Origin of the sequence: Lysobacter sp. H23M47 (assembly GCF_015209765.1) — a bacterium.
GTDB classification, from domain to species: domain Bacteria; phylum Pseudomonadota; class Gammaproteobacteria; order Xanthomonadales; family Xanthomonadaceae; genus Novilysobacter; species Novilysobacter avium.
Genome location: NZ_CP063658.1, coordinates 401,610 through 455,866 on the forward strand (window position 1 = coordinate 401,610; position 54,257 = coordinate 455,866).

Annotated in this window: 59 protein-coding genes, 1 tRNA gene, 1 pseudogene and 1 riboswitch (2 of these 62 cut by a window edge); of the genes and pseudogenes, 26 read left to right on the forward strand and 35 right to left on the reverse strand. The window is 65.5% G+C overall.

All coding sequences use genetic code 11. The features are described from left to right. Both INQ43_RS01705 and INQ43_RS01710 read left to right on the forward strand, forming a co-directional pair. The gene (locus INQ43_RS01705; protein ID WP_194036671.1) for an IS3 family transposase occupies nt 1-631 on the forward strand; it begins 484 nt to the left of the window's first position. Within the gene, nt 1-631 belong to an annotated coding region that runs on past the window's edge; the region does not span the whole gene. 13 nt (nt 632-644) lie between these two features. Next, nucleotides 645-824, forward strand: a pseudogene (locus INQ43_RS01710) (transposase); the annotation flags it as partial. A 152-nt stretch (nt 825-976) separates the two neighbouring features. Here the strand turns inward: INQ43_RS01710 and INQ43_RS01715 are convergent. The 3 genes from INQ43_RS01715 to INQ43_RS01725 are packed head-to-tail and all read right to left on the reverse strand — an operon-like array spanning nt 977 to nt 6,082. Then, entirely contained in the window at nt 977-4,453 is a 3,477-nt protein-coding gene (locus INQ43_RS01715; protein WP_194036919.1) for a DUF4062 domain-containing protein, read from the reverse strand. Next, nucleotides 4,446-5,573 (reverse strand): hypothetical protein, encoded by a 1,128-nt coding sequence (locus INQ43_RS01720; protein ID WP_194036920.1) that lies wholly within the window; start codon nt 5,571-5,573, stop codon nt 4,446-4,448. Before INQ43_RS01720 ends, INQ43_RS01715 begins: the two co-directional genes overlap by 8 nt. 5 nt (nt 5,574-5,578) lie before the next feature. Continuing rightward, entirely contained in the window at nt 5,579-6,082 is a 504-nt protein-coding gene (locus INQ43_RS01725) for a hypothetical protein (protein ID WP_194036921.1), read from the reverse strand. 388 nt (nt 6,083-6,470) lie between these two features. On the opposite strand from INQ43_RS01725, the gene INQ43_RS01730 reads away from it, so the two are divergent. Beyond that, complete coding sequence (locus tag INQ43_RS01730; RefSeq protein WP_194036922.1) at nt 6,471-7,859, forward strand: hypothetical protein; 1,389 nt, start codon at nt 6,471-6,473, stop codon at nt 7,857-7,859. Nucleotides 7,860-7,946: 87 nt separating this feature from the next. Here the strand turns inward: INQ43_RS01730 and INQ43_RS01735 are convergent, their stop codons facing one another. The 9 genes from INQ43_RS01735 to INQ43_RS01775 form a co-directional block, all read right to left on the reverse strand. Continuing rightward, complete coding sequence (locus INQ43_RS01735; RefSeq protein ID WP_194036923.1) at nt 7,947-9,035, reverse strand: type IV secretion system protein; 1,089 nt, start codon at nt 9,033-9,035, stop codon at nt 7,947-7,949. A 10-nt stretch (nt 9,036-9,045) separates the two neighbouring features. Further along, complete coding sequence (locus INQ43_RS01740) at nt 9,046-9,321, reverse strand: hypothetical protein (RefSeq protein ID WP_194036924.1); 276 nt, start codon at nt 9,319-9,321, stop codon at nt 9,046-9,048. 12 nt (nt 9,322-9,333) lie between these two features. Then, complete coding sequence (locus tag INQ43_RS01745) at nt 9,334-10,026, reverse strand: type IV secretion system protein (protein ID WP_194036925.1); 693 nt, start codon at nt 10,024-10,026, stop codon at nt 9,334-9,336. 32 nt (nt 10,027-10,058) lie between these two features. Next, complete coding sequence (locus INQ43_RS01750; protein ID WP_194036926.1) at nt 10,059-10,541, reverse strand: hypothetical protein; 483 nt, start codon at nt 10,539-10,541, stop codon at nt 10,059-10,061. A 129-nt stretch (nt 10,542-10,670) separates the two neighbouring features. Continuing rightward, nucleotides 10,671-11,000 (reverse strand): pyocin activator PrtN family protein, encoded by a 330-nt coding sequence (locus INQ43_RS01755; protein WP_194036927.1) that lies wholly within the window; start codon nt 10,998-11,000, stop codon nt 10,671-10,673. Then, the gene (locus INQ43_RS01760; RefSeq protein WP_194036928.1) at nt 10,975-11,970 is read right to left on the reverse strand and encodes a relaxase/mobilization nuclease domain-containing protein; all 996 of its coding nucleotides are present in this window, start codon (nt 11,968-11,970) and stop codon (nt 10,975-10,977) included. Before INQ43_RS01760 ends, INQ43_RS01755 begins: the two co-directional genes overlap by 26 nt. Next, nucleotides 11,967-12,497 carry a hypothetical protein gene (locus INQ43_RS01765; protein WP_194036929.1) on the reverse strand — a complete coding sequence of 177 codons (531 nt, stop codon included), beginning with the start codon at nt 12,495-12,497 and terminating at the stop codon, nt 11,967-11,969. Before INQ43_RS01765 ends, INQ43_RS01760 begins: the two co-directional genes overlap by 4 nt. Nucleotides 12,498-12,765: 268 nt before the next feature. Continuing rightward, a complete protein-coding gene (locus tag INQ43_RS01770; RefSeq protein WP_194036930.1) occupies nt 12,766-13,653 on the reverse strand; it encodes a helix-turn-helix domain-containing protein in 888 nt (295 codons plus the stop codon). Nucleotides 13,654-13,659: 6 nt separating this feature from the next. Beyond that, nucleotides 13,660-13,887 carry a helix-turn-helix domain-containing protein gene (locus tag INQ43_RS01775; RefSeq protein WP_194036931.1) on the reverse strand — a complete coding sequence of 76 codons (228 nt, stop codon included), beginning with the start codon at nt 13,885-13,887 and terminating at the stop codon, nt 13,660-13,662. Between the two features lie 162 nt (nt 13,888-14,049). Between INQ43_RS01775 and INQ43_RS01780 the strand changes: the two genes are divergently transcribed. After that, nucleotides 14,050-14,421, forward strand: coding sequence for a hypothetical protein (locus INQ43_RS01780; protein WP_194036932.1), 372 nt, complete (start codon nt 14,050-14,052; stop codon nt 14,419-14,421). Between the two features lie 139 nt (nt 14,422-14,560). On the opposite strand, the gene INQ43_RS01785 is transcribed toward INQ43_RS01780, so the two are convergent. Genes INQ43_RS01785 through INQ43_RS01805 form a run of 5 tightly spaced genes read right to left on the reverse strand, consistent with a single transcriptional unit; the run spans nt 14,561 to nt 16,959 of the window. Beyond that, nucleotides 14,561-14,995, reverse strand: a complete 435-nt coding sequence (locus INQ43_RS01785; protein WP_194036933.1) for a hypothetical protein — start codon at nt 14,993-14,995, stop codon at nt 14,561-14,563. Beyond that, complete coding sequence (locus INQ43_RS01790; RefSeq protein ID WP_194036934.1) at nt 14,995-15,180, reverse strand: hypothetical protein; 186 nt, start codon at nt 15,178-15,180, stop codon at nt 14,995-14,997. Before INQ43_RS01790 ends, INQ43_RS01785 begins: the two co-directional genes overlap by 1 nt. Nucleotides 15,181-15,204: 24 nt before the next feature. After that, a complete protein-coding gene (locus tag INQ43_RS01795; protein WP_194036935.1) occupies nt 15,205-15,498 on the reverse strand; it encodes a helix-turn-helix transcriptional regulator in 294 nt (97 codons plus the stop codon). A gap of 2 nt (nt 15,499-15,500) precedes the next feature. Further along, on the reverse strand, nt 15,501-15,827 hold the full coding sequence (locus INQ43_RS01800; RefSeq protein ID WP_194036936.1) for a type II toxin-antitoxin system RelE/ParE family toxin: 327 nt from the start codon (nt 15,825-15,827) through the stop codon (nt 15,501-15,503). Between the two features lie 34 nt (nt 15,828-15,861). Beyond that, nucleotides 15,862-16,959, reverse strand: a complete 1,098-nt coding sequence (locus INQ43_RS01805) for a site-specific integrase (protein WP_194036937.1) — start codon at nt 16,957-16,959, stop codon at nt 15,862-15,864. 174 nt (nt 16,960-17,133) lie between these two features. Between INQ43_RS01805 and dusA the strand changes: the two genes are divergently transcribed. The 5 genes from dusA (at nt 17,134) to INQ43_RS01830 (ending at nt 21,743) form a co-directional block, all read left to right on the forward strand. Next, nucleotides 17,134-18,114 (forward strand): tRNA dihydrouridine(20/20a) synthase DusA, encoded by a 981-nt coding sequence (gene dusA / locus INQ43_RS01810; protein ID WP_255518480.1) that lies wholly within the window; start codon nt 17,134-17,136, stop codon nt 18,112-18,114. Then, on the forward strand, nt 18,111-19,034 hold the full coding sequence (locus INQ43_RS01815; RefSeq protein ID WP_194036939.1) for an arginine deiminase-related protein: 924 nt from the start codon (nt 18,111-18,113) through the stop codon (nt 19,032-19,034). Before dusA ends, INQ43_RS01815 begins: the two co-directional genes overlap by 4 nt. A gap of 135 nt (nt 19,035-19,169) precedes the next feature. After that, nucleotides 19,170-19,571: a PepSY domain-containing protein gene (locus INQ43_RS01820; protein ID WP_194036940.1), complete on the forward strand. Its 402-nt coding sequence runs from the start codon at nt 19,170-19,172 to the stop codon at nt 19,569-19,571. A 66-nt stretch (nt 19,572-19,637) separates the two neighbouring features. Continuing rightward, on the forward strand, nt 19,638-20,321 hold the full coding sequence (locus tag INQ43_RS01825; protein WP_043959170.1) for a response regulator transcription factor: 684 nt from the start codon (nt 19,638-19,640) through the stop codon (nt 20,319-20,321). 24 nt (nt 20,322-20,345) lie between these two features. After that, complete coding sequence (locus INQ43_RS01830) at nt 20,346-21,743, forward strand: ATP-binding protein (RefSeq protein ID WP_194036941.1); 1,398 nt, start codon at nt 20,346-20,348, stop codon at nt 21,741-21,743. Nucleotides 21,744-21,749: 6 nt separating this feature from the next. Here the strand turns inward: INQ43_RS01830 and INQ43_RS01835 are convergent, their stop codons facing one another. Both INQ43_RS01835 and INQ43_RS01840 read right to left on the reverse strand, forming a co-directional pair. Continuing rightward, a complete protein-coding gene (locus INQ43_RS01835) occupies nt 21,750-22,493 on the reverse strand; it encodes a M90 family metallopeptidase (protein WP_194036942.1) in 744 nt (247 codons plus the stop codon). Nucleotides 22,494-22,573: 80 nt separating this feature from the next. Beyond that, a complete protein-coding gene (locus tag INQ43_RS01840) occupies nt 22,574-22,834 on the reverse strand; it encodes a hypothetical protein (RefSeq protein WP_194034872.1) in 261 nt (86 codons plus the stop codon). A gap of 172 nt (nt 22,835-23,006) precedes the next feature. On the opposite strand from INQ43_RS01840, the gene INQ43_RS01845 reads away from it, so the two are divergent. The 8 genes from INQ43_RS01845 (at nt 23,007) to INQ43_RS01880 (ending at nt 28,861) form a co-directional block, all read left to right on the forward strand. Continuing rightward, nucleotides 23,007-24,065 (forward strand): biotin--[acetyl-CoA-carboxylase] ligase, encoded by a 1,059-nt coding sequence (locus INQ43_RS01845; RefSeq protein WP_194036944.1) that lies wholly within the window; start codon nt 23,007-23,009, stop codon nt 24,063-24,065. Nucleotides 24,066-24,067: 2 nt separating this feature from the next. After that, a complete protein-coding gene (locus INQ43_RS01850) occupies nt 24,068-24,817 on the forward strand; it encodes a type III pantothenate kinase (protein ID WP_194037522.1) in 750 nt (249 codons plus the stop codon). Nucleotides 24,818-24,854: 37 nt separating this feature from the next. Next, nucleotides 24,855-25,595, forward strand: coding sequence for an SPOR domain-containing protein (locus INQ43_RS01855; protein ID WP_194036945.1), 741 nt, complete (start codon nt 24,855-24,857; stop codon nt 25,593-25,595). 12 nt (nt 25,596-25,607) lie between these two features. Further along, a tRNA-Thr gene (locus INQ43_RS01860) sits at nt 25,608-25,683 on the forward strand. A gap of 16 nt (nt 25,684-25,699) precedes the next feature. Next, nucleotides 25,700-26,623, forward strand: coding sequence for an arginase (gene rocF / locus INQ43_RS01865; RefSeq protein WP_194034875.1), 924 nt, complete (start codon nt 25,700-25,702; stop codon nt 26,621-26,623). A 159-nt stretch (nt 26,624-26,782) separates the two neighbouring features. Then, a complete protein-coding gene (locus tag INQ43_RS01870; RefSeq protein WP_043959166.1) occupies nt 26,783-26,935 on the forward strand; it encodes an entericidin A/B family lipoprotein in 153 nt (50 codons plus the stop codon). Nucleotides 26,936-27,147: 212 nt separating this feature from the next. Continuing rightward, complete coding sequence (locus tag INQ43_RS01875) at nt 27,148-27,348, forward strand: CsbD family protein (RefSeq protein WP_193985648.1); 201 nt, start codon at nt 27,148-27,150, stop codon at nt 27,346-27,348. A gap of 175 nt (nt 27,349-27,523) precedes the next feature. Beyond that, nucleotides 27,524-28,861, forward strand: a complete 1,338-nt coding sequence (locus INQ43_RS01880; protein ID WP_194036946.1) for a tryptophan--tRNA ligase — start codon at nt 27,524-27,526, stop codon at nt 28,859-28,861. Nucleotides 28,862-28,996: 135 nt separating this feature from the next. Here INQ43_RS01880 and INQ43_RS01885 read toward each other — a convergent pair whose 3' ends face one another. From INQ43_RS01885 to pdhA, 3 genes are all read right to left on the reverse strand, one after another. Next, nucleotides 28,997-30,406: a dihydrolipoamide acetyltransferase family protein gene (locus INQ43_RS01885; protein WP_194036947.1), complete on the reverse strand. Its 1,410-nt coding sequence runs from the start codon at nt 30,404-30,406 to the stop codon at nt 28,997-28,999. An 83-nt stretch (nt 30,407-30,489) separates the two neighbouring features. Then, a complete protein-coding gene (locus tag INQ43_RS01890) occupies nt 30,490-31,491 on the reverse strand; it encodes an alpha-ketoacid dehydrogenase subunit beta (RefSeq protein WP_194036948.1) in 1,002 nt (333 codons plus the stop codon). Next, on the reverse strand, nt 31,488-32,561 hold the full coding sequence (pdhA, locus tag INQ43_RS01895) for a pyruvate dehydrogenase (acetyl-transferring) E1 component subunit alpha (protein ID WP_194034879.1): 1,074 nt from the start codon (nt 32,559-32,561) through the stop codon (nt 31,488-31,490). Before pdhA ends, INQ43_RS01890 begins: the two co-directional genes overlap by 4 nt. Nucleotides 32,562-32,696: 135 nt before the next feature. Here pdhA and INQ43_RS01900 point away from each other — a divergent pair, with 135 nt between their 5' ends. Further along, the gene (locus tag INQ43_RS01900) at nt 32,697-33,554 is read left to right on the forward strand and encodes a tryptophan 2,3-dioxygenase family protein (protein ID WP_194036949.1); all 858 of its coding nucleotides are present in this window, start codon (nt 32,697-32,699) and stop codon (nt 33,552-33,554) included. Nucleotides 33,555-33,730: 176 nt separating this feature from the next. Continuing rightward, a complete protein-coding gene (locus INQ43_RS01905) occupies nt 33,731-35,362 on the forward strand; it encodes a peptide MFS transporter (protein ID WP_228062586.1) in 1,632 nt (543 codons plus the stop codon). 102 nt (nt 35,363-35,464) lie between these two features. Here INQ43_RS01905 and INQ43_RS01910 read toward each other — a convergent pair whose 3' ends face one another. Further along, nucleotides 35,465-35,989 carry a MarR family winged helix-turn-helix transcriptional regulator gene (locus INQ43_RS01910; RefSeq protein ID WP_194036950.1) on the reverse strand — a complete coding sequence of 175 codons (525 nt, stop codon included), beginning with the start codon at nt 35,987-35,989 and terminating at the stop codon, nt 35,465-35,467. A 98-nt stretch (nt 35,990-36,087) separates the two neighbouring features. On the opposite strand from INQ43_RS01910, the gene hppD reads away from it, so the two are divergent. From hppD to INQ43_RS01925, 3 genes are all read left to right on the forward strand, one after another. Next, on the forward strand, nt 36,088-37,179 hold the full coding sequence (gene hppD, locus INQ43_RS01915) for a 4-hydroxyphenylpyruvate dioxygenase (RefSeq protein ID WP_194036951.1): 1,092 nt from the start codon (nt 36,088-36,090) through the stop codon (nt 37,177-37,179). Between the two features lie 122 nt (nt 37,180-37,301). Next, nucleotides 37,302-38,585: a homogentisate 1,2-dioxygenase gene (hmgA, locus tag INQ43_RS01920; protein WP_194036952.1), complete on the forward strand. Its 1,284-nt coding sequence runs from the start codon at nt 37,302-37,304 to the stop codon at nt 38,583-38,585. 115 nt (nt 38,586-38,700) lie between these two features. After that, the gene (locus INQ43_RS01925) at nt 38,701-39,357 is read left to right on the forward strand and encodes a lectin (protein WP_228062587.1); all 657 of its coding nucleotides are present in this window, start codon (nt 38,701-38,703) and stop codon (nt 39,355-39,357) included. Nucleotides 39,358-39,395: 38 nt separating this feature from the next. Here the strand turns inward: INQ43_RS01925 and pnuC are convergent, their stop codons facing one another. The 9 genes from pnuC to INQ43_RS01970 form a co-directional block, all read right to left on the reverse strand. Further along, nucleotides 39,396-39,986: a nicotinamide riboside transporter PnuC gene (pnuC, locus tag INQ43_RS01930; protein WP_194036953.1), complete on the reverse strand. Its 591-nt coding sequence runs from the start codon at nt 39,984-39,986 to the stop codon at nt 39,396-39,398. Further along, nucleotides 39,983-42,160, reverse strand: a complete 2,178-nt coding sequence (locus INQ43_RS01935; RefSeq protein WP_194036954.1) for a TonB-dependent siderophore receptor — start codon at nt 42,158-42,160, stop codon at nt 39,983-39,985. Before INQ43_RS01935 ends, pnuC begins: the two co-directional genes overlap by 4 nt. Before the next feature lie 67 nt (nt 42,161-42,227). Then, nucleotides 42,228-42,322: riboswitch (TPP riboswitch) on the reverse strand. Between the two features lie 40 nt (nt 42,323-42,362). After that, nucleotides 42,363-43,499, reverse strand: coding sequence for a phosphotransferase (locus tag INQ43_RS01940; RefSeq protein WP_194036955.1), 1,137 nt, complete (start codon nt 43,497-43,499; stop codon nt 42,363-42,365). A gap of 29 nt (nt 43,500-43,528) precedes the next feature. Next, the gene (locus tag INQ43_RS01945; protein ID WP_194037524.1) at nt 43,529-43,903 is read right to left on the reverse strand and encodes a Na+/H+ antiporter subunit G; all 375 of its coding nucleotides are present in this window, start codon (nt 43,901-43,903) and stop codon (nt 43,529-43,531) included. Between the two features lie 8 nt (nt 43,904-43,911). Then, a complete protein-coding gene (locus INQ43_RS01950) occupies nt 43,912-44,193 on the reverse strand; it encodes a K+/H+ antiporter subunit F (protein WP_194035700.1) in 282 nt (93 codons plus the stop codon). Nucleotides 44,194-44,207: 14 nt separating this feature from the next. After that, nucleotides 44,208-44,699 carry a Na+/H+ antiporter subunit E gene (locus INQ43_RS01955; protein ID WP_194036956.1) on the reverse strand — a complete coding sequence of 164 codons (492 nt, stop codon included), beginning with the start codon at nt 44,697-44,699 and terminating at the stop codon, nt 44,208-44,210. Then, on the reverse strand, nt 44,696-46,264 hold the full coding sequence (locus INQ43_RS01960; RefSeq protein ID WP_194036957.1) for a monovalent cation/H+ antiporter subunit D: 1,569 nt from the start codon (nt 46,262-46,264) through the stop codon (nt 44,696-44,698). Before INQ43_RS01960 ends, INQ43_RS01955 begins: the two co-directional genes overlap by 4 nt. Then, nucleotides 46,261-46,638 (reverse strand): Na+/H+ antiporter subunit C, encoded by a 378-nt coding sequence (locus INQ43_RS01965; RefSeq protein WP_194036958.1) that lies wholly within the window; start codon nt 46,636-46,638, stop codon nt 46,261-46,263. Before INQ43_RS01965 ends, INQ43_RS01960 begins: the two co-directional genes overlap by 4 nt. After that, nucleotides 46,638-49,418: a monovalent cation/H+ antiporter subunit A gene (locus INQ43_RS01970; RefSeq protein ID WP_255518481.1), complete on the reverse strand. Its 2,781-nt coding sequence runs from the start codon at nt 49,416-49,418 to the stop codon at nt 46,638-46,640. Before INQ43_RS01970 ends, INQ43_RS01965 begins: the two co-directional genes overlap by 1 nt. Nucleotides 49,419-49,651: 233 nt before the next feature. On the opposite strand from INQ43_RS01970, the gene INQ43_RS01975 reads away from it, so the two are divergent. Continuing rightward, nucleotides 49,652-50,527, forward strand: a complete 876-nt coding sequence (locus INQ43_RS01975; RefSeq protein WP_343221393.1) for an NAD-dependent epimerase/dehydratase family protein — start codon at nt 49,652-49,654, stop codon at nt 50,525-50,527. Here the strand turns inward: INQ43_RS01975 and INQ43_RS01980 are convergent. The 3 genes from INQ43_RS01980 to INQ43_RS01990 form a co-directional block, all read right to left on the reverse strand. Next, nucleotides 50,524-51,411, reverse strand: a complete 888-nt coding sequence (locus tag INQ43_RS01980) for a DMT family transporter (RefSeq protein WP_194034892.1) — start codon at nt 51,409-51,411, stop codon at nt 50,524-50,526. The two genes, INQ43_RS01975 and INQ43_RS01980, sit on opposite strands and share 4 nt — an antisense overlap. 110 nt (nt 51,412-51,521) lie before the next feature. Continuing rightward, nucleotides 51,522-51,998: an Mpo1-like protein gene (locus INQ43_RS01985; protein ID WP_194036960.1), complete on the reverse strand. Its 477-nt coding sequence runs from the start codon at nt 51,996-51,998 to the stop codon at nt 51,522-51,524. 35 nt (nt 51,999-52,033) lie between these two features. Beyond that, entirely contained in the window at nt 52,034-52,975 is a 942-nt protein-coding gene (locus INQ43_RS01990) for a phosphoribosylaminoimidazolesuccinocarboxamide synthase (protein WP_194036961.1), read from the reverse strand. A 155-nt stretch (nt 52,976-53,130) separates the two neighbouring features. On the opposite strand from INQ43_RS01990, the gene INQ43_RS01995 reads away from it, so the two are divergent. From INQ43_RS01995 to INQ43_RS02005, 3 genes are all read left to right on the forward strand, one after another. After that, nucleotides 53,131-53,466: a DnaJ domain-containing protein gene (locus INQ43_RS01995; protein ID WP_193985691.1), complete on the forward strand. Its 336-nt coding sequence runs from the start codon at nt 53,131-53,133 to the stop codon at nt 53,464-53,466. Between the two features lie 19 nt (nt 53,467-53,485). Beyond that, nucleotides 53,486-54,160, forward strand: a complete 675-nt coding sequence (rpe, locus tag INQ43_RS02000) for a ribulose-phosphate 3-epimerase (RefSeq protein WP_194036962.1) — start codon at nt 53,486-53,488, stop codon at nt 54,158-54,160. A 79-nt stretch (nt 54,161-54,239) separates the two neighbouring features. Further along, nucleotides 54,240-54,257 carry the start of an antitoxin Xre/MbcA/ParS toxin-binding domain-containing protein gene (locus INQ43_RS02005; RefSeq protein ID WP_194036963.1) on the forward strand. 387 nt of this gene lie beyond the right edge of the window, so the window shows 18 of its 405 coding nt (coding positions 1-18); the start codon lies at nt 54,240-54,242; the stop codon falls past the right edge of the window.

The following is a 54,257-nucleotide window of genomic DNA, read 5'->3' on the forward strand; positions in this document are numbered from 1 at the left end:
TCGCCGGCCGGAGTGGAACCACAAGCGAATCTATCGGGTGTACAAGGCCATGAAACTCAACCTGCGACGGCCCGTGAAGCGCCGCCTGCCCAAACGCCAGCGGGTGCCGCTGTACGTGCCACGGCTGCCAGATATGGTCTGGTCGGCGGACTTCATGTCTGACGCACTGGCGTGCGGTCGGCGATTCCGCACCTTCAACGTGGTCGACGATTTCAACCGCGAGGCGCTGCACATTGAAGTCGACACATCGATCAACTCCGCCCGCCTGGTGCGCATCTTCGAGCAGCTCAAGCGCGACCACGGCCTGCCGCAGGTGCTGCGCACCGACAACGGCCCCGAGTTCCTGGGCGAGACGTTCATCCAGTGGGCAAAGGCCAACGGCATGGCCATCCGGTATATCCAGCCCGGCAAGCCCAACCAGAATGCCTACATCGAACGCTTCAACCGGACCCTCCGCGAAGAGGTTCTGGACCAGCACCTCTTCGCCCGCCTCGACGATGTTCGCGAGGCGGCGTACTGGTGGATGCTCGAGTACAACGAAGAACGCCCCCACGATTCCCTCGGCGATTTGACGCCGGCGGAGTACCGCCAACGCCAAGCTGGAAACTCTACTTTTGAAGTGTCTACTTGACGGGGAAGCTTACGCCTACGTCGAGCGCTACAACCGCACGGTGCGTTACGCCTGGCTTGCCCGAACCCTGTTCGACACGATCGAGCAGGCGCAGGAGAAGGCGACACGCTGGCTATGGTCTTACAATCACGAGCGCCCGAATATGGCGCTCGGCGGCATCACGCCAATGCAGAAACTGGCCCTTGCCGCTTAGCTCCACTTTTGGTGTCCGTTAAAAGCGGGGGGATTACCCCGGGGGCTTATGAGCAATCATTGGTACTGCGGATGGGGGAAGGTTAGCCTCGGTAAACGCTAGGAGAATGCTTCCCGTAGCTGGCTTGGTGGCGGGACGTCAGCCACACTAGGCTAGCCGAGGACGCGCAGCAGCACATCTTTGATCTTAGACCGATAGATATCGTCATCAATGCTCGCGCCGACGGTAGTATGGAGAACCGAGTCTAGGAATCGGGCCAGCATGATCTCAAGTTCGCCGCCTCGATCTGATGTTGCCTTCAAGGCACGCATAGCGTCCTTTCTGACGAACATGACAATGGGAACTTCCTCGCCTGGGTTTGGATCGATACGAGCCGTTGCGACCGGCTTATCTTTCAGCCCTTCTGAAATGAACTCGGCCATCTGGGTGGATTCTTCTGCCTGTGCGAAGATCACCACGTCCAGCGCAATCGCAGACGTAGTGTCGTCGCCGAACAGGATTGCCGCCACGTCAAGCCCGAACGCGTCGAGAAAGGAACCAAGTATCAGTGAGACGAAGGTTGCCTCCGCTGATTTTCCCTCATCACGTACCGTGAACAGTGCCCGCTGATCTTTGCCAACTCTAACGATCTGAATAAGGTCTTGCCCGGGCTGATGGCGCACGACGGTTTTGTCGTTCTCCCCTATGCATAGTCCTGCCAGAATCAAGAGTTGGTGAAATGAGAAATCGCGATGCCGGCTAAAAGCCAAGATAGCCAGCAGCAGGAATGATCCCATTCCGTCCCGGTTGCCGTGCGCCCGTTCGCGAGTCGCATGCAGAAGGCAACGTACGAGGCAGTCAAACCACCAGCTTCCATCCTCTCCCGGGTAGAAGCCGCGAACAAGCACGCCTAGAACTCTCGGTGCCATGCTGCGAGGACACTTATCCAATGTGGATGTCAATGCGGCGACCCACACAGAACTTTGCCCGCTGTCAGCACTGGCTGTTGAGCCGAACGCTCGGGCAATGATTGAAGATGCATCGGACCTGTCCTCGACTAGCCCAGTTAAGTAGCGTAGGAGCCGCTCTGCTTCCTGATCATCCTCAGCTCTAAGGTAGGCAGCCACTGCGTCTGCGTAATCGGCTAACGCTTCCTCATCGCGGCCAAGCAGGCCCCTCGCGTCTCCCCTCTCTTCGACCGCGTAGGCATACTCCGACCAGCCGAAACTGTCAGAGTAAATTCCGGCGGCATGCGAGGCATACAATTCAGCTCGCTCGGCATGCTCGCGACGAACACTACCGGAGGCCGCTTTGGCGATCTCGTTCTCTGTTAAGGCAAGCAATCGCGATGATCTGCCATCGATATCGGGTCGGGCAATCATATGGGCTGTCCGGCCAGCCCGAGTGTAGGCCTCAATTGCCTCGCCGATTTTTCCATCGTCCCGTAGGACGTTTCCGAGGACGATCAGGTTTATGGCTACAACATACTGATCGTCTAGACTTTCACCAATACTGATTGCTTCTCGTGCCATCGCCTCGGCCTCGGCAAAGCGCTTGTTTCGCCTAAGTCGCGGTACGAGAAGGTTGCACAACCAAGCCCGATACCTGGGACTTTGCGCTTCCCCTTGTGAGAGTTCAGCACGTAGTCGGTCAGACTCGGCGACGCCGCCCGGTACAGAGGCGAGTGCGGCCACGAGGTTGCGGGTCGATACCTCAAGTCCGTGCTCATCATCAATGCTTGAGAATATCTCCCGTGCTTGCCGATAGAGAGGGGCGGCTAGTTCCGGCTCATTGGCGCCGAGCAGTGCCGTCCCTTCCTCAAGCAAAAGTCGCCCTATATCCGCATGACGACCTTCCGTCTCAGCGGCTTGACGAAGCTCCCGAACACGTTCGATGGCCCCGCGAGAAGTCGATTGGCGAAGGGCAATGGATGCCTGCAGAATCTCCAGTGTTCGTTGAGCTTCGTCGTCGCCAATCTCTTTCGCTACTGTAATGGCTTCATCCACAAGTACAGGAGCTTCGCCCGGCCTTCCTTGGCTGGTGCGAGCGTCCGCTAACGACATGAGAACGGAGATGAGGGGGCCCTTCTCGCCGCGAGAACGATAGTAGCTTGATAGATGCTCCAGGGCGTCGACAAGATGGCGAATGGATCCGGAAAAAACGGCTTCACGGATCGCGAGATTAGCGAGCTTTTCTGCGCGCTCATTGGCTTCATCTCGTCGAAGAGAGAACGCAGCCCAGGCGCGCCCAGTTCGGGCGAGGCGTTCCGCCAATCGGTTGGTGAGCAGTGCCCGAAGTTGTCGTCGTGCCGAAAGGACCTCAATGATGCGATCACGATACAGATCGTGTATGAAAGAGAAGCCGATCTGGCTATCCATGAGCAGGTCGGCTAGCGAGTCGAGCTTGTCTGTCAAGTCGGCCGGTGAGGGGGCTGCACTACCAAGAAGTGAAATAAGATCCTCTAGCTCCAATGGCGCTGGAGACAGCGCGAGGTAGCCTAGAACCTCGCGAAGAGGCGTCTCCAGCGACTCAAACCGCTCAAGCAAGGTGTTGCCACCGCCGGCACTACGCAACGCGAGAGGAAGCTCACCAGTCGAGAGGTCCGGAACGGCGGCACCCGCAATTCCACGAAGCGATACCAGTTCCTCAGCTGAGAACCCGCTTACCTCGAAGTATGTCCCGGGGAGGCTCGTTGGCACCTGTCTCGCAACGACGATGACGGAACCGATACTGCTGCCAATCAGGCATTCGCTTAGTACCGGCCAAATCGCTTCGATGTCGTCCGGATCATCGATCACTAACGGCCAGTTCCGCCCATGCTGCCATCTTGAAACCAGGAGCTCCCTCGCATCCTCGAAGATGGGGACAGCAAGTTCTATTCCATCCGCTATCCCCAGGCTGCGCGCCGCCTCGACGAGAATAGAACGCGGATCCAGCCCGCGTGCGTTGATATAGGGTGCGCCATTTTCGTCTGCCCACTCCGCCGCGAGCGCAGTCTTGCCCGCGCCAGGTGCGCCCGTCATCCAGACAGCTCGGGTGCTGGCGACGACATGGGACAAGGATTCCAGCAGGGCAGTACGGCGGAGCCTAAACGGACTGCCACGGAAGATGGAGCGGAGTATCCCGGACGCGGAGGATGAACTTGAGCCAAGGTGTTGCGACCGCACTACGCGATCCGATACGACCGCGGTCAAGTCATCCCGAATGCGGCTTTCCAGATCTTCGCCGTCTTCGAAGAAGTAGACAGTGTATGGGCCAGCCTTAAGCTCTTCCAGCATTGTGCTCAGCCTGGCGTCACGGTCCGGGGCGGTCTTAAGCACGTATGCCAGCAAATCTTTTCCGAGCCGGGTAGTCTCGCGGAACTCATCCTCCAGTCCGGAAACTAACATTCCCTTTGCCTCGTCGATCCATCCGTACGAGTTGCGGTATATACCGATCACGAAATGCGAGCCGTAGAGCTTTCGAAGATAGAAATCCCGCGGCGCTTCTGCTCTGGCACCTTCGCGTTCAAATTGAATAGGGACGAAGTTCAGGCTTCTGATTGCTCGCCTAGCCGAAGCGCGTTCGGTCTCGCACTCACCTATTGTGGAACTGATGAATACTTCGAGGCGATCGGGCGCAGAGGCATGTGTCGGGAGCGAATTAGACATAGCCAAGCTCCCGTAGGCGAGCATTGCGCGCGTCCAGATCATTCGGAAGTGACTGCTGGCTATCGACGCGGCGAAGGACGTACGCGGTATCCAGAGAAATCTGATGGAGAATGTCGTCAAGGCTGAATGCACTTGCGTCGAAAGGCATCGACGCGTGCTCAATCATTTCCATGCGGATTTGCTCGAGTATGACTAAGCGCTTGTTTCCCGTTTGATTGCTCGGGATGTGCTCCCTAAGCCTGAGATTGCATATTGCTTGCTCTACTTGCCAGTTGGCGCATCCGCGCGAGCGAAGTTGATCGAGAACGCTGAAGGTAGAATTCCGGTGGCGCAGTACATGCATCGTTTTTGGGAAAGTCGCCATAAGGCGACGCTCTCTCTCGCGAGAGACGGAAGCTGCGTCTACAGATTGTTCTGGCGGCCACCTCCTTTCCGAAGGCGATGGGATCTCAGATTCCAGCTTCACCATCGAGTCACGAGGCCGATCTTCTGGTTTCGCGTACACGTCGATGCCGGGCAGCATGATGGATCCTTCCATTTCTGGCTGAAATCCGGTGGTATCGAGTGCGCCAAATCTCGACTTTGCATTTGGCGGCGGCCCAGCAACGGTGAGGAGAAGAGGCGCGATCGGGCGTCGAGAGTAGTCTGCAAGACGCTCCAAGAAAGGATGTCGTGTGTCTAGCCGTTTGGTGATGCTCATTGTGACGACAAGCGGATGGTCGGAAGTATTAAGACCGTCCAAGCGCCAGCGCAGCAAGCTGTGCTGCTGAGATACTGTAAGTACGTAGCCAGGCCCATCTAGCAGGATCTCTACTTTAACGGCGTTCGGCCCAACGACATCCACCCATTCGCGCATCAATGCAAGTACAGATTTCATTCCGGCAAGATTGTCGCCGACTAGCGCGAGGAAGGGTGGGCCGTTCTCTGACAGAAGGCCATAACCACACCCGTGAAAACCTGCATCGCGAAGTCGCCGAATAAGTTCTGGGTTGGCGGAGACCATGCGGACAGAAGGCCAGCCCCAATCGTAACCGCCAGCGTCTCTAATGAGATCGCGATCGGCTTTATTGGGGTTGACGTTCTTCTTCTTCTTCTTTTTCTTGAGACGATTCTTCGCCATCGTAGTTAACAGGCCAAGGCTGGTTCAACACAGTTTCTGTCGAAGTGCAGGGTTGGGTCGATGTGCGGGTCATGGGCCCAAATCGTCCTGGGCTGTTCGGTCTCGGTCGTGACCACGCCAACATCGGGATTGTTCCGGCGTTTCTCCTTGTGCATGTACGCGACGATGTGGGCCGCGTCCTCCACCCGCCGGCCAGTTGCCTCCTTTGCGCCAAGGGCGCATCTGGGCTTGGGGTTGTGCACCTCCTGCGGCACTTCCCGCACGTCCAGGGTGTGTGCTGCGCCGCTGTCCGGAAGCCGGCGTACGGAGCCGCCACATCCTCGGTCGGCTGCGGCTAGATCTTCGGAAACCAGCGAATCTCGGGCGGCGAAGTAGTCGGCTTCCGACAGCTCGGCCCCCAGCCGGGCGGCCGCGAGGTCACGGAGCCGGCCGTTGCCAATCGTGCTGCCATCTTCTGGCAAAAGGTCGAAAATTGGCCTGCGGATGTCCGCGGACGACGCGTTGGCCATGCCTGTGTCCCCTGATCCCTGCCGTTCTCTGTCCCAGATCTTACCGCCCCGCCCGGGTATCTTCGGGTTGGGGCTCCCGGGGGCTGGGGGAGGCGGCATGGTGCCGGCTTGGCGCAGGTCTCAGCAGATGAGAACTACGGGCAGCACGATCGGCTCCATGGCCCAGTCGCGAGCCTCTTCTGCGTCCCCGCTCCGTGTGCCCTTCGGGGTGCGGGAGGGCCGCATGTGGCTTGCCCGGGACGTTCCTACCGGGCTGGCGTGCCGGTGTACCTGTCCCGGCTGCGGGCAGCCCCTCCTTGCAAAGAACGCGGGGCCGCGACGGCAGGCCCATTTCGCGCACCATGCGGCGCGCGCCTGTTCGGGCGCTTTCGAGTCCGCTATCCATCGAATGGCCAAGCAGCTGATCTGCGAGCGGCTGCGGCTGGTGCTGCCAGCCTGGAATGGAGCGGAGGGGATGCCCAACCCCATCGAGGTGAGGGACGACAACGGCGGCAAGCTCCGTAGCCAGCCAGTGGACTTTCCCGCCCGGGAGAGCCGGCTTCGCCGCGCCGTGGCTGAAATGGCGTTGCAGGGCTATCGGCCCGATGTCGTGGCGGAAGATGACGAGGGCGAGCTGCTGATCGAAATCCGGGTTTCCCACGCGGTGGGCGATCTCAAGGCGCGGAACGTGCGCTCTGAAGGCAGGCGCATGGTCGAGATAGATCTGTCTCGAGTGACGCCGGTGCAGGCGGAAGATCCGGAACTCTTCGAGCGACTGGTTCTGGAATACCCGGGTAATCGCACATGGATTGCCTGTCCGCGTGCCACGGACGCCTGGAGGGCGTCGCGCGATGAGCTGCAGGCACGCCTGGCCCTCAGGAACAGGCAGCTGGCCGTCGATGCGCGCCGGTGGCTGGAGGCGGTGGAGTGGGAGCGGCAAGAGAGGCACGGCCGAGACCCCGTGGAACGCCAGAGGATGCGTGCTGGCCATGCGGCTGACCTTGAGTACCTCATGCGGGAAGCAACGGACGAAGCCATTTCGACAAGGTACGCCCGGATGCTGGAGAGGGACGGGGCCAAGGCTGAAGCCCTTCTGTCGCGTGCCCCCTCTTCCCTGCAGGCAACCCTGCGGAGCAGTAGCAGCGCCGCTTGGGGCTATGGGAGCCATTACCTACTGTGGCAATCAGCGATGTACTTTCAGTTTGTCGATGGAAAGCCTGCCGGCCACCCAATCCGGCGGGCAGAGCTTGGGCGATGGCTGCGGGCAACGTTTGGCGTCGACCCGATTCTCTGGCGCCTGTTCATGGCGCAATGGCGTGGGCGCGAAGAGGCTCGAAAGGCCGGGCGCAAAGCGTACTCCCTGTCCCTCTGGTACTTCACGCCCGAAGAAAACCGGGCAATTCCGAACTTCTTCCAGTGCTTGACCGATTACGTGGACCGGTTGATGGCGGCGGGAGCTATCGAGTTCGACCCTGAGCAGGGGGGTGACTTGATCGTCGCTGGGGTATCCGAGCTGGAGCAATCGTCTGCGCGACCGCCGTGGGAGCGTCGAGCCGCCGCCGGCCACGATCCACTGCTGCACACGGGGACGGATCCATACATCGACCGCTGGATCACGCACTCCCGGCTTGGGGTGGGGATCATCCGAGAGCGAGTCACCAAGGGAAGCCCGAGTTACCGGGTCTGGTTCAACGGGGCGAGGTGGCGAACCGTCTGGCTCGGCGATCCGGGCAGCGGAGAGTGGAAGCTGATGGAACAAGAAAGCGAACGAGGTCGGGCGCCGTCTGATGGGCCTTGAGACGGGCCCGCGAGCAATGCTCGTGGACCCCCTGCTGCGGCCTGCCGGCGAGGATACAACCTCGGGCATGCCGCGCGTCCCAACACGTCAACCACGAATCACCGTGTTGGGGTGTTGGTACTTTCTTCTGGCCATCTCAAGCCCCTTCTTCACAACGTAGTTTGCCGCCCGCCCTCCTGCTGCGGCCGTCGATCCGATCGCCTTGCCAGCGGATGTGTTCGGCATCAGGCCTCTCCGGGAGCTCCCGGTGATGGCGGCTCGCGCGAAGTCGCCCCCAGCCGAGGCAAGCTTGCCTGCGAGGTTCTGAGAAGCCATCGCCGCTCCACCGCCGAGTGCGGCAGCCATTGACCTGGTCTGAAGCAGCACGGCCGCAATCGCGATGGTCATCCCAATCAGTTTCAGGGTGTTGACCACGGTCTCCGACAGCGTGGTGATCGGCAGCATGGATAGGTACTGGTCGAACATGCCGAAGACCAAGCCGACGGTCACTGCGACCATGACATAGAGGATCGCGAAGTTGACGAGCTGCCCCAGCCAAGTTTCGAACCAGCGGTAGGTCGTTGGAAAGATGGCGAAAAGGATGAACAAGGGTCCGATTGCCAGCAGCAGCGCCGTGGCGAGGAAGGCCACCAGCAGGATGCCCGCGGCGATTGCAACGAGTGCCGCGGCGGCCAGGTAGACCAGGATGGCCAACGCGTAGTAGCCCATGCCGGCGATGGCCGCCTTGATCCCGGTTTGTGCCATCTCGTCGCCTTTGTCCCAGGCCTTGTCGCCGACGTCGAACCCCTGTTGGAGTGAGGCGTCGAGCACCGTCGCGATGGAGACCGGTTCGTATCCCCCGCTGCTTCCTTCGTAGGCCAGTTCCGAAGCCATCTCGGACGGCACCCTGAGGAAGAAGTCGGCGACGTAGTCCTGGTAGATGCCGACGGTCAGCGCGAACCCGACAATGATGCACATGCGGATGATCCGCTTCATGCCGTCGGTGAAGGGTTCGCTGATCTGTCCGGATGCCATTGCAACGCCCCAGAACAGCACGAACAGGGTCAGCAGGATGACCGCCGTCGGGCCGATATAGCCGATCATCACAGCTGACTTGTCGTTGACGTAGGCGGTCACGGTCTCCGGGATGTTCTCCAGGAGGAAGTGGGCGATGCGGGTGGTCTCTGGTGCGGCCATGTCCTTCTCCTCAGAAAATCTTGTCGCGCAGTTGGCACCACGGGTCGTCCTTGCGTTCCGCGCGTGGCACCTTGGAGCAACGGAAGTAGACCTCCTCCGCCTTGGCTCGACTCACGGCATCACTGCCGGTTACTTCGTCGAGGGCAGGGGGCGTGGTCATCGAGCCGGGATCGAACGCAGGCTTGACCTCTAACGTGGCTCGCAGTTGGGCGTCACCGGTATCGGTTCGACTGCATGCAGCCGCCAACAGGGCGGCCGCGAGGACGGTGGCGAGACGGGCTTGCATGTTCCGGCTCCGTCAGTAGCCGCCGGCACGCAGCCGGAAGCCGGATTGGATGGCCTCGCTCTCCTGGATGCTGTCGCGCTTGGCGATCATTGCGTTCATCGCCTGCAGCTTGATCAGCTCGTTCGTGAGCATCCCGGTCTCGACCTGCAGCCTGGCCTCTAGGTCCCCGATGGCCTTCATGTCCTGGGCGGAGTTGATCTCACCCATGAGACCCTGGAGTCGTTCAAACCGATCGCCGGAGTTGTCGTAGATCTGGGCATTGAGTGCTTGCGCGCTCGCGTCATGCTCGAGGTTGCTGCGCAGGGATGCGGTCACCTCGTCCAAGACACCGTTGAAGTGCTCATCGTCGAGTTGGGATGCCTGCTCGGCGATTGAATTAGCAAGGCTTCCGATTGATCCACCGCCCTCCATGGCTGCCAGAGTCTCCTGCCAGTTGCGCGGAACAGCGCTCGTGTAGTTCTCAGGCATGATCCCGCCCAGTCCGCGATTGCCCGTCAGCGACTCGTACTGTTGCCTGGCCTGCTGCAACTGGGCCTGCAGCTGCGCCAGCTGCTCGACCATCTGCGTGTACTGCTGGATCGCGTTCATGAGGTTCGCGACGTCCAGCACGGGAATGCCCGAGGCTCGGACAGGGACGGTGGAAACGACGCCGCCGACGGCGGTCACGCCCAGCGTGATTGAAAGAGCAAGGGCCTTGATCTTCATTGCGGTGTTCCTTGTAGTCGGAGGGATGGGGCCTAGCGGCGCGGCGAAGGCTCGAGCAGTCCCAGACAGTGCACCGCGGCGCCGGTGACCAGGCCGAGGCAGATGACCGCCACGTAAGTCCGGTTGATCGAGACGAGGGGGAGGAGGTTGACGACGCCCGTGACCAGGAAGGGCGCTAAGGCGATGAACGCGCCAACGATCCAGTGGGGTATCAGCCCGGCTCTAAGCAGCTCGCGGTAGATCGCCGCGCCAGTGGAGAGCAGCCCGAGCAGGACAATCGAGAGGCTGGCCGAGGGGCTGACGTAGGAGACGGCAAAGGACGTGAGCCAGGTCACGATCGCCAGGCTGCCGCCCGTAACGATTGCTGGCGCGAACCGGGAGATCCATTTGGTCACGGACTCAGGTTCGAGGCCGCCAGTTCTGATGGTGACGGTCTCAGGCTCCCGCCTTCGGACGATGACGCGGGTAGGTTTGACTGTGATGATTGCGGTTGAGCGCTGGTCCTGGGCGGACATGGTCTTCTCCTCACGTGGCTATGGATGCGACCTGCTGGAGCCGGTCGTGCCGCGGAGGGATGCCTTGAGCTTTTGCGCAGTGCGCCGGGTGTGACCCTTCACCCGTGGTGCGAAATTTTAGACCGGACTTTAAGACAGGCGGTGCGTGGCGCCGTTGACTCTTCGCCACTCTTGTAGTGCCTGCCGTCTCTGGCTTTCGATGTAGTCAGCGAGATCTTCCACGTTCACCAGCCAAGGCGACTTCTGGCTGCCGCACCGGAAAGCTGGTACCGGCAGGGCGGCGCGGGCCGCGCGCTTCGCTGCCTCGTCAGGCGAGTAGCCGAACAGCTCCGAGCATCGGGCAAGTGGAACGGTGGTGCTCCCGTATTCGCAGGCCATCAGGAACATTCGCATCGCGCGACCGGACTCGCCGGTCTGCAGGATGTTCAGGTCTTCAAAGCGTCCTTTCGGGCTTCGCATCGTGTCGCTCCTTCTGTTGTTGGATGTGCTGGCGCAACTGCTTCTGCAGCTGCATCCGTTCGGTCTCTGGCGCGGGCATGTGCGCCAGGAAGCTGCGGATCTGTCGGGCAAGCTCCTGGCCGGCGCCGGTCGTGGCCTGTGACAGCTCGTCGGCAACGCGGTTCCAGTCGGTGCGTGTCTGCGCCTGTCGTTCCACTGCCGCCTTGTCGGGCTCTTGCAGGCTGGAGCCAAGTCGCGCCACTGACTTCAAGACCTCGGACACCTTCGCCTTCTGCACCGTCGATCGCTTCGCCTTGTCAGCGTGAAGGACGCCTTGCTTTTTGGGCTTGCGGACCACGCCACGTGTGCGCCTGGGGGTGGCCTCCGCGGCGATACCGTGCTGCCGGCAGGCGGCGGCGAAGGCGACGCGCCAAGCCTGCAAGTCGTCACGTTTCGGATTCAGCCGACGCCCTGAGAAACCAAGGGATCGCACCGTCAGGTGGCAGTGCGGATGATCGGTGTCGTCGTGACGCACGAGCAGGTACGAATGTTCGGCGCCGAAGATCTCCCGGCCGAACTGGCGCGCAGCGTCCAGGAGCTTGTCCCGATCCGTGCCAGGTGGCATCGACAGGATGACGTTGACCGTATCGCGACTGTTGCTGCGGCGGTTGAGCCCACTGCCCTCCATCCAGGCGGCGGCGGTCTCCTTGACCATCCGCCGGCCCGTGATGAGTCGACCGCTCTCGTCCTCGGCGGTCAAGTCGCCGTTGCGGGTGATGTAGCGCAGGTGCTCCTCGACATGCTTCCCACCTTTGGCCTTGCCCGAAATCCGAACCATCACCTCCGGGGTGCGCGCCGTTATACGCGCGACCGTCCGTAGGTCTTCCGCCAGCGACGCCCGGCGCCGCTTGTCGTCGAGGATGGGCGAGCCCTTCGTCCAGCGAACAGGGCCGCGCAACAGGCGGTCCAGGGATTCGAGCGTCTGGCTCATTTCCAGCCTTCCTCAGGTGCCCATCGAGTCGTGGCCGCCTCCACCAAAGCGCGGACCTGCTCGCGCAGGGCAATGACTGCCGAAGCGGTTTCGACGAGTACCGGGTCGCGATCTTTCAATGTCTCGATCCTGCCTTGGTGCAGGGTTCGAGTCAGCTGATTGAGGTTCGTCCCGACCATGGAGAGCTGGTAGGCAGCACGGCCGACAGCTTCGGCCTCTGCGGGGAGCAGGGTCGGCGCTTGGAGGAACCGCGCTCGCAGCGTGCCGAGGACAATCCCGGGCCGGGTGGTCCCAGCATTGCGCGCCGCTCTGGTAACGGCTTCGAAGATTTCCGGTGTCACCCGAACCGTGAGCCGCATCGAACGGGTGGTCGCTCCCCTCAGGTCGGCACGGGCATCGGGGTTCGACTTGACCACGGTGGAGATCACCCGCCGAAGCAGCGCGGCTTCGGTCGTTCCGGACTGTCTCGCGAGGCTGCGGAAAGCTTCCTTCGTGGCACGGTCGAGGCTGGTCTCTACGCGAGGCATGACATGCCCCCGCGGATCTGCGCGGCCAATGGGGAGTGGGACCGCCGGGAGGAATCCCGGGACTTGGCACCGCCAAGGCTATCCTGCACTCCCCATAGAGAGTCCAGCATGCTGGACTCCTGCACTCCCCATAGAGAGTCCAGCATGCTGGACTCCTGCACTCCCCATAGAGAGTCCAGCATGCTGGACTCCTGCACTCCCCATAGAGAGTCCAGCATGCTGGACTCCTGGGCCAATACGCTGGACTGCTGCGATGTGTGGAATCTGCTCAGCATGCAGAGCTCCCGCTACGAAGCAGCGCCGTAACGGCCTCCATGTGTTTCTTGGTGGTAGCCGGGTCGGCTGGCTTCAGGCGCGCCCGCTCGGCAGCGCGTTGTCGGGCCGCCGACTCCTGCGCGGCGCGGTGGGCGCGCTCGCTCTCGATCGCACGACACCTGTTTGGCGTGAAGCCCCGGGTGAGTAGCGTGTGGAGCAGGCCTCGCCAGTTCTCGATTCGACCAGCTCTCTTGAGCCCTTCGATCTCGTCCAGAATCTGTTGGGCCAGCTCCGGAGCAACCCCGCGCAACATCTCGATGGCCTCAGCCTGGTCGCCCGCGCTCAGGCTTTGAGGAGGAACAAGCAAGGCTTGTTGTCCTGCCGGCTTGTCGTCGCCATTACGCGTTTCATTCACGACTACTACGGCTTCTGACTCCACGGGTGGCGATCGCCGCGCATCCCCTGTTGTAGTGGTCGTTCTTCTAGATAGTGCTTCTGTAGTACGCGACGGTTTTACGGGAACCCCGGTTTCCCGTTCGTGGCGCGGGACCACGTCCGGGTTTTCCGGATGTGGTGTGGACGCGCTACTGACGAAGGATTCCGGATCCTCGGTGAGGGTCCAGGTTGCTCGGATGAAGCGGCCCTTAGGTCCTCGGACACGTTCGATGACCAGATAGCCGAGCTTCTGCAGCTCGGCCAATCCTGATGCCGTCGAGTCCCTCCCGTCAGATGCCTTGATGGTCAGCTTCTCAATGCTGAAGCGGAAGTTGTCGGAGTGACTCCACAGGTAGCAGAAGAGCCCGCGAGCCTTCCAGCTCAGGCGCGCATCCCGCAGGAGTTCGTTGCCCAGCGTGGTGTAGTGCCGGCTCCGCTTCTTCCGGATGGTGGCGATCTCGCCCACGACGATTCAGGCCTCGTCGATCAAGCGGGCAATATCGGCGGTGCGGAACATCACACGCCGGCCAAGCTGGGCGCGGCAAGCTCTGAGCTTGACGGCGAGCTCTCCGTCCCCTCGACCCTGATTGACCAGGACACGCAGCGCGTTGGGCTTGCGGCCCAGTATTTCGGCCACCGCCTCAATCGGAATGAGGGGAGCTCCGTACTTTTGTGTGATGTGTAGTTCCGTAGCGGTCATTGAGCTCTATTCCAGTGCGGCCTCTGGAGGTAAGCTCACATGCACGCTATCATCGGTCAAGTTACTGATTTATAAGGTAATTGTGCTACTGTGCCACTGTGCGATTTAGCCACTGTGCTCTGAGAAGTGGTCCAACTTCGCTGCTCATCCAAGGGGTTACGGGTGAGGCTGCTCGCCTTCTTTTCGGTGAAACCGACAGCAGAGACGAATTCTATGGATGAACCAAACGTAAACGAAAGGATCGTCCGGTTGTCGCGATTGTTCTTGAAGGTTTCTTGGGTTCTCCGCAGCACACCTGTGGTCACGTTTTCGCTTGTTGGCTTTCGCAAGAATCCCGACGTCAATGGCGTGCTGATCAAGATGCGTCGGGACCTTGCAGCCATTGACGCCAACCTGCGAGCGATCAAGCGTTTAGCGCGATGGCAATCTGATCGTCCAAGAGACGATGAACTGCCGGCACGTACGCGAACCGAATTGCAGAGCACGGACTTGGCCGCTCTCGCCAGAAACCTGCATCTGGAACCGCGTCCATAAACGGTTCTTTGCGTGCAGACCAAACCGGATTCGCAAGAATCCGGCGAGCCGCAGGACGCGGCGAGTGGGCCACACGGATGGTGGCCGGGTGCCCGGACGGCACGCCAGTCGCGGAGCGACAGGGAGGATCAGCTGGAAATCATCCGATCAGCAAGTTCCAGCTGAGATATCCGACGCCGAGCGTGACGCCGAGAAGCGCCACAGCCAGGAGTAAGCGTCGGAGGGCATAGACGAGGAGGGCAGCGGCCAAGGTGCTGACAAGGAATGCCGCGACATAGCCGAACACCCATCCAGACGTGAGGTCGTCAGGCCCGGTCGACCGATAGAGCAGAACGGTTGCGATCCCTCCCGCAAGTGGCGCCAAGACGAGGATGACCAAGCCGAGGAAAGTCTCGAGGAGACCTCCGGTGGTAGGGCTGGCGCTGCCGTCGCCTTCGCCATTCTGCTGGAGCCAGGCGCCGTCGGACTCGTCGTAGGTGTCCGGCCTTCCGTAGCGGTCCGGATGGAGCTCGTTCCATCGCTCCAGGTACGAGCGATTTGGATCGGGACCCAGTTGGATAGGGCGCTGGGACATCAGAAGCCTCGTTGGCTGAGCCGGTGATGGAGGAGGGGATCACGCTGGATCTCCTCCAGCGTCCGGATCATGCCGCTGACCATCTGATCGGTCGGCGACGGTGATGGCACGTCGGTTCGGTCCGCTTGTTGTTCTTTCGTGTGCAACTCGAGCGGGGCTTCTTGGGAGGCGCGCTTGTCCGTCACTGCAGTCGCTCCGAGGTAGATGGACTATGCGGCTTCCAGCTCAACGTGGACCTGCTGGCCAAGCGCGGCCGCGATGTTCACCAGCGCGTCAAGCGAGAAGCGGCCAATACGGCCGCGCAGCAGGTCATTGATACGCGGCTGGCTGATACCGCAATGTTCGGCAGCCATGGCTTGCGTCCAGCCCTTGTCCTGCACGAGTGCCGCGATCTTGCGCATGAGTTCGGCGCGCACCTTCAGGTTTGCCGCTTCCTCGGCCGTATCTGAAAGCGCATCCCAGACGCTGGCGAATCGGTCGGGGTTGGTCGTGGTGTTGCTCATGGTCACTTCCTGCTCAGAAGGGCGAAGCGCTGCTTCGCCAGCTCGATGTCCCGTTTCGACGTGGCCTGTGTCTTCTTCTGGAAGGCATGGAGGACATAGACCGCGTCGGCCAATCGAGCGGTGTAGATGACGCGGTACGCCCCGCTGTCGTCCCGCACACGGATCTCCTCAACGCCTTTGCCGATCGTCGGCATGGGCTTGAAGTCGTCGGGCTGCAATCCATGTTGCACACGATCCAGCTGGTACCCAGCATCCCGCTTCGCGTCATCCGGGAACTCCCGCAGGCTATGCAGGGAGTCTCCGAGGAACTCGATCGGCTTGACGGGCATGAGTATATCCGTATTGATATAAAGGGCAAGTGAGTCAGGCAGGAGCCTTTGCAGGCCTCTCCTCGACGTGCTCCGGCCGGAGGTGGGTGTACCGCTTCAGGGTCGTCCACGACTCGTGCAGCGTGAACTGCGCGACCTCCGGGATGTCGTAGCCGCGCTCGAACAGTCGCGAGGTCGCTTCGTGGCGGAGGTCATGGAAGCGGAGGTCCTCGAGGCCGCGGAGCCGGCAGGCGCGGGTGAAGTTGGCGCCAATCGACTTCGGGTTGTAGGGGAACACGCGCGGATCCGGCGTTGGTTTCCCGTCCGGGCCTTCCGCCATCACCTTGGGCTGCCGGTCGATGATCTCCCAGGCTTCGGACAGCAAGCGGAAGGCGCGGCGGTTGCCGACCTTCTTGCGCGGGTGCTTCACGTCGTCCAGCCAGGCGATGCCCTTGTCGCGATCAAGGTCAGCCCACTTGAGTCGGGTGATCTCTTCCTGGCGTCGGGCGGTCACAAGCGCGAAGCGGATGATGTCGGCCATCGGGATCTCCGCGCGCACGTCGCGGACGGCGAAGTGGTCGAGCAACGCCTTTTCTTCCGCAGGCATTACCCGGCGCTGGCGCTGCTTCGGCTTGGCGACGACCCGGCGTTGCCTCAACTCGTGCGAGGCGTCCTCCAGCAGCTGCAGGTTGATCGGCAGGCCCAGTGACGCTCGGGCGGTGCGGAAGACCCCGCGCAGCCAGATCAGGTCATTGTTAGCGGTGGCTGGACCGGCCCCCTCCCGTCGGCGAGCTTCGACATGTGCAATGTAATCCGCGGCCGTCAGCCGCAGCGCATTCTTCTTGGAGATCTCGTAGCCAGCCAGGCGTCTGAGATCGGCTTCCTTGGTGCGGCCCCAAGGCGTCAGCTCCTTGATGCTCTCCCCATACCAGGCCAGCAACTCGGCGACGGTGGAGCCCTTGCCTAGCGGTTCGCCGCGGGCGCGTTGCTGGTCGAGCTCTGCTTCGCGGCGGCGCATCCATTCGTTGGCCAACTGGCGCCGATCGAAGGTGGCCGACTCCGAAACGACGGTCTTGCCATCGCGCTTGAGGCGGATGATCGCCGTGTAACCTAGCGAACCGTTCTTCCGGCGGCGGGTAAGGATCGAGCCCATGTCGGCAGTGTAACAACGGGTTCGACGTTGCACTAAGCGTTACACTTCGTGGCCGGAAACGACCGAAATCAACCGAGCATGAGCGCAACTGAGGAACGCGAAATCTCCGGCAAGTCGTTGGATTTGCGCGAAAAGTCGCGGTATGACGCATCGTTGCGTCTCTCGGTCGCACCGATGATGGACTGGACCGATTCCCACTGCCGTGTCTTCCATCGCCTGCTTGCGCCCAACGCGCGCCTGTATTCGGAGATGGTCCACGCCAATGCGGTGATCCATGGCGACCAGGGGCGGTTGCTGGCGATGGACCCGGTCGAGCACCCCGTCGCGCTGCAACTGGGTGGCAGCGAGCCGGAGTTGCTCGCGCAGGCGGCGCGCATCGGCGCGCATACCGGATTTGACGAGATCAACCTCAACTGCGGTTGCCCCTCCGATCGGGTCCAGGCCGGCCGGTTCGGCGCCTGCCTGATGCGCGAGCCGGCGCTGGTCGCCGCATCGGTCAAGGCGATGATCGGCAGCTGCGACGTCCCGGTAACGGTCAAATGCCGCCTCGGGGTCGACGATGACCATGACTACGGCCGCTTCCGCGCCTTCATCGACGAGGTCGCCGATGCGGGCTGCACTATGTTTGTCGTGCACGCGCGCAACGCGTGGCTGAAAGGCCTGTCGCCCAAGGAGAACCGCGATGTGCCGCCGCTGCGCTACGACTGGGCGTACCGGCTCAAGGCAGAACGCCCGGACCTGCAGGTGATCGTCAACGGCGGCATCAACGACGCCGATGAGGCCACCATGCACCTGGATCATGTTGACGGCGCGATGCTCGGTCGCGCCGCCTACCACGACCCCTACCTGCTGCACCGGCTGGATGTGGCGTGGTTTGGCGGCGAGCTTCGCTCGCGCGCCGAGTTGTTGCGCGCCTACCGACCGTATGTGGAGGCGCAACTGGAGCGCGGGGTGTACCTAAAGCACATCGTCCGTCATGTGCTGGGGTTGTTCGCCGGCCAGCACGGCGGCCGCGCATTCCGCCAGGTACTCAGCGAGGGCGCACACAAACCTGGCGCCGACTGGTCGCTGATCGAACGCGCGGTGGCCATCACCGGGTCCTTTGCATACGATGCCGCGGCCTCCATTCCTTCTTCCGCCACGGGCCGCCCATGATCACGCGAGACACAGCCAGCTTCCTCCAAATCGCCACCACGGCGGCGCCCGACTTCGGCCCAGCGACCGCCCGCGCCGCCTTCATGGTGGCCCCCGACGGTTTCCAGCTGGCCGAGCAGTCCGCCGCCGACAACCGCTACATGGCGCCGGCCGACGGCTTCGATGCCGCCCGCGCATCGGCCCAGCACCGCGACCTGCAGCGTGCGATCTCGCAGGTACTGCCGACCGTGTGTTTCGCCGGCGATCCCGAAACGCCGGACGCGCTGTTCCCGAACAATGTCTTCGGCACCGCGCGGGTGGACGGGCAGGCGCGCTACGTCATCGGCCGCATGCGCCACCCGGTGCGCCAGCGTGAAGCCGGGCGCGCGGACATCCGCGGGTTCTTCGGCGATGTGCTGGGCTACGCACCCGTCGACCTCTCGGAGCAGCCACACCCCTGCGAGTTGACCGGTGCCCTGGTGATCGATCGCGCCCGCGGATTGGGATTCGCCGGCCTGTCGGAACGCTGCGACGAGGAGGGCGCGCGCCTGATGCACGAGGCCTTCGGGCTGCGAGCCACGCTGATGTTCGACCTCGCGCCGGGCGAGTACCACACCAACGTCGTGCTGGCGGTGCTGGCCGGGCGAGCGGCGGTGATCTGCCCGCGCGGGTTTGCCGACGCTTCGGTGATCCGGGCGCTCGACTCGCTGTATGGCCCGCGCGCGATCCAGCTCGCGCCGGGCGAGCACGCTGCTTTCGCCGGCAACTGCATCGCCCTGTCCGATGATCGCGTCTGGATGAGTGCGCACGCCGGCCGCTCCCTGCAGCCGTCGACCCGCGAGGCGTTCGCGGCCGCCGGCTTCACCGTGGACACCGTCGAGCTGGACGCGATCGAGGCCGGCGGCGGTTCGCTGCGCTGCTGCATCGGTGAAGTGTTCTGATTGACTGCACGCGTGCCGCGGGGGCAGTCTGAATGGCCCGTGGATGTAAAAAAAAAGTTCAGACCGGATTCACTGCCTCGTCCCGAGAATGAATCGCTGAAATCCGAAGCTGCCGACGCGCTCCGTCCGTTCAACATGCCCAGCTCTACCGTTCTTGCTGCCATATGCCTGACGCTTCTTGCGGCCACCGCCGCGGTCGCCGGCAGCGCGGTGGCGCAGACCCGTGACAAGGCGCGCGAGCCGGACCGGGAACGCGTCATCCGCGACGAGGGGCGGAGCGGTCACAGCAGCGCCAGCCACCGCGAACTCTCCGATGCGGTGCGCCGGGTCGAGCGCCGCACCGGCGGCCAGGTCCTCAGTGCCGAACGCGTGCCCTACGATGGCCGGGACGTCAGCCGGGTCAAGATCGTTGATTCCAGTGGGCGGGTGCGGGTCTACGTCGATGATCCGGCGCGCGGCGGCAACGAGCCGCCCAGCCGCGGCGGGCCACCGTCGCCATCGCAGCGTCCTGTCTCTACACGCCGCGCCGACAACTGAGGCATCATCTTGGTGGCATGACCCGCCTGTTCAGGTGGAGCGACACACAAGTCTCAAGGAGTATCCATGCGAATCCTGCTGGTGGAAGACGAAGCGCCGTTGCGCGAGACCCTCGCGGCCCGCCTGAAGCGCGAAGGGTATGCAGTGGATGCCGCCCAGGACGGCGAAGAGGGCCTGTACATGGGCCGCGAAGTCCCGTTCGATCTCGGCATCATCGATCTGGGCCTGCCCAAGATGTCGGGCATGGAACTGATCCAGGCCCTGCGCGACGAGGGCAAGAAATTTCCCATCCTGATCCTGACCGCGCGTTCCAGCTGGCAGGACAAGGTCGAAGGCCTCAAGCACGGCGCGGACGACTACCTGGTCAAGCCCTTCCACGTCGAGGAATTGCTGGCCCGGATCAACGCGCTGGTCCGCCGCGCCGCCGGCTGGAGCAAGCCGACCCTGGAATGCGGTCCGGTGACCCTCGACTTGGCGGCGCAGACCGTCAGCGTGGACGACGCGAACGTCGACCTCACCAGCTACGAGTACAAGGTGCTGGAGTACCTGATGATGCACGCCGGTGAACTGGTCTCCAAAGCCGACCTCACCGAGCACATCTACCAGCAGGACTTCGACCGTGACTCCAACGTGCTGGAGGTCTTCATCGGCCGCCTGCGCAAGAAGCTGGATCCCGAAGGCACCCTGAAACCGATCGAGACGGTGCGTGGCCGTGGTTACCGCTTTGCCCTGCCGCGCAGCGGCGAGTAGTTCCGCCCCGGGTACCCTGCACGCATGAGCCGGGCGCAGCCCAGCTCCCTGCAGGCGCGCCAACTGCTCGCAGCCAGTCTTGGCCTCGTCGCGTTCCTGGCGCTTGCCGGCGTAGCGCTGGACCGGGCGTTCCTGGACACCGCCGAGAGCAACCTCTACCAGCGCATGCGCAGCTACGCGCTTGCCTACGCGGACAGCGACTTTGCCCGCGATGGCACCTTCATCCCGCCCTACATGCCACCCGATCCGCGCTTCGACCGGCCCGGCAGTGGCCTGTACGCCGAGGTGGTGCTGCCCAAGGGCCTGGAGTGGAACTCGTCCTCCTCGGTCGGCCCGCTGCTCCCCGAAGGGCGCCTGCTGGAAGCCCGCTCGGAGATCTTCGAGGGCCCGCTGGAAATTACCGAGATCAGCGGCGAGCCGGGCCAGGCGTACCGCTATGGCCGCGGCCTGATCTACGCCAGCGGCGACGATCCCGACGCGGAATTTCCGTACACGATCTACATCCTGGAGGACACCGCCGCGCTGAGCCGCCAGGTGGAGGTGTTCCGCCGCGCTTTGTGGCGCTACCTGGGCGGCGCGGGGCTTGTACTGCTGCTGCTGCAGGGCCTGATCCTGCGCTGGAGCCTGCATCCCCTGCGGCGGGTGATCGAGGAGCTCAAGCAAGTCCAGCGCGGGGTGACCTCGCGCATGAGCGAGCGCCATCCGCGCGAGCTGGAGCCGCTGGCCGAAAGCATCAACGCGTTCATCGAAAGCGAGCGCGAGAACCTGGACCAGCAGCGCAATACCCTGGCCGATCTGGCCCACAGCCTGAAGACGCCGTTGGCCGTGCTGCGCACTCGCCTGGATGACGACGCGCCGGAGACGGAACTGCGCGAGGACGTCGCCACCCAGTTGCAGCGCATGAGCGACCTGGTGTCCTACCAGCTGGCACGCGCGGCGTCCGGCGGCCATGCGCTGTTCTCCGCTCCGGTGGATGTGGAGCCGCACGCCGAAGCACTGGTGAAGAGTCTGGAGAAGGTCTACGCCGCGAAGGGTGCGCTGTGCGAGTTCGATCTTGCACCGGGCGTGCAGTTCCACGGCGAAGTCGGTGACCTCCAGGAGCTGCTGGGGAACCTGCTGGAGAACGCGTTCAAGTGGGCGCGCTCGCGCGTGTTGTTGACGGTCAAGCCCGGCGAAGTCGCCCCCAACCGGCGGCCGGGCCTGTTGATCACCGTGGATGACGATGGCCCGGGCATCGCCCCGGAGAAGGTCGCCCTGGTCTTGCAGCGCGGCGTGCGCGGCGACGAGCGCGTGCAGGGGCACGGTATCGGCCTGGCGATCGTGCAGGACATCATCCGCAGCTATCGCGGCACGCTCGACGTCGGGGCCTCGGAAGAGCTTGGTGGCGCCAGGTTCGAGGTGCGTCTGCCGCCGCGGATCTGAGTCGCATCAAGCCGCGGCGAAGGGCGCGGCGCCGTACAGGCGGACCAGGTGCGCCGCCACCTCGGGCATGGCCTTCTGCAGCGTGGCCGGATCGCTGAAGTGGTACTCGGTGACCACCGCGAAGAACTCCTCCGGCGCCTCGGCCGCGTAGGGATCGATCGCGCTTGGCAGCCCCGCTTCCACGTTTGCCACCAGCCCCTCGTAGGCATGCTGGAAATCGCCCGCCCATTCCAGCTGCCAGTCGCGCGGCAGCGGCGGAGTGCCATCGAGCACGCCGTCAAGCGCGTCCAGCTTGTGGGCGATTTCGTGGGCGGCCACGCAGAACCCGGCGCGCGGATCGGCGCAGTCCGCCATGACGTCCGCCCAGGACAGGATCACCGGGCCCGCCTCCCAGGCCTCGCCGATCAACTCGTCGCTGCCTTCGTGCAGCACACCGGCGGCGTCCATGTGGCTGCGCTCGACCCGGAACGCGTGCGGGTAGACGATCAGCTGCGACCAGCCGTGCAATCCCTCTTCGCCGAACTCCAGCAGCGGCAGGCAGCACAGAGCAGCGAGCATCGCGCGCTGCGTCCGACCGAGCTGAAGCCCGGCCACCGGCGTGATGGTCTTCTCGTTGAGGAAGAGGGAGGCGAGTGCGTGCAGACGCTGGTCCCGTTCGCCGTCCAGCGCGGCGACCCACGGGAGCGCAACGCGCACTTCGGCCCAGACCGACGCATCGATGGGCGCCGGAGGGCGCCACCAGCGGCGCATCAGACGGATCACAGGATTTGGATCAAAGCACTTTGAAGCGATGGGTCCGGCGCAACCCAGCCCGGCAAAAGGGATGCGTCCTAGCGGAACATGCCCGGCAGGAAACTGTGCCAACGGGTCGACTGGGACCGGTTGGTCGGCAGATCGCCGTGGATGTCAGGGGTCAGCTTGCTCTCACGCGAAGGCGCCGTGCGGTCGGCGGCGGCCGCCGCCGGGGCTTCGCGCTCAGCGCTGCTGCCCGGGGGACAATCGGAGCCATCGGGTGCACTCATGCTGCCCTCGCCGGCCACTGCCGCCGAGCTCATCAAGGCGATCAACAGGAACATGGAGATCCGGAGCATAGGCACCTCGGTCGGCCGGGCAGGTCCCAGCCAGTGCTTGACTATAACGCGAAACGACTTGACGAATATGACCCGACGTCATATGGATGGGAGCTGGGTATTGTTCCGTTACAGGCTTGGACCAGAAGCCTGCGTCAGCAGCCCGGCGCGCCACTCGCGCATAATCGGTCGCATGGCAGCTCCACCCACCACTGTCGGCGCGTCGAGCGCGGAAAGTCCAGCCAACGAGCCGGCGGACGAGCGCGCGCTGCTCGCCCGCCTCATTGAGGGACCGATCCCGGCTGACGCCCGGGCCGGGAATGACGGGTCGGACGCCGCCGCCCTCTGGCAACGCGTCCAGGACCTGCAGCGAGCCGGCGTCCCGATCGACGAACAGGCGGGCGGCGCCTATCGGCTGACTCAACCCTTCGACCTCCTCGACAACCACGCCATTGTCGGGGCGCTGCCCGCGCCGGTACGGGCGCGAATCGCCTCGCTGGAAGTCGCCTGGGTACTGGGCTCCACCAACAGCGAGCTGCAACGACGTCCGGGCGCCGCGGATGGCGCGGCCAGCGTGCTGCTCGCCGAACGCCAGACGGCTGGTCGCGGCCGCCGCGGCAAGGAGTGGAGTTCGCCACTGGGCGCCCATGTTTACCTGTCGCTGGCGCGCACGTTCGGTGGTGGCTGGGCACGGCTGGGTGGACTGAGCCTGGTGGCCGGCGTGGCTACGGTTGATGCGCTCCACGCACTCGGTTACGGCATGGTGCGGCTGAAATGGCCGAACGATCTGGTCGTCCCGGCGGCGGATGGCGACCTGCGCAAGCTGGGCGGGCTGCTCGTCGACGGCGGCGGCGACCACGCCGGACCCGCGCGTGCGGTGATCGGGCTTGGCTTGAACGTACGCATGCCGGAGCGCTTCGGTGTCCTTATCGACCAGTCCTGGTGCGATCTGGCGCAACTGCCGGTTGCCACGCCGCCGCGCAGTGCCATCGCGGCGGCGATCATCGCGCGCTGGGTACCGGCGCTGGATGAGTTCAACCGGGACGGGCTTTGCGGATTCCTGACTCGCTACGCGGCAATGGACGCGATCGCCGGCCAGCCGGTGCGGATCAGCAGCGAAACCAGCTGCATCGACGGGGTGGCCCTTGGACTGGCGGGAGACGGCTCCCTGCGCGTACGGACGGGCGATGGCGCCGAGCGCTGTTTCCACGCCGGCGAGGTGAGCGTGCGCAGGGTCAAGGCGGATTCATGAGCGTGCAGCGCTGGGTACTCGACCTTGGCAACACGCGTCTGAAAATCGCTCCGCTGCAGGCGAACGGCGAAGCAGGCGAGTCGATCGCCCTGGAGCATCGCGGTGCCGATATCGCCGCATTGGCGGCCCGCCTGCCGCCGCAGATGGATGTCGCCTATCTCGCCAGTGTTACCCATGAAGGTTTGCGGGTCGGGCTGCTGGATGCGCTGGCGGCGCGCTGCCAACGCATTTCGCTGGCCCGCACCCAGCGTCGTTGGGGTGATCTGCGGATCGCGTACGCCGATCCGGCGCGGCTGGGAGTCGACCGTTTTCTTGCAATGATCGCCGCTCGCGCTCATGCCGCGCGCGTCGAGCATGAACCGGTGCTGGTATGCGGTGTGGGCACGGCCCTGACCCTGGACCTGATTGACGCGCAGGGGCGACACCTTGGCGGGCGCATCGCGCCATCGCCCACTGTGATGCGCCAGGCGCTCAACCGGCAGGTGGCACAACTGCCGGCCTGCGGTGGCAGCTACGTCGAGTTCGCCGTCGACACCCCCGATGCCCTGGCTTCCGGATGCGTCGGAGCAGCGCTGGGCCTGATCCAGCGCAGCCTGGCGGATGCCGGGTCGCGCCTGGGCACTGCGCCAGCGCTGTATCTGCATGGCGGTGGCGGGGAGGAGCTGCGGTCGTTGCTGCCGCAGGCCCGCTGGTCGCCGCGTCTGGTCCTGGAGGGCCTCGCGCAATGGGCCGCGATCGAGAAACCGGCTTGAGCCCGCCTGCGCGGAACCGACGGCTACAATCGCCGCCATGTTGATACGCGCCCTCGTCATCCTGCTGCTGATACTCAACCTGGGCGTCGCGCTGTGGGGGGTGTTGGCGGTCGGCCCGGCACCGACTGCCGCGCCGGTCGATATCCCGCCGGGTGTGGAGCGCCTGCAACTGGTGACCGAGCTCGCCGAGCCGAGCAAGCCGGCACCTGTAAGGGAGCCAACGATCCCGCTCGATATCGTCCAGTGCGCGGCTTTCGGCCCCTACGACACCGCGGAGGTAGCGTCAGCCGTGGGCAAGCGCGTGCAGCTTGAAGGTCTGGTCGACGGTGAAGCCACTGTGGCTGTGCTCACGACCGCGGTCCGCGCGGAGCCGGGGCGCCCGCCGCGCAGCTGGCGGGTCCTGTTGCCGCCTTTGCCCAGCGCGGCCGAGACCGACATCGTGGCCAAGCGCATTGTTGCCGCCGGCTTCAAGGACTACTACGTCATCCGCGACGGCGTCGACGCGAACGCGATTGCGCTGGGCCTGTTCCGTAACGAGCAGGCGGCGCGGGCACGCGCGGAAACGCTGCGCAAGGCGGGGTTTGACGCTGCCGTCGACCCGGTGGGAGCCGGCCCGGAAGAGTACTGGCTGGATGTGGGCGCCGATGCGGCTTTCATTGCTGACGCGGTTCGAAGTCAACTGGGCGCCGCGCGCACGCAGCCGATCGATTGCGAAAGTCTGGCTCCGTCTGCCGGACCCGAAGCGGTGGTAGTGGGGGATAATCCCGCGGCGCGGTAGAATGGGAGTTTCGCCGGCTTAGCTCAGTTGGTAGAGCAACCGCCTTGTAAGCGGTAGGTCGTCAGTTCGACTCTGACAGCCGGCACCAAGGCATGGAGGTCAGCATGAAGCGCAGCTACTCACCCGTCTCGATCATCGGTGCACCCACGGACGTGGGCGCGGGTCACCAGGGCGGACGCCTGGGCCCGGAGGCGCTTCGTATCGCCGGTCTTGGCGAAGCCCTGCAGGCGCGCGGCGTCGATGTCGTCGATCGCGGCAACCTGGACGGACCTCGCAATCCCTGGACCGGACCGGTTGATGGCTACCGCCACATCGACGAAGTCACCGAGTGGAACCGGCTGGCGATGGAAGCGGTGTATGCCGAACTTTCCGCAGGCCGCATGCCGATCCTGCTCGGTGGCGATCACTGCCTGGGCATCGGTTCGGTCACCGCGGTGGCGCGCCATTGCCGCGAAACCGGCAAGAAGCTGCGCCTGCTGTGGCTGGATGCGCACGCCGACTTCAACACCAGCGAGGTGACCCCGTCGGGCAATATCCACGGCATGCCGGTCGCCTGCCTGTGCGGTCTGGGCCCACGCTCGCTCACGCATCTGGGGGGCGACGCGCCGGCGATGGATGCCTCGGCTGTGCGCCAGGTAGGCATCCGCTCGGTCGATGATGGCGAGAAAAAGCTCATCAAGGAACATGGTCTGGACGTCTACGACATGCGCTACATCGACGAGGTCGGCATGAAGCGGGTCATGGAAGAGGCGCTGGCGGGAATGGACGATGACACCCACCTGCATGTCAGCTTCGATGTCGACTTCCTCGACCCCAGCGTGGCTCCAGGCGTCGGCACGACGGTGCCTGGCGGTCCCAACTACCGTGAAGCGCAACTGGTCATGGAGATGATCGCCGACAGCGGACGGATGGCATCGCTGGACATCATGGAGCTCAATCCCATCCTTGATCGCGACAACATGACGGCACTGGTGGCGGTCGATCTGGTGGAAAGCCTGTTCGGTAAATCCACGCTGATGCGGGCCTGAACGCCGGCCCGGTTTTTTACCTTGCTTGCACGGTGGTGCACGCCGACTTCACATCCGGTCACGCGATGATGTCGCCAAGGTCGCAGACATAAGCGATCCGATCCATTCCACCCAGGTGAGCCGGCCATTCTGGTCGGCCCCGGCTAACAGGAGAAAGCGATGAAGCGTGTTATTGCCCTGATGATGGTGTCGATGTTTTCGCTCGGAATGCTGACCGCGTGCAACACCATGGCCGGTGCCGGCCAGGACGTGCAGAAGGCTGGCGAGAAGGTTGAGAAGAAGGCCGAGGACTGCAAGGACGGTCGTTGCTGATTTCGATTTGAAGGATTGAGCCGCTGCATGCGGCTTGAGCGTGACAGGAAGCCGGGGCAACCCGGCTTTTTGTTGTCTTGGAAACAGCGACGTTCAGGATGATGAAGGGTCTCGTGACGCGGCGATGACTCGCCCTGAACATGCATTCTGCGAAGGTGGAAGCGTGGTCAACGAACCGCATCTTCCCCCATTGATATACGAGGTTAGACACCATGAACAAGGACATCATTGCCGGCAAGTGGACCCAGGTGAAAGGCAAGGCGAAGGCCAAGTGGGGCGACCTGACCGACGACGTGTTCGATGTTGCCGAAGGCAACTCGGAGTATCTGGCGGGCAAGCTGCAGGAGCAGTACGGCTGGACCCGCGAGCGCGCCGAGGAAGAAGTGTCGAACTTCGGCCGCACGCTTGATTGATTGCACAGTGGGTTGCACGGCCGTGCTGACAGCCGACGGTTGACGTCGCAAGTCGCATAGCCAACGGGCCGGGAAACCGGCCCGTTTTTTATTGCCTGGACGCCGAGCAACCCGGCGCGCCCTGTTGCGCCGCATCTGCCGGGTACACTGGCCCGCCGCCAATCCCGTTCACCAAATGCAGCCCACCCGCGTCCTCACTGGCATCACCACCTCCGGTACTCCGCATCTTGGCAACTACGTCGGCGCGATCCGGCCCGCTGTCGCCAGCAGCCTTCGCACGGACGTGGAAGCGTTCTATTTCCTCGCCGACTACCACGCCCTGATCAAGGTGCAGGATCCGGCGCGGGTGCAGCGTTCGACGCTGGAAATCGCTGCGACGTGGCTGGCCTGCGGCCTGGCGCCGGACACGGTCTGGTTCTACCGCCAGTCCGATGTGCCCGAAACCACCGAGTTGAACTGGCTGCTGACCTGCGTCGCCGGCAAGGGCGTGCTCAACCGCGCGCACGCCTACAAGGCCTCGGTGGACAAGAACCGCGAGGCAGGAGAGGACGATGACGCCGGGATCTCCGCCGGTCTCTTCATGTACCCGGTGCTGATGGCCGCCGACATCCTCCTGTTCAATGCGCAGAAAGTGCCGGTGGGGCGCGACCAGGTCCAGCACATCGAGATGGCGCGCGACTTTGCGCAGCGCTTCAACCATCTGTACGCCGGCACCGGCGAGGACCACTTCGTGTTGCCCGAAGCGGTGATCGAGGAACAGGTGGCGACCTTGCCCGGCCTCGATGGACGCAAGATGAGCAAGAGTTACGACAACACCATCCCCCTGTTCTGCCCGCGTCCGGAGCTGAAGAAGCTGATCTATTCGATCGTGACCGACTCGCTGGCGCCGGGCGAGGCCAAGGATGCGGACTCCTCCAACGTTTTCCAGCTCTACCAGGCGTTTGCGGATGCAGGCGAAACCGCATCGATGCGGCAGGCGTTTGCAGACGGGATTGCGTGGGGCGAGGCGAAAGAGGCGCTGTTTGAGCGCATCGACGCGGAAATCTCGCCGCTGCGCGAGAAGTACGAGTCGTTGATGGCGAGGCCGAGCGAAATCGAGACAATCCTGCGCGATGGCGCCTCCAGGCTGCGTCGCCAGCTGGCAGCCCCGCGCCTGGCGGCGCTGCGCGAGGCCGTCGGTCTGCGTCCGTTGTCGCACGCCGGCACGGTAGACGTCCCTGTGGCCCCCGGGAAGCCTTCACTGCCCGTGTTCAAGCAGTACCGCGAGGACGACGGACGGTTCTACTTCAAGCTGATGGTCGACGAGCGCGTTCTGCTGCAGAGCGGCGGTTTTGATTCGCCGCGCGATGCCGGCCAGCACATCGCGGTCCTGCGCCGCGAAGGTTACGTGTCGGCCGATCCCGCGCTCACGCTGGGCGAGGGTGTTCTTGCCGACGAGGTGCGCGGGGCTTTGGCCACGCTGGCCGCGGAAGATGCCCGAAAGGCGGCGCAGAAGGCAGCGGACGCGCGCTAGATTCTGATGCGCAGATGACCGCGTCGGCCGCGCCCGCCCGCGGAAGTTGGACTCCAACCGTCACCGCACACAGCATGAAGCCGGGTCGCCCCGGCTTCATGCGTTACAGCGGCTGCCAAAGGCCGGAGTCTTCGGTCAGTTGGGCAGCGCCAGGTCGTCCAGCAGCGCCTTCAGGAACCGCGCGGCCTCGCCACCGGTGGCGGCGCGATGGTCGAAGGTCAGCGAAATCGGCATCCGCCGGTGCACCTCGATGCCACCGATCACCGCGACCACGTCGTGCGACAGCTTGCCGGCGCCCACGATCGCCACCGTCGGCGGCACCACCACCGGCGTGGCATAGCGGCCGGCGAACATGCCGAAGTTGGACAGGCTGATGGTGTAGCCCGACAGCTCGCTGGCCGGGATCGAACGGTCCTCGACCTGTGCGCGCAGGCGCTTGATCGCCGAACGGATGCCGTTGCCGTCGAGCACGTCCGCGTTGCGCAGGGCGGGCACGAACAAACCATCGTCGGTGTCCACCGCAATGCCGATGTCGACATGCGGATGCATCGTGCGCACCAGCTTGTCACCATCGAACCACGCGTTGAGCGCCGGGACTTCCTTGCAGGCATTGCAGATGGCGCGGATCAGGCGCGCGGTGATGTCCTGCTTGCCGATCCACCCATGCAGGTCGGCGTCATCGACCAGGGTTGTCGGCACGACCTGCGCGTGCGCGGCGGCCATCACCCGGGCCATGTTGCGACGCACGCCCTTGAGCTGCTCGGGCTGGCCGCTGGCCGCGACGCCCGGCGGCTGGGTGCGCATCGGCTTGCCCGACTGCGACAGCGTGCTGCGGGTGGCGGCAGGCGCTGCGGAAGTCTGTGCAGCCGGGGCCGGTGCAGCAGCGGGTGCCTGTCGGGCCGGTGCCGCGCCCACGGCCGCGCTGCCGTCGGCAGCGGCCTGCTTGACGTCGGCCATGGTGACCACGCCGTCGGTGCCGGTCGCGGCAACCCGTGCCAGGTCGACCTTCAGCTTGCGCGCCAGTGCGCGCACCGCCGGCATCGCCTTGACGCCGCCCACGGTGCTGGCCTGCTCGCTGCGGATGGCATCGGAGGACTGCATCGCGCCAACGACGGTGCCGCTGTCAGCGCGGGGCTCGCCTTCCGGCGGTGTCTCACCCTTATCGCTGATCGCGCCGCCATCGTCGGAGGCAACCACCTTGTCATCGCTGGCCGGATCCTCGCTGCCCACGCCCTTGCCCGGCGGAGGCGGGCCGTGGCCGTGGCCGGTGTCCTGTCCGGCGGAGCGCTGCGGAAGCGAGGCATCCACCTCGAACTCGGCCAGCATCGCGCCGGTGGTGATGACATCGCCGGCTTCACCAGCCAGCCTGGTCACCTTGCCCGAGACCGGGGACGGCACCTCGACCACGGCCTTGGCGGTTTCCATCGAGACCAGCGCCTCGTCCAGGCGGATGGTGTCGCCCACCTTTACCGACCATTCCACGATGGTCGCGTCCGGCAGGCCCTCGCCCAGATCGGGCAGGTAGAACGTGTTCTTGTTGCTCATGGCAGTCCTTCTATGTGCTTGGGCCTATCTGCGTGGGCGCCCGGGCGCCCGGCATGGCATCGGTGGAATTCTGGCGCGTTGGCTCAGCTGGCCGCCATCGCGCGCCGGGCCGCCTCGACCACCCGCTCAACGCTGGGCAGGTACTTCATCTCCAGGCGGAACAGCGGGATGTGGGTGTCGTAGCCGGTGACGCGCTCGACCGGGGCGATCAGGTCGTACATCGATTCCTCGGCCAGGCGCGCGGCGATCTCGGCGCCGAAACCGGCGGTCTTGGGCGCTTCGTGCACGATCACGCAGCGGCCGGTCCTGGACACCGACTCGGCGATTGTCGCGAAGTCCAGCGGTCGCAGGGTGGCGACGTCGATGACCTCGGCGCTGATCCCTTCGGCGTCCAGCTTCTCGGCGGCCTCCAGCGCTTCCTTCACCTGCGCGCCCCAGGTCACCAGGGTCACGTCGGTGCCGTCGCGCAGGACGTAGCAGACATCCAGTGGCAACGCCTCGCCGTCGTCGGGCACGACCTCCTTGTACTGGCGGTAGATGCGCTTGGGTTCGAAGAAGATCACCGGGTCGGGCTCGCGGATCGCCGCCAGCAGCATGCCGTAGGCGCGCTGCGGCGATGACGGCATGACCACGCGCAGGCCGGGCACGTTGGTGAAGATCGCCTCGTTGGCCTCGCTGTGGTGCTCCGGCGCACGGATGCCGCCGCCCCAGGGCACGCGCAGCACCATCGGGCAGGTCAGCCGGCCGCGGGTGCGATAGCGCATGCGCGCGGCGTGGCAGACGATGAAGTCGACCATCGGGTACATGAAGCCGTCGAACTGGGCCTCGGCGATCGGGCGCATACCCTGGCTGGCCATGCCGACGGTCAGGCCGGCGATGGTGGTCTCGTCCAGCGGCGTGTCGATGATGCGCTCGGAGCCGAACTTGGCGTGCAGGCCGGCGGTAGCGCGGAACACGCCGCCGTTGACGCCGACGTCCTCGCCCAGCACCACGACGCTGTCATCGGCGCGCAACTCGTAGTCCATGGCCTGGGTCAGTGCCTCGATCAGGGTGATCGCGGCAGGTGCATTGGTGGTGGTGCTCATGCCCGGCCCTCCCGGTCGATGGCTTGTTGGCGCTGTTCCAGCAGGTCCGGTGGCGGATCGGCGTAGAGGTAGTCGAACATCGCCTCGACCGGCTGCACCGGGGTTTCCAGATAGGCGTTGATCTCGATGTCGACCAGGCGACCGCACTCCTCGATCCACTCCGCTTCCTGCTCTTCCGACCACAGGCCCTGGTCGGTCAGGTAGGTGCGCAGGCGCAGCATCGGCTCGCGGGTCCAGCCGTCCTTGACCTCGGCTTCGTCACGGTAGCGGCGGGCGTCGTCGGCGGTGGTGTGGTCGTGCAGGCGGTAGGTCATGAACTCCAGCACGGTGCCGCCTTCGCCGTTGCGCGCGCGCTCGGTGGCCAGGCGCATCGCCTCCAGCACCGCGATGAGGTCGTTGCCATCGACCTGCAGGCAATGCAGGCCGCCGGCCAGGCCCTTCTGGGCAAGGGTCTCGGCGCCGGTCTGGGCGTGGCGCGGCACGGAGATCGCCCAGCCGTTGTTGATCACGCACAGCACCAGCGGCGATGTGAACGCGCCGGCGGAGTTCAATGCGGCGTAGAAATCGGTCTTCGACGAGCCGCCATCGCCACAGCAGGCGACCGCAACGCGCGGCTGCTTGCGCAGCTTGAACGACAGCGCCGCACCGGCCGCCATCAGGCACTGGGTCGAGATCGGCACGCACCAGGGGTAATCGTGCGGCGCGTCGGCGAAGTCGTTGCCACGCTCGTCGCCGCCCCAGTACAGCAGTACTTCGCGCGGCTTCACCCCGCGCATGAACTGGGCGCCGTACTCGCGGTAGCTCGGCGCGAACACGTCCTCGGGCCTCATCGAGGCGCCGATGCCGACGTGGGTGGCCTCATGCCCCAGGCTGGCCGCGTAGGTCCCCAGCTTGCCGGTGCGCTGCAGCTTGATAGCCTTGCTGTCAAAGGTGCGCACGAAGAGCATCTGCTTGAACAGCGGCACCAGCGCCTTGGGATCGCGGAAAGCCTCGGGCAGCTCGCCGACCGGCTTGCCGTCTTCGCCAAGGTATTGCATGTACTTGATTTCAAATGTCGCAGCAACCTTCATTGCTTGATTCCCAGGAGCCCACGAAAGTCGCCCATGATACCGGCCCAACGTTGAAAGACCGTTGCGCGCTGCGGCAAAACCCGTCGCTACGTCGTTTTGATGGGTTAGGCTTGGGAGTTAGCTGAGGGAGCGGTCATGACTTCGGACACCAACGAGCGCGCACTGGAAACCGGCATCCACACCGATCTGGCCGGACGGATGAGCTACGGCGGTTACCTGCACCTGGACCGCCTGCTCGATGCGCAGAAGCCGGTGTCCGATCCGCCCGAACACGACGAGATGCTGTTCATCGTCCAGCATCAGGTGTCCGAGCTGTGGCTGAAGCTGATCATCCACGAGTTGAAGGCGGCGATTGTCCATCTGCGCGCCGATGACCTGGGCGCCTGCCAGAAGGGATTCGCGCGTTGCAAGCAGGTGCTCCGGCAACTGACCGAGATGTGGTCGGTGCTGGAAACGCTGACGCCGGCGGACTACATGAAATTCCGCGACACGCTGGGCCCGTCTTCAGGCTTCCAGTCGCTGCAATACCGCGAGATGGAGTTCCTGCTCGGCAACAAGAACGCCGGCATGCTGCAGGTCTTCGCCCATGATCCGGCAGCCGAGGCCACGCTGCGCGCCGCCCTGGAGGGCCCGAGCCTGTACGACGAGGCGCTGCGCTATCTGGCCCGCCACGGCCACGACGTGCCCGCGCACCTGCTGGATCGGGACTGGACCCGCAGCCACGTATCGGACCCCGCCTTGCTGCCCGTACTCGAGCGGATCTACGAGGAGTCCGGCGACCACTGGCAGGCCTACCACCTGTGCGAGGACCTGGTCGACCTGGAGAGCCAGTTCCAGCTCTGGCGCTTCCGCCACATGCGCACGGTGATGCGGATCATCGGCTTCAAGCGCGGCACGGGTGGCTCATCCGGCGTGGACTTCCTGAAGAAGGCCCTGGACCTGACGTTCTTCCCGGAGCTGTTCGAGGTAAGGACCCGGATCGGCATCGACTGACCCCCATTCAGCCTTCACCGCGGTTGACGCGCCAGCGCGTGGTGGTTAAACCTAGTCGCTTCGTCCGGCGAGCTGCCGGTCGGACCCGCCCGTACTGAATGCCGCGCAGCGGTCAGGGCATTTCCAGACAGGCGGCCGTCACGGCGTCGACCACTTCCCGGGGAGAAGCAACAGCAGTGGCCAGCCATCCAGGTTCCAACATCGGGGAAAAGACCTTCCTCGGCCATCCGCGCGGTCTGTTCGTGCTGTTCTTCGCCGAGATGTGGGAGCGCTTTTCCTACTACGGCATGCGGGCCATCCTGGTTTTCTACCTGCTGCAGCATTGGCTGTTCGCGGAAGAGAAGGCCTACGTCATTTACGGCGCCTACACCGCGCTGGTCTATATCACCCCGGTGGTGGGCGGCTACATCGCGGATCGCTGGCTGGGGCAACGCAAGGCCGTGCAGTTCGGCGCGATCCTGCTGGTGATCGGCCATGGGTTGATGGCGTTCGAGGGTCCCGGGCCGGCTGCGGGCCTCGATGCCACGATGATGCAGTCCTCCATCCACATCGATATTTTCTGGCTGGCACTGGCCTTCATCATCATGGGCGTGGGCTTCCTGAAGGCCAACATCTCGGTGCTCGTCGGGCAGCTTTACCGCCAAGGCGACGCACGACGCGATCCGGCGTTCACGATCTTCTACATGGGCATCAACGTCGGTGCGGCGTTGGGCTCGCTGCTGGTGGGCTATCTGGGGCAAAGCGAAGACTGGGGCTGGAGCTGGGGCTTTGGACTGGCTGGCGTCGGCATGCTGCTGGGCCTGCTGGTGTTCGTCCTCGGCCGGCCGTACCTGCAAGGCAAGGGCGAGGCTCCTGATGCCGAGCTGCTCGCGCGTCGCAGCGTGGCCGGCCTGCCGACTGAGTGGTTGATCTACTTGGGCTCGCTGGCCGGTGTCGTGCTGGTGTGGTTCCTGGTCCAGTACCAGTCCGTGGTGGGCGGTCTGCTGGGGGTCACCGGCGCACTGGTGGTCATCTGGCTGCTCTACAACGTGGTGGCCAAGCTGGACAAGATCGCGCGCGACCGCATCCTCGCGGCGATGTTCCTGATCGGCCTGCAGCCGCTGTTCTGGGCGCTGTTCGAGCAGGCGGGTTCGTCGCTGAACGTGTTCACCGACCGCCATGTGGATCGTGTGCTGTTCGGTTGGACCGTGCCGGCCAGCATGTTCCAGTCGATCAACTCGATCTACATCATCACCCTGGCGCCGATCTTCGCCTGGCTGTGGACCTGGCTGGCGCGACGCGGCCTGGAGCCCTCCACCCCGGCCAAGTTCGGCCTGGGCCTGGTCCAGCTGGGCGGCGGTTTCCTGGTGCTGGTCGCCGGCGCCGCGGCCGTCGGGACGGACAACATGACCCCGGTGATCTTCATCTTCCTGATCTACCTGCTGCACACGATGGGTGAGCTGTGCCTGTCGCCCGTGGGCTTGTCGGCAATGACCAAGCTGGCGCCTGCCAGCATGCTGAGCCTGATGATGGGTACGTGGTTCCTGTCCAGCGCGGCGGGCAACTTCATTGCCGGCCTGATCGCCAGCGCGACCGGAGGCGGGGGCGATGAGGGCCTCACCGACGCCGCGCCCGTGCTGTCGGTCTACGCCACCATCGGCTGGGTCGCGATCGGCGTCGGCGTGGCCGTGATTGTGATATCGCCGCTGGTCCGGCGCCTGATGCACGAAGGCGTGGATATCAACGGCGTGGACTACGCACTGGCAGGCCAGAACGAAATAGGCGAGCCGGCAGCGGCCGGTACCCATCCGGAGCGCGAGCAGAAGTAACGCCGGAATTTGAACTGGAAGTGGTCCGGGCCGTCGTCATCGGAGGCGGGCCCGGGAAACAGGACGGCGGCCCTCGGGTCGCCGTCCTGCGTTATGGCGGTGCTATTTGGTGACGCCGGACGCCCGGCCGGACGCAGGTTCCGAGTCCGCATCGGCTTCGTGCTCTGCGTCAGCTTCGATGTCGAGGGCGTCCAGGCGGTCCAGCAGGTCAAACAGTCGGGTCAGCTGCGCGGGATCGATGTCACCAAACAGGCGCTGTTCGAACTCCAGCGCCATCGGCGCCACCTCGTCATACACCGCGTGCCCGGCCGCGCTCAGGCGCAGCACGGAGCGTCGGCGGTCCTCGGCATGCAGACTGCGCTCCAGCCAGCCCGCCTCGATCAGGCGGGCGACCGCGCGGCTGACGGCGACCTTGTCCATGGCGGTGCGCCCGGTAACCTCGCTGGCGGACAGGTCCGGGTAACGGCCCAGCACTGCCATCACCCGCCATTCCGTCATCCCCAGCGAGAAACGCTCGGCGTAGAGCCGCGCAATCGCGGCACTGAGGCGGTTGGACAGCACCGACAGCCGATAGGGAAGAAAGCGCTCCAGTTCGAGCTGCGCGGGGCCGGGAGGCTCGCTGTTCATGCTGCATCGCACCTTGCATATGGTTTCATATGAAACTATAACGCTCTTATCCGGCGCAGGTGCAATCCCGCCCAGCCGCACGTCCCCCAGGAGTTCCCATGAGCGCACAGCCCAACCTCGGCATGCAGGTCACCACGTTTGAAAACCCGCTGGGTATCGACGGCTTCGAGTTCGTCGAGTTCGCCGCGCCGCAGGGCCAAGGCGAGATGCTGCACGACTACTTCCGCAAGCTCGGCTTCACCGCCGTGATGCAGCACAAGACTCGGCCAATCACGCTGTACCGACAGGGCGGCGTCAACCTGCTGGTCAACGACGATCCCGACAGCTTTGCCGCCGACTTCGCCACGGCCCACGGCCCCTGCGCAACCGGCTTCGCGATCCGCTTCAAGCAGCCCGCCGACCACGTGTATTCCACGGTGCTGGGCAACGGCGGTGAGGCGATCACCGACAAGGCCGACACCAGGGCGATCGATGCGCCGGTGATCAAGGGCATCGGTGATTGCATGCTGTACCTGGTCGACCAGTACGGCGCTAAGGGCAGCGCCTACACCGACTTCCTGCCGGTGCAGGGTGCGGACCAGAACCCGGTCGGGTTCGGCCTGACCTTCATCGACCACCTGACCCACAACCTGTACTTCGGCAACATGGCCAAGTGGTCGGAGTACTACGAGAAGCTGTTCAACTTCCGCGAGATCCGCTACTTCGACATCAAGGGCGCCAAGACTGGCCTGGTGTCCAAGGCGATGACCGCGCCGGACGGCATCGTGCGCATCCCGCTGAACGAGTCCGACGACCCCAAGAGCCAGATCAACGAGTACCTGGACGCCTACAAGGGCGAGGGTATCCAGCACATCGCCTGCTTCACCGACGACATCTACGGGACGGTGGAGAAGATGCGCGAGGCCGGCGTCGAGTTCCTTGACACGCCGGATGCCTACTTCGAGGTGATCGACCAGCGCATTCCCAACCACGGCGAGGACGTCGCGCGCCTGGCCCGCAACAAGATCCTGATCGACGCGGATCCTGAGACCAAGCAGCGCAAGCTGCTGCAGATCTTCACCACCAATGCGATCGGACCGATCTTCTTCGAGATCATCCAGCGCAAGGGCAACGAGGGCTTCGGCGAGGGCAACTTCCAGGCGCTGTTCGAGAGCATCGAGCGTGACCAGATGAAGCGCGGCGTGCTCTGATCACGAGGCGGCAGCGGTTTCCCGTGGCCGGCGTTGCGCCGGTCGCGGTTCGGGCATCTAAGGCGGCGCGGTGCGTCGTCGTCAAATCGGGTGAGGAGCGGAGCGTGCACGGAAACGGATACATGAGCGGCTTCGGTAACGAGTTCGCCACGCAGGCGCTGCCCGGCACGCTGCCGGAAGGGCGCAACTCGCCGCAGAAGGTCGCCCACGGGCTCTACGCCGAGCAGCTGACCGGCACGGCGTTCACCGCGCCTCGGCATGCCAACCGGCGCAGCTGGCTGTACCGGATCCGCCCGGCGGCGATGCACGGGGCGTTCTCACCGTTCGAGCAGCCGCGCTTCCACAATGACTTCCAGTCCGGCCCGGTCACCCCCGACCAGCTGCGCTGGGACCCGCTGCCGATGCCCGAGCCGCCCACCGACTTCGCCGAGGGCCTGTTCACCATGGCCGGCAACGGCTCGGCCGAGGCGCAGGCCGGCATCGGCATCCACCTGTACGCGGCGAACCGGTCGATGCAGGACCGCTTTTTCTACAACGCCGACGGCGAGCTGCTGATCGTTCCCCAGCTCGGTCGCCTGCGCGTTGCCACCGAGCTGGGCGTGCTGGAGGTCGAGCCGCAGGAGATCGCGCTGATCCCGCGCGGGGTGCGTTTCCGGGTCGAGCTGGTGGACGACACCGCCCGCGGCTACGTGTGCGAGAACTTCGGCGCGATGTTCCGGCTGCCCGATCTGGGCCCGATCGGCAGCAATGGTCTGGCGAATGCGCGCGATTTCCTGATCCCCGAGGCCGCATTCGAAGACATCGATGCGCCAAAGGACAAGCCGTTCGAGCTGGTCGGCAAGTTCCAGGGCCATCTGTGGCGCGCCGACATCGGCCATTCGCCGCTGGACGTGGTCGGCTGGCACGGCAACTACGCGCCATGCAAATACGACCTGCGCCGCTTCAACACGATCGGCACGATCAGCTACGACCACCCGGATCCGAGCATCTTCCTCGTGCTGCACTCGCCCAGCGACACGCCGGGCACCAGCAACATCGATTTTGCGATCTTCCCGCCGCGCTGGCTGGTGGCCCAGGACACGTTCCGGCCACCGTGGTTCCATCGCAACATCGCCAGCGAGTACATGGGCCTGATCCACGGCGCGTACGACGCCAAGGCCGAGGGCTTCGTGCCCGGCGGCAGTTCGCTGCACAACTCGATGACGGGGCACGGGCCGGACGCGGCGACCTTCGACAAGGCGTCCAAAGCCGACCTGTCCAGGCCGGACGTCATCAGCGGGACGATGGCCTTCATGTTCGAGACGCGCGCGGTGATCCGGCCGACGACGCAGGCGCTGGCAGCCAACCACCGCCAGCGCGATTACCAGGCGTGCTGGGCCGGTCTGGAAAAGCACTTCATCGGCTGAGGGCCCGACCCGCAGGTCCTCGATTCTGGCCCGCGCGTCTAGCCCGCGCACGCGGCCTCTCGCCGCGTTCACGCCGACCCGCTAGCCTCGCCGTCATTGCTGACGGGAGATTGGAATGCGCGCTTATCGATTGTTTCCGACCGCTGTGTCCCTCGCGGTCGTTCTGGCCCTGACGGCGTGCAACGCTCCCCCGGCGGAAGGCGCCGGGACCGATGTCGCCAACACGGAATCCCCCCCTCCCGGTCCGATGGACCAGCCCTACGAGGACGTGCCTCCGGCCACCGCGCCGCCGGGCAGCATCATGCCTGGCCACGGTTCTGCGGCGGACAGCCAGGCGCACTGGGACGGTTTCGGGGACGCCCAATTCGGGATGGACGACGAACAGGTGAAACTGGTTTGGACCGGCGAGCTCGTGGGCTCGGCAGAGGAAGGCTCCAGTTGCTACCACCTCAGCCCGGCGGGACAGACGGATATCTCGCGCTTTGCGATGATGTTCGAGGACGGTTCGTTCGTGCGCTACTCGGTAGCCGATGCAGACATCGTCGCCCCCGGCGGCGGCAAGCGCGGCATGGACACCGCGCAGATCGACGCCCTGTATCCCGGCAAGGTCACCTCGTCGGCGCACAAATACGTCCCCGACGGCCAGTATCTGCGGGTCGAGGAAGGCGGTGGCCCGCACGTGCTTGTTTTTGAGACCGATGCCGCCGGCACCGTGACCGAATGGCGGGTCGGATCGCCGCCGCAAGTGGACTACGTAGAAGGCTGCAGCTGAGCGAGCAGCCCTGCGGAGCGGACCGCCGCCGCTTCGGGTTACTGATTCGCGCTGCCCAGGCCGCGCGGCTCTTTCCCGGCTGCCGTCCACGCCCGCAACCCGTTAACGGCCAACCCGAGGAACACCAGGTAGAGCACGGCGGTCAGGTCCAGTGACTTGACCACGTACATGCCGACATAGACCACGTCGACCGCGATCCACAGCCACCATGCGGCAGCGTGGCGGCGCGCCTGCCACCATTGCGCAACCAGGCTGAGCGCGGCGAGCATCGCGTCCAGCCACGGCAGCGCGGCGTCGGTAAAGCTGTGCATTGCCGCCCCCAGCGCGATCCCGAAGGCGACGCCGATGCCCAGGTCGCGGATCCGATGTCCTCGCGGCAGCGGGGCGATGACGACGCGCCCGTCGGGCTGGGCCTGGCGGTGCCAGTGCCACCATCCGTACAGCAGGAAGCCGGCGAACCCGATCTGCAGCAGCGCATCCGAATAAAGCCTGGCCTCGGTGAACACCAGCGCATACAGCACGACGGAGACCACGCCGACCGGCCAGGCGAGCATGCGCCGCTGCGCCATCAGCCAGACGCCGAGGATGCTGAAGGCGACCGCGGACCACTCCAGCACGCTGGAGCTCATAACGCGACGGTCACCGCCAGCCGGAGCTGGCGCGGAGCGCCGGGGAACAGGTAGTAATCACCCGAACTGCTGCCGGTATCGCTCCAGTAGAAGCGATTGAAGACGTTGTCCACCGAGAGGTTCCAGCTGACGGCCGGCCCGCCCAGCTGGTGCCGGAAGCGCACACCGGCATCGACGACGCTGTAGCCGGGTGCGCGGGTGCGGCCGTCAGCGGTGGCCACGTTGGACGAGGCATGGCGCCAGCCGCCGGCAAGGGTCAGTCCCGGCGCAAACGGGAGCTGGTAGTCGACGTGCACGCTCGCGCGCGTCCTGGGCACATTGATCAACTGATGGCCGTGGTAGGCCGGAGTGCCGGTATCGCGCGCCCGCGCCTGGAGCATCGCTGCGCTGGCGGACAGGTGCAGGCGATCGGTGATGCGTCCGTCGGCGGTCAGTTCCAGACCGGTATGGACCTGGCGGCCTGCTTCGACAAAGGTGTAACCCGCATCGCTCCCGTCGGGGCTGGCGTACTGGAAGGGCCGTGTGGTGCGGAATACCGCGGCGCCGAGGTTTAGCGCATCCGATGCCGCGAACTTGGCCCCCACCTCGATCTGGCGCGACAGCATCGACGGCAGGAAGGTGCCGTCATTGGAGGTCCAGAACGGTGCCTCCTGACCCAGATCGAGGCCGCTCACGTAGCTGGCATAGGCGTTGATGCTGCTGTTCGCGCTCCAGATCAGCGCCGTCTGCGGCAGGAAGCGCGACAGCGTGTCGTTGCGCTCCGGCGCGCCGCGCTTGCTGTAGCTGCGCTCGTCCAGGCGCACATAGCGTCCCCCCAGCAGCCACTGCCAGTCATCGCCGAAGCTGATTCGGTCCAGCAGGAAGGCCGCCGTCTGCCGGCTGTCCAACCGCGGGACCGACGGGCCGGGCATCAGCGGTGACGGGGCAAACTGCGGTACGTGCGCATCGTGGATGTTGCCGGTGCCGACGTAGGCGTTGACGTTGCGGTGCTTGTCCACGGTGCGATCGAACGCGTCGACCCCGACGGTCAGTTCATGGCCGATGGCGCCGGTCGCGAAACGTCCGCGCAGTTCGGCGCGCACCTCGCGGTTTCGACGGGTGTCGTCGGGGCTGCGGTAGTCGTAGATGTCGTAGTCGCCGTTGGGCGCGAAGGCATTGCCCGGCACGTTGCCGTCGGCACATTGCGCGGCGTAGTAGCAACCGTAGGCAAAGGCGACGCGGTCATCGATCACCGTTCGGCTCTGGCTGGCGGACACGCGTGACTGCCAGTCCGGGCTGAAGTCGTAGGTGTGCAGCGCCGTGATGTTGGTGCTGTCGATCCCGACCGGCTGCTGCCAGGACTGGTAGCCGAGCATGTGTTCGCGATCGACGCGGCCTGGCAGCGCCACCCCGCCCAGCAACTGGTAGCCGGAGGCGGATCGCTGCGCGCTGGTCTGGTAGTTGGCGTCGACCTCCAGCTTGCCGCGCTCGCCTACCAGCCAGTCGGCGGCCAGCGAATAGAAGTTGCGCCGTCCATCGGCGTGCTCGATATAGGAAACGCTGTCATCCCAGGCCGCGTTGAGGCGCACGCCGAAACGCGGCGTCAGCCAGTGGCCGAAATCGACCGCGGCATAGCGCGACCCTTCGGCGTCGGTGCCCAGGGTCAGCGTGCGGACCTCGGCCGGGCGCTTGCCGACGTAGTTGATGATGCCGCCGGGCGCCATGACGCCCGCCGCCAGTCCCGCCGCGCCCTTGAGGATTTCCACCTGCTGGATGTGCTCCAGGGGGACGCGTTGCTCACCAGCGATGGCCAGGCCATTGAAGCGGTAGCCGGTGCCGGTATCCAGCGCAAACCCGCGGATCGCGACGTTCTGGTAGTAGCCGACCGGCGCGTAGCTGTCGCCCAGAGAGGCGTCGTTGCGGGCCAGCTCCGACAGGGTGCGCACCTGCCGGTCCTCGATCAGCGCGCGGTCCAGCACGCGGGTGGACGCCGGGGTGTCCTTCCAGTCGCCGGCCCCGAAACTGCTGAATGGCGCGGGGCTGTCCTGCGTCGCGGGTCTGTCGGCCTGCACCTGGACGGAGGCGAGCTCGGTCGGGGTGCGGTCGAAGGCGTCAGCTGGCGCGTCGTTCGCGTGCAGCGGCAAGACCACGCACAGCGCAGCGGTCAACAGCGGGAGTCGGTGGTAGCGGTTCATTCGATTCGTCATCAGCGGAGGGAGACGAAGCGAAGGCACGCAGGCGCACCGTGCCACGGAGGCGGCGTGCCTGCTGCTCAAAGCTCCCTACGCCGGTGCAAACCGGATCAGGTTCCAAGGGACTCTCTCAGCCTGAAAAACCAGGCACCCCCGCTTCAGGGCGCTATTTCACCACAGATGGTGCGTACCTGTCCGCGACGGTTCATGCGGCCGCGTGCAGCACCGCCAGCAGCGACTGCCCGGCACCCGTCCTGAACCAGTCGGCGTGACCGAGCAGGAAGTCGTGATAGGCCAGGTCCGCGTCTGCGCTGGCGCCGGTGACGCCGTGGAAATACTCGACTTCCGACAGCGCAAAATCCACGTGCACCAAAGGCAGCAGGTCAGCCAGCAGGTGCACCCGTTGCGCCGACAGCGGCAGCACTTGACGGTAGCCATCCAGCAGGGCGAGTGCCGTATCGGCATGCACCGCATGCGCGTCGCGCTCCGGTGCCAGCCAGGCGATGGCGTTGCGCTCGACTGCGGTGGCCAGGTCGAACAGCGCACTGGTGGGCGAGGCAAGTCCGAAGTCGAATACCGTGTCGACGACCATGCCGTCACCCTCCCGGCGCCAGAGCAGGTTGGACGCATGCCAGTCGTTGTGCGCCCAGAGGACTGGCTCGGTTTGCAGGCGTGCAGCGATCCCCGCGTGCCACGGCACCATCGATTGCCGCAGATCGCTCTCCCAGGATTTGTTCGCCAGATAGTCGGCCAGCGCCGGGCGATCGTGCAGTTGCCGCTTGAGCGTTGCGATCGGATCGGCAGCCCGGATCAGGTCGTCGCGCGCTACCAGCAGATGGGTACTGCGCTGGGGCGCGCAGTAGCCGGTTGATCCACCATGCAGGGTTGCAAGCATCCGGCCGGCCTCCCACGCTTGGGCGAGGTCGGTCAGTGGAGCCCACGAGGGTGCGTCGCGATACAGGTCCAGCCCCGCGCACACCGCGTGCACCTCATAGGTCCAGTCGCCATGCTCCAGCGCGGTGCTGCCGCCATGGTCGCGCATGACGTGAACCACCGGCACGCCCGCGGCTGCCAGGTGCGCGATGAAGCGATGCTCCTCCGTCAGGCTGGCAGCGGTGCGTACGCTGCGGTGCTGGCGCTTGACGAAAACCCGTCCCGCCCGGCTTTCGACAATGGCGGCCGCCGACATCGGGCGCGGGCTGTGCCACAGCAGGCGGGAGTCGCCATCGATCTGGGGAAATCGACCGCGCAACCAGGCGATCTCGCTGTCGCTGATCGCAGGCCAGTCGGCCGCCACGGCATCGTTGCGCAGGCCCTGGACGAGGTGGTCGCTGGCGTTCATTGAGAGCTGACGGGCGCGAGCAGCGATGCTCAGTGGTTCTCGTCGGGCGCGCCATCCGGACGCGGCGGCACGTGGGTGTCCTCGGCACTGCCCGGCAGTCGCGGGCGTTCATCCAGACGCAGTGACAGGCCCGCCTTGGCCAGCAGGTGCGCACTGATCGGCGCGGTGAGCAGCAGGAAGGCGGTGATCAGCAACTCGCGCGGTTGCGGGTCGGTGCCGCTGAAGGCGTGATAGCCGACCGAGGCCACCAGCATGCAGCCCACCCCGAGCGTGCTGGCCTTGGTCGGTCCGTGCAGGCGTTTGAAGAACTCCGACAGCCGGATCAGGCTGAACGCGCCGATCAGGGTGAAGAAGCTGCCCGTCGCCAGCAGGGCGATCAGCAGCACTTCGAAAATGATGTCGATCGTGGTGCTCATTCCACGATGTCCCGGCGCAGCACGTACTTGCACAGGACCACGGTGCTGACAAAGCCCAGCATCGCGATGATCAGCGCGGCCTCGAAATAGACCGGGGTCTGCAGGTGCATGCCGAACAGCACCAGCTGCGCGATGGCGGTCACGCTGAGCGTGTCCAGGGCGAGGATGCGGTCGGGCACGGTCGGCCCGCGGAGCAGGCGCCACAGCGCCATCAGCATCGCCACGCCGACGACGGCCATGGACCCGAGCACGGCGGCATCCAGCACGCTGGTGCCCATGATGTGGATGTGGCTCATGGGAAAATCTCCATCAGCGGGACCTCGTAACGACGCTTGATCCCCGCGATCACCTCGTCCGCATCCTTGAGGTTCAGCACGTGGATGAGCAGGTACTTGCGGTCCTCCGACAGCGCCGCCGACACGGTTCCCGGGGTCAGGGTGATGAAACTGGTCAGGGCGGCGATGCCGTGGATGTTGGCGATGTCCAGCGGCAGCCAGATGAAGCCCGGGGTGATGTTGGACTCGCGCCCCAGCACCAGCCGCGCGACCTCGACGTTGCTCACGATCACGTCCCAGATCAGCACGCCGATCATCTTCGGCACCAGCCGCACGTTGCCGATGCGGGCGAACTCGCGGTCCAGCCGCGCCGCAAACAGCGGGATCACCACGCCCAGCACGATCGCGAACAGCCATTGCACCAGGCTCAGGTCGGCGACCATGATTATCCAGAACACGATGACGGTGACGGTCAGCGGCAGCGAGGGCAGCACGCGGCGGAAATTCATGGCGCCCTCCGCTGCGGCGGGGTGGCCTGCAGCTTGCCGACGTAGTCGCCCGGGACCATCAGCTGGGCACCGGCATCCTGCGCATAGGCGATCATCGGCGCGGCGTAGAGGCTCATCGCAATACCGTAGCCGAGCAGCAGGATGATCGCGGCGGTCTCCAGCGGCCGCGACGCATGCCGCGACGGTCCGTGCACGGTCGCGCTGGCCGGATCGGTGACGTGCCCGGCGGCCAGTTCCTTGGCTGGAGTGCGCCAGAACACCCGGCTGCCGGCGCGGGTCAGGCCGACAATCACCATCAGGCTGCTGACCAGGATCGCGGTCCAGACCCAGCCCACGTCCGCGTCGGGGACGGCCTGCAACAGCGCCAGCTTGCCGATGAAGCCCGACAGCGGCGGGATGCCGGCCACCGACATCGCCGCGACCAGGAACAGTCCGGCGACCAGGCCGCGCGCGGGCAGCGGCGCCAGCAGTTCGGTGAAGTCGCCGGCGTCGCCACGGGCGCGGCGGACGAAGTCGGCGATCATGAACAACGCCGCCGCCACGAAGGTGCTGTGGGCAAGATAGTAGAGTCCGGCGCCGATGGTGTCGGGCTGGCGCAGGCCGAAGGCGATCAGCAGGGTCGCGGCCGACACCAGCACCAGGTAGGCCGCCAGCATCCGCAGTCGCGATGCGGCCAGCACTCCCAGCGCGGCCATGGCCAGCGTCGCAACGGCTGCCGGCAGCAGCCAGTCCCAGCCGTAGCCGGCCAGCTCGCCGGCCGGCTCGCCCAGCAGCAGTGAACCCACCCGCAGCACCGCGTAGATTCCGACCTTGGTCATCACCACGAACAGGGCCGCGACCGCGGCGGGCGCCCGGGTGTAGGTTTCCGGCAGCCACAGGTACAGCGGCAGCACGGCGGCCTTGCCGCAGAACACCGCCAGCAGGATGCCGACCGCGGCCTTCGCCAGGGACTGGTCGTGCGCCGGCAGGGCGGCGATGCGCACCGCCAGCTCGGCCATGTTGAGTGTGCCCAGCAGGCCGTACAGCAGACCCAGCCCGATCAGGAACAGGGTCGATGCGGCGACATTGAAGGCGACGTAGTGCATGCCGGCGGCCATCCGCACGCCGCGCCCGCCGCTGAGCATCAGCCCGTAGGACGCGATCAGCAGGACCTCGAAGAACACGAAGAGGTTGAACACGTCGCCGGTCAAAAACGCACCGTTCAGGCCGACCAGCTGGAACTGGAACAGCGCATGGAAATGCGGCGCGCGCCGGTCCCAGCCCGAGCACGCGTGCAGCAGGCAGGCGACGGCCAGCAGCGCGGTCACCAGCACCATCAGCGCTGACAGCCGGTCCACCATCAGCACGATGCCCAGCCGCGCGGGCCAGTCGCCGAGCAGGTAGATGAGGATCTCGCCGTCTGCGGCACGCATCACCAGGGCAAGCGACGCGGCGAGGGTGGCCAGCATCGCCACCCAAGCCACCGAGCGCTGCACCGTGGTGCCGATGCGCCGGTGCTCGACGAACAGCGAGGCCGCCGCACCCAGCAGCGGCAGCAGGATCGGAAGGACTGCCAGGTGGTTCACGTGCGGTCCTTCTTCGCCAACGGTGGCGTCGGCACACGTTCTTCGCGGCCGTCGACGTGGTCGGTGTCGTTGTCGGCGCGGCTGCGCATCGCCAGCACGATGGTCACCGCGGTCATCGCGAACGCGATCACGATGGCCGTCAGCACCAGGGCCTGCGGCAGCGGGTCGGTGTAGTTGGCCAGCGTCGCCGGCACGCCCTCGCGCAGCACCGGCGGCTTGCCGACCACCGGCCGGCCTCCGGAGAAGATCAGCAGGTTGGTTGCGTAGGTGAGCAGGGTCAGGCCGAGGATCAGGTCGAAACTGCGCGAGCGCAGCATCAGGTACACCGCCGCGGCGACCAGGACGCCGATGGCGCTGGCAATGGCGATTTCCATCACGCGACCTCCCCGGTCACAGCTGAACGGGCGGACGGGTCAATCGTGCCGCGACGGGCGACCATCTTCTTGGACGGCTTTATGGTGCCCATCATCGAGAGCATCAGCATCGTGCCGCCGAACACGACCAGATAGACGCCGACGTCGAACGCCGCCGCGCTCGCCAGGCCGATCGTGCCCAGCAACGGGAGCACCAGGTCGTGGTGGCCACTGGTCAGGAACGGCATCCCGAACAGCATCGACGCCGCGCCACTGACCACCGCGACCGTGAGGCCGGCGCCGATGAGGCGGATGTAGTCGAAACCAAAGCGCGACTCCACCGATTTCGCGCCCTGGATCACGTACTGGACCAGCAGCGGGACGGCCAGCGTCAGGCCGGCGATGAAGCCGCCGCCGGGCGCGTTGTGGCCGCGCAGGAACAGGAAGATCGAGACCACCAGGGTCAGCGGGAAAATGATCTGCGCCAGGTCGGCCGGCACCGGCAGCGGGATCGGCGGTCCGGGCATCTTCTTCTCCGGGGCGGTGCGCGCGCGGCGCAGCATGGCGTGCACCACCAGGGCGGCGATCGCGTAGACGGTGATCTCGCCGAAGGTGTCGAAGCCGCGGAAGTCCACCAGGATCACGTTGACCACATTGGCTCCGAACGCTTCCGGCAACGAGCGTGCAAGCAGTTCACTGGCAACCGTGTCCGCCGGTCGGGTCATCATCGTCCAGGCCAGGGCCGCGACGCCGCCACCGGCGGTGATCGCGATCGCCGCATCGCGCATTCGCCGCCAGTGCGATCGACCCTTCGGCGAATCCTTGGGCAGATAGTTCAGGCCCAGCAGCATCAGCGCCAGGGTGACGATTTCGACCAGCAACTGGGTCAAGGCCAGGTCCGGAGCCGACAGGGCGACGAAGGTCATGCTGATCGACAGTCCGACGCCACCCATCGCGATCAATGCCAGCAGCCGCGTCCGGTGCAGCGCGACCGCGCCCAGTGTGGAACCCACCATCACGATCCACAGCACCCAGGCCATCAGCGGCATGGATTGCGAGACACGCGCGACCGCCGGCGATGGCTCGCCCCAACCGGCCACGAACGGCGCCGCGCCCACCGCGATCGCCACCAGCACCAGCGCCAGCATGCTGCGCTGCACGCTGTCGTTGGCCACCACGTGGGTCAGGCGCCGGGCAAGGCGGAACAGCGCTTCGACGTTGATCCGGAACAACCGCCGGCCGAGCGAGCGCTTGACGTTGGCATGCAGGTCGAGCAGCCGGCGCAGGCCGAAATACAGGATCACGCCGCCGACCACGCCGCCCAGGCTCATCGCCAGTGGCAGGTTGAAACCGTGCCACACCGCCAGGCTGTACTCGGGCACATTGGCGCCCAAAACGCCGTAGGCCGCCGCAGCCAGCATCGGCGCAACCGTCCACTGCGGCACGATGCCCACCGCGATGCAGGTGATGGCGAGAATCGCGACCGGCACCTGCATGAAGCGCGGCGGCTCACTGATCGGCAGCGACACCCCGCGCGGGCCCTCGCCGAAAAACGTCTCGTGGACGAAGCGCAGGCTGTAGGCCACGCCAAACACGGCGAACAGGAACGCGGACACGCCGATGCCAATCCGCGCCAGGTCATGGCCCTTGATCTCCAGCGCCTGGGCGAAAAACATCTCCTTGGACAGGAAGCCGTTGAGCAGCGGGATGCCGGCCATGGCCAGCGAGGCGATGATCGCCAGCGCGCTGGTCCACGGCAGGTAGCGGCGCAGGTTGCCCAGCAGGCGCATGTCGCGGGTGCCGGTCTCGTGGTCGATGATGCCGGCGGCCATGAACAGCGAGGCCTTGAAGGTCGCGTGGTTGAGGATGTGGAACAGGCCGGCGACCACCGCGAACGGCGTCGACAGCCCGAACAGCAGGGTGATCAGGCCCAGGTGGGAGATCGTCGAGTAGGCCAGCAGGCCCTTCAGATCGTGCTGGAAGATCGCGTTCCAGGCGCCCAGCAGGAGGGTGATCGCGCCGATTCCGCTGACCACGTAAAAGAACAGGTCGGTGCCGGCCAGCACCGGGTGCAGCCGGACCAGCAGGAACACGCCCGCCTTCACCATCGTCGCCGAATGCAGGTAGGCCGACACCGGCGTCGGCGCGGCCATCGCGTGCGGCAGCCAGAACTGGAACGGGAACTGCGCGCTCTTAGTGAACACGCCCAGCAGGACCAGTCCCAGCATCCACGGATACAGCGCGTGGGCCCGAATCAGATCGCCTGCGGCCAGCACCACGTCCAGCTCGTAGCTGCCGACCATGTGGCCGATCATGATCACGCCGGCCAGCAGCGCCAGGCCGCCGCCGGCGGTGATCGTCAGCGCCATCCGGGCGCCCTCGCGCGCGTCCTGGCGTTGCGACCAGAAGCCGATCAGCAGGAACGAGCTGATCGAGGTCAGTTCCCAGAACACCGCCAGCAGCAGCAGGTTGCCGGCCAGGACCATGCCCAGCATCGATCCCATGAACAGCAGCAGGAAGGCGAAGAAGCGCTGGGCCTTTTCCTGCCGGCCCAGGTAATAGTGCGAATACATCACCACCAGGCCGCCGATGCCCAGCACCATCGAGGCGAACATCCACGCCAGCCCGTCCAGGCGCAAGGAGAACGCCAGCCCCAGCTGGGGAATCCACGGCACGCTCCAGCGGATGACGTCCCCGGAGACCAACTGCGGTGCGAGGACCAGCATCGCCGCCATGCCGGCCAGTGGAGCGATCCCCGCCATCCAGGCCAGCAAGCGGCGATTTCCTTCAGCGGGAATCATCACCAGAGCGGCGAAAACGAACGGCAGGGCTAGCACTAATGGCAGCAATGGAAGTCCTGTGGCATCGGGGGATGTCGCGCCAGCCGCGCTGCAAGCTTTCGGCGGGGGTGCCCGATTCTAACCGAGGCGTCGCGGCCATATCCTTGCCGATTCGCGGCGAACCCCGCCCGTCGGCGGCGGAATCGCGCCGTCGCCTCGCTATGCTGTGCGGTCATTTGACCCGGACGACACCCATGCGCGACGCCCTGGTATTCGGCGGCAGCGGCCAGATCGGCAGTGCACTGCTCGCGCGCCTCGCGCCGGCCGAGTGGGGGGTTACCGCGGTGTCGCGCCAGGTCCATGCTGCAAATCCGGGCGAGGCGCAGAACGGCGTGCGCTGGCTCACCGGCGAGCTGGACGCACCGCCCGCCCTGCCAGCGCGGGTCGACGCGATCTTCAGCTGCGGTCCGCTGGACGGGTTCGCGCGCTGGTACGCGGCTGCCGGGGTTGATGCGGCGCGGGTGGTGGCGTTCGGCTCGACCAGCGTGGAGACCAAGGAGCGCTCCGACGACCCGTTCGAGCGCGACCTGTCGGCACGGCTGGCCACCGCGGAGCGCGTCCTTTTCGCCCGCGCAAAGGAGCGGGGCGCCGCATTGACCATCCTGCGCCCGACACTCGTCTACGGCGTGGGCCGCGACGCCAACCTGACCCGGATTGCGGCGCTGGCGCGGCGCTGGGGGTGGTTTCCGCTGCCAGGCGGCGCGACCGGGTTACGCCAGCCGGTGCACGTGGCTGATCTGGCCGAAGCCGCGTTGGCATGCCTCGACCGCCCGGCCAGCCACGGGCGCGCCTACGCGGTGCCGGGCGGGGAGTCACTGAGCTATCGCGAGATGGTGGCGCGCGTGCTGGCCTGCCTGCAGCCGCCAGCACGCCTGCTGGAACTGCCACGTCCGCTGTTTGCCATGGCGCTGCACGCCGCCCGCATCAGCGGCCGGGCCAGCGGGCTCGGCGATGCCGCGATCGCACGCATGCAGGACGATCTTGTTTTCGATCCCGGTCCCGCGCAGCGCGACTTCGACTACTGTCCGCGACCGTTCGAGCCGGTCGATGCGATGTTCCGCCGTCCCTAGATATCGCGCGCCAGCGGCATCGTGCGCGCCTTGCGCAGCGCCCGCAGCGCCACGCCCAGCACACCGCCGAGCACCATCGCGCCGCCGATGAACAGCCGCGGCCCCGGGCGGTCACCCCAGAACGCGATGCCCAGCCCGACCGCGATCACCGGCGTCAGCAGCAGCCACGGCGTGACCTGGGCGACCGGGTAGCGCTGCATCAACACGTAGTACAGGCCGTGGCCCAGCAGCGAGGACACCAGCGCGGCGTAGACCACGCAGGCCCAGGCCACCCAGCTCGCCGACGGCAGCGTCGCAAAGCCGCCCGGCTCGATCGCCGCGCTGATCGCCAGCAGCGGGAAGATCGCGATGATCGACGTCCAGCCCTGCATGCTGAAGGTGTCCAGCCCTTTCAGGCCCTTCATCAACACCGTGCCGATGGCCAGGAACAGCGCGGCCGCGAGCATCAGCAGCACTGCCATCCAGTTGCCCAGCACCGAGGGATCCAGTCCCAGCACCAGCACGCCGGCGAAGCTCACCGCGATCGCCAGGCCTGTACGCCAGGCGAAGCGCTCGCCCAGCACGACCCACGCCAGGATCGCGGTCATCGGGATGTAGCTTTGCACCACGATCGCCGGCGAGGACAGGTCGCCGGACATCTTCAGGGCGACAAAGCTCAGGCCGAAGTGGGCCACGCCGATGCACAGGCACACACTGATCAGCCGCGGCCACTGCCCCGGCGGCGGCCGTTTGGTCCAGAACACCAGGGCGGCACCGAGCGCGGCAAAGCGCAGCGCGGTGAACAGGAAGGGCGGAATCTCCTGCAGCGCGATCGCCGAGGTGAGGAAGTTGCCGGCCCATGCGAAACAGATCAGCAGGACCAGGGAAATATCACGCGGGGACATGCGGGCTCAACGAATTGCGCCCGCGGTGCGGGCAGGGGAGTGGTGCTGCGGGGAAACCTACTGCGGAAAAACGTGCGCGATCGTGCCGGAAGCGACTGTGCCGGCAGGGCTCAGTAGCACAGGCCCATCCTGCGGTAGAGCTTGGACAGCACCCAGGCCGGTCCGATCAGCAGGTAGGTCAGGTCGGTGAGGAAGCTGGGCTTGCGACCCTCGATTTTGTGACCGACGAACTGGCCGATCCAGGCGACCACGAACACCGCGATCGCGCTCCACAGCAGCGCGCGCATGCCGTGGGTCTCAAAGATGTAGCCCGACAGCAAGGCCATCAGCAGGAACATCCCCAGCATCCCCAGTCCCAGCCGGCGCGACTGGCGGTAATAGAACAAGGTGGCGGCAACGATCGCCAGGCCGGCCCAGAATCCGGGCCGGAACCAGGTGCCCGGGGCCGGAATGCACCACAGCAGCGCCACCACGCTCCAGGCAATCGCCGGCACGCAGACCACGTGGATCCACTGGTTGGTGCTGTTGCGATGGTCGTCCGAGTAGCTGGCAAACCAGCGGTCGATCCTGCGCGTGCCTGCGCCCATGTCACCTGCTCCCTGCGATGGTTCCGCGCCGGCCATCAGTCGACGCTGATGCCGGCCAGCTTCTGCAGCGCATCCGCGTAGCGCGCGCGGGTGCGTTCGATCACCCCGGCCGGCAACACCGGTCCGGGCGGCATCTTGTTCCACTCCAGCGTTTCCAGGTAGTCGCGCACGATCTGCTTGTCGTAGCTCGGCGGGCTGCTGCCGACCTGGTACTCGTCCGCCGGCCAGTAACGCGAGGAGTCCGGCGTCAGCATCTCGTCCATCACATACAGATGGCCGTCGACGTCGGTGCCGAACTCGAATTTGGTGTCCGCCAGCAGGATGCCGCGCTCGGCGGCAAAGTCGGCGGCGAAGCGGTACAGGCGCAGGGTCGCATCGCGCACCGCCTCGGCCAGCTCGGCGCCGCACAGGCGCACGGCGGTATCGAAGTCGATGTTCTCGTCGTGCTCGCCGGCGTCGGCCTTGGTGGAGGGAGTAAAGATCGGCTTGGCCAGTTTTTCCGCCTGGCGCAGGCCGTCGGGCAGCTCGATGCCGCTGATGCGGCCGGTGCGCTGGTAGTCCTTCCAGCCGCTGCCGATCACGTAACCGCGGGCGATGCACTCGATCGGCACCGGCTTCAGGCGTTTGGCGACCACCGAGCGGTCGGCGTACAGCGACGGGTCCACCCCGGCCGGCAGCACCGAGGCGACGTCGATGCCGGTCAGGTGGTTGCGGGCGATGTGCTCGGTCTTCTCGAACCAGAAATTGCTGATCTGGCAGAGCATCTCGCCCTTGCCCGGGATCGGGTCGGGCAGCACCACGTCGAACGCGCTCAGGCGGTCAGTGGCGACGATCAGCAGGTAGTCGCCCGCCGGGGTGTCGGCGGGCAGCAGCGTGGACGGCAGGTCGAACACATCGCGGACCTTGCCGCGGTGGCGCAATGGCAGGCCCGGCAGGTGGGATTCGGATAGCGAACGTCGCAGCATGGTCGTGGACAAATGGAGCCCCTCGGTGTCACGCACAGCATTGCAGAAACCTGCCGCGGAGCGCCGCTGGATTCGCGCGCCGGCGCGACAGGGCCGGCCAGTGTACGCCGGGTCGGGGCGGCGTGCAGGTACACTGGCGATCGATCCACGACCGTCCCCGGAGCGCGATGAAACGCTGGTATGGAAAACTGCTGGGCCTGTTTGCCGGAGCCGCCTTGCTGCGGTTCAACCCCCTGCTGGGCGGCTTGGTCGGCCTGCTGATCGGCCACGCGTTCGACACCGACTGGTTCCAGCTGCGCCGCGACAATCCCTATGCCGTGCTGGGCCTGACGCCGGAGGCCACCCAGGCCGAGGTCGAACAGGCCTATCGCCGCTTGATCTCCCAATACCACCCTGATCGGATGCCCGGCGTCGCCGATGAGCTGCGCAAGCAGGCCGAGATCCGGGCCGGCGAGATCAACCGCGCCTACAAGCAGATCAAATCCAAACGTCCGCGCGCCTGAGCCTTCCACGAGTCCCGCCATGCAGCCTACCGTCATCGCCCCGTCCATCCTCTCGGCCGACTTCGCCCGCCTCGGGGAGGAAGTCGACAACGTCCTCAAGGCCGGTGCCGACTGGGTCCATTTCGATGTGATGGACAACCATTACGTGCCCAACCTGACCATCGGGCCGATGGTCTGCCAGGCGCTGCGCAAGCACGGCGTCACCGCGCCGATCGACGTCCACCTGATGGTCGAGCCGGTGGATCGCCTCGTGCCCGACTTCGCCAAGGCCGGGGCCAGCATGATCAGCTTCCATCCCGAGGCCAGCCGCCACGTCCACCGCACCATCCAGATCATCAAGTCGCACGGCTGCCAGGCCGGCGTGGTGCTCAATCCGGCGACGTCCCTCGACGTGCTGGACTGGGTGCTGGAGGACCTCGACATGGTCCTGCTGATGTCGGTCAATCCCGGATTTGGCGGCCAGTCGTTCATCCCCGCGACGCTGGACAAACTGCGCGAGGCGCGCCAGCGCATCGATGCCATCGGCAAGCCGATCCGCCTGGAAATCGACGGCGGGGTAAAGCCCGACAATATCGCCGAGATTGCCAAAGCCGGGGCTGATACGTTTGTCGCCGGCTCGGCGATATTCAACGCGCCCGATTACGCCGAAGTAATCGGGCGAATGAAGGCGGCGGTCGAAGGGATACGGGGCTGAGCCCGCGGACGATCCTCGCTTGACTTGATTTACGGGGATATATCCCCGAGTATGGGTGACGCATACACAGGAGAAGTCCGTGAGCGTCCCCGCCAAC

What these genes read in the sequence shown, in the direction of transcription:
- INQ43_RS01955 (WP_194036956.1), bottom strand. Translation starts at nt 44,699, where the DNA reads ATGAATTTCCGCCGCGTGCTGCCCTCGCTGCCGCTGACCGTCACCGTC.
- INQ43_RS01875 (WP_193985648.1), top strand. Translation starts at nt 27,148, where the DNA reads ATGAACAAGGACATCATTGCCGGCAAGTGGACCCAGGTGAAAGGCAAG.
- INQ43_RS01735 (WP_194036923.1), bottom strand. Translation starts at nt 9,035, where the DNA reads ATGGCCGCACCAGAGACCACCCGCATCGCCCACTTCCTCCTGGAGAAC.
- INQ43_RS01995 (WP_193985691.1), top strand. Translation starts at nt 53,131, where the DNA reads ATGAAACGCTGGTATGGAAAACTGCTGGGCCTGTTTGCCGGAGCCGCC.
- INQ43_RS01880 (WP_194036946.1), top strand. Translation starts at nt 27,524, where the DNA reads ATGCAGCCCACCCGCGTCCTCACTGGCATCACCACCTCCGGTACTCCG.
- INQ43_RS01830 (WP_194036941.1), top strand. Translation starts at nt 20,346, where the DNA reads ATGAGCCGGGCGCAGCCCAGCTCCCTGCAGGCGCGCCAACTGCTCGCA.
- INQ43_RS01900 (WP_194036949.1), top strand. Translation starts at nt 32,697, where the DNA reads ATGACTTCGGACACCAACGAGCGCGCACTGGAAACCGGCATCCACACC.
- INQ43_RS01750 (WP_194036926.1), bottom strand. Translation starts at nt 10,541, where the DNA reads ATGTCCGCCCAGGACCAGCGCTCAACCGCAATCATCACAGTCAAACCT.
- INQ43_RS01975 (WP_343221393.1), top strand. Translation starts at nt 49,652, where the DNA reads ATGCGCGACGCCCTGGTATTCGGCGGCAGCGGCCAGATCGGCAGTGCA.
- INQ43_RS01820 (WP_194036940.1), top strand. Translation starts at nt 19,170, where the DNA reads ATGCCCAGCTCTACCGTTCTTGCTGCCATATGCCTGACGCTTCTTGCG.
- INQ43_RS01765 (WP_194036929.1), bottom strand. Translation starts at nt 12,497, where the DNA reads ATGCCTCGCGTAGAGACCAGCCTCGACCGTGCCACGAAGGAAGCTTTC.
- INQ43_RS01835 (WP_194036942.1), bottom strand. Translation starts at nt 22,493, where the DNA reads ATGCGCCGCTGGTGGCGCCCTCCGGCGCCCATCGATGCGTCGGTCTGG.
- INQ43_RS01950 (WP_194035700.1), bottom strand. Translation starts at nt 44,193, where the DNA reads ATGGGCACCAGCGTGCTGGATGCCGCCGTGCTCGGGTCCATGGCCGTC.
- pdhA (WP_194034879.1), bottom strand. Translation starts at nt 32,561, where the DNA reads ATGAAGGTTGCTGCGACATTTGAAATCAAGTACATGCAATACCTTGGC.
- INQ43_RS01795 (WP_194036935.1), bottom strand. Translation starts at nt 15,498, where the DNA reads ATGAGCAACACCACGACCAACCCCGACCGATTCGCCAGCGTCTGGGAT.
- INQ43_RS01985 (WP_194036960.1), bottom strand. Translation starts at nt 51,998, where the DNA reads ATGGGCGCAGGCACGCGCAGGATCGACCGCTGGTTTGCCAGCTACTCG.
- INQ43_RS01755 (WP_194036927.1), bottom strand. Translation starts at nt 11,000, where the DNA reads ATGCGAAGCCCGAAAGGACGCTTTGAAGACCTGAACATCCTGCAGACC.
- INQ43_RS01935 (WP_194036954.1), bottom strand. Translation starts at nt 42,160, where the DNA reads ATGAACCGCTACCACCGACTCCCGCTGTTGACCGCTGCGCTGTGCGTG.
- INQ43_RS01855 (WP_194036945.1), top strand. Translation starts at nt 24,855, where the DNA reads ATGTTGATACGCGCCCTCGTCATCCTGCTGCTGATACTCAACCTGGGC.
- INQ43_RS01980 (WP_194034892.1), bottom strand. Translation starts at nt 51,411, where the DNA reads ATGTCCCCGCGTGATATTTCCCTGGTCCTGCTGATCTGTTTCGCATGG.
- INQ43_RS01965 (WP_194036958.1), bottom strand. Translation starts at nt 46,638, where the DNA reads ATGGAAATCGCCATTGCCAGCGCCATCGGCGTCCTGGTCGCCGCGGCG.
- pnuC (WP_194036953.1), bottom strand. Translation starts at nt 39,986, where the DNA reads ATGAGCTCCAGCGTGCTGGAGTGGTCCGCGGTCGCCTTCAGCATCCTC.
- rpe (WP_194036962.1), top strand. Translation starts at nt 53,486, where the DNA reads ATGCAGCCTACCGTCATCGCCCCGTCCATCCTCTCGGCCGACTTCGCC.
- INQ43_RS01925 (WP_228062587.1), top strand. Translation starts at nt 38,701, where the DNA reads ATGCGCGCTTATCGATTGTTTCCGACCGCTGTGTCCCTCGCGGTCGTT.
- INQ43_RS01825 (WP_043959170.1), top strand. Translation starts at nt 19,638, where the DNA reads ATGCGAATCCTGCTGGTGGAAGACGAAGCGCCGTTGCGCGAGACCCTC.
- INQ43_RS01775 (WP_194036931.1), bottom strand. Translation starts at nt 13,887, where the DNA reads ATGACCGCTACGGAACTACACATCACACAAAAGTACGGAGCTCCCCTC.
- INQ43_RS01940 (WP_194036955.1), bottom strand. Translation starts at nt 43,499, where the DNA reads ATGAACGCCAGCGACCACCTCGTCCAGGGCCTGCGCAACGATGCCGTG.
- INQ43_RS01890 (WP_194036948.1), bottom strand. Translation starts at nt 31,491, where the DNA reads ATGAGCACCACCACCAATGCACCTGCCGCGATCACCCTGATCGAGGCA.
- INQ43_RS01870 (WP_043959166.1), top strand. Translation starts at nt 26,783, where the DNA reads ATGAAGCGTGTTATTGCCCTGATGATGGTGTCGATGTTTTCGCTCGGA.
- INQ43_RS01845 (WP_194036944.1), top strand. Translation starts at nt 23,007, where the DNA reads ATGGCAGCTCCACCCACCACTGTCGGCGCGTCGAGCGCGGAAAGTCCA.
- INQ43_RS01840 (WP_194034872.1), bottom strand. Translation starts at nt 22,834, where the DNA reads ATGCTCCGGATCTCCATGTTCCTGTTGATCGCCTTGATGAGCTCGGCG.
- INQ43_RS01760 (WP_194036928.1), bottom strand. Translation starts at nt 11,970, where the DNA reads ATGAGCCAGACGCTCGAATCCCTGGACCGCCTGTTGCGCGGCCCTGTT.
- INQ43_RS01715 (WP_194036919.1), bottom strand. Translation starts at nt 4,453, where the DNA reads ATGTCTAATTCGCTCCCGACACATGCCTCTGCGCCCGATCGCCTCGAA.
- INQ43_RS01725 (WP_194036921.1), bottom strand. Translation starts at nt 6,082, where the DNA reads ATGGCCAACGCGTCGTCCGCGGACATCCGCAGGCCAATTTTCGACCTT.
- INQ43_RS01800 (WP_194036936.1), bottom strand. Translation starts at nt 15,827, where the DNA reads ATGCCCGTCAAGCCGATCGAGTTCCTCGGAGACTCCCTGCATAGCCTG.
- INQ43_RS01885 (WP_194036947.1), bottom strand. Translation starts at nt 30,406, where the DNA reads ATGAGCAACAAGAACACGTTCTACCTGCCCGATCTGGGCGAGGGCCTG.
- INQ43_RS01745 (WP_194036925.1), bottom strand. Translation starts at nt 10,026, where the DNA reads ATGAAGATCAAGGCCCTTGCTCTTTCAATCACGCTGGGCGTGACCGCC.
- INQ43_RS01720 (WP_194036920.1), bottom strand. Translation starts at nt 5,573, where the DNA reads ATGGCGAAGAATCGTCTCAAGAAAAAGAAGAAGAAGAAGAACGTCAAC.
- INQ43_RS01730 (WP_194036922.1), top strand. Translation starts at nt 6,471, where the DNA reads ATGGCCAAGCAGCTGATCTGCGAGCGGCTGCGGCTGGTGCTGCCAGCC.
- INQ43_RS01785 (WP_194036933.1), bottom strand. Translation starts at nt 14,995, where the DNA reads ATGTCCCAGCGCCCTATCCAACTGGGTCCCGATCCAAATCGCTCGTAC.
- INQ43_RS01740 (WP_194036924.1), bottom strand. Translation starts at nt 9,321, where the DNA reads ATGCAAGCCCGTCTCGCCACCGTCCTCGCGGCCGCCCTGTTGGCGGCT.
- rocF (WP_194034875.1), top strand. Translation starts at nt 25,700, where the DNA reads ATGAAGCGCAGCTACTCACCCGTCTCGATCATCGGTGCACCCACGGAC.
- INQ43_RS01805 (WP_194036937.1), bottom strand. Translation starts at nt 16,959, where the DNA reads ATGGGCTCGATCCTTACCCGCCGCCGGAAGAACGGTTCGCTAGGTTAC.
- INQ43_RS01970 (WP_255518481.1), bottom strand. Translation starts at nt 49,418, where the DNA reads ATGATTCCCGCTGAAGGAAATCGCCGCTTGCTGGCCTGGATGGCGGGG.
- INQ43_RS01815 (WP_194036939.1), top strand. Translation starts at nt 18,111, where the DNA reads ATGATCACGCGAGACACAGCCAGCTTCCTCCAAATCGCCACCACGGCG.
- hmgA (WP_194036952.1), top strand. Translation starts at nt 37,302, where the DNA reads ATGAGCGGCTTCGGTAACGAGTTCGCCACGCAGGCGCTGCCCGGCACG.
- INQ43_RS01910 (WP_194036950.1), bottom strand. Translation starts at nt 35,989, where the DNA reads ATGAACAGCGAGCCTCCCGGCCCCGCGCAGCTCGAACTGGAGCGCTTT.
- dusA (WP_255518480.1), top strand. Translation starts at nt 17,134, where the DNA reads ATGATGGACTGGACCGATTCCCACTGCCGTGTCTTCCATCGCCTGCTT.
- hppD (WP_194036951.1), top strand. Translation starts at nt 36,088, where the DNA reads ATGAGCGCACAGCCCAACCTCGGCATGCAGGTCACCACGTTTGAAAAC.